This is a genomic window from Lachnospira sp. (assembly GCF_016290755.1).
Taxonomy (GTDB): domain Bacteria; phylum Bacillota; class Clostridia; order Lachnospirales; family Lachnospiraceae; genus Lachnospira; species Lachnospira multipara.
Map to the genome: position 1 here is coordinate 111,242 of NZ_JAEEVD010000001.1, position 57,671 is coordinate 168,912.

At 29.8% G+C, this 57,671-nt stretch carries 73 protein-coding genes (1 of these 73 cut by a window edge); all 73 read right to left on the bottom strand.

The window, feature by feature from the left end; all coding sequences use genetic code 11:
* Positions 1-145: 145 nt before the first annotated feature.
* Positions 146-754 carry a YpsA SLOG family protein gene (locus tag QVA17_RS00830; RefSeq protein ID WP_287385871.1) on the bottom strand — a complete coding sequence of 203 codons (609 nt, stop codon included), beginning with the start codon at positions 752-754 and terminating at the stop codon, positions 146-148.
* A 24-nt stretch (positions 755-778) separates the two neighbouring features.
* Positions 779-943, bottom strand: a complete 165-nt coding sequence (locus QVA17_RS00835) for a hypothetical protein (RefSeq protein ID WP_287385741.1) — start codon at positions 941-943, stop codon at positions 779-781.
* A gap of 261 nt (positions 944-1,204) precedes the next feature.
* Positions 1,205-1,369: a hypothetical protein gene (locus QVA17_RS00840; RefSeq protein WP_287385743.1), complete on the bottom strand. Its 165-nt coding sequence runs from the start codon at positions 1,367-1,369 to the stop codon at positions 1,205-1,207.
* Positions 1,370-1,435: 66 nt separating this feature from the next.
* Positions 1,436-1,723 carry a hypothetical protein gene (locus tag QVA17_RS00845; RefSeq protein ID WP_287385744.1) on the bottom strand — a complete coding sequence of 96 codons (288 nt, stop codon included), beginning with the start codon at positions 1,721-1,723 and terminating at the stop codon, positions 1,436-1,438.
* Positions 1,724-1,775: 52 nt separating this feature from the next.
* Positions 1,776-2,138 carry a hypothetical protein gene (locus QVA17_RS00850; RefSeq protein WP_287385745.1) on the bottom strand — a complete coding sequence of 121 codons (363 nt, stop codon included), beginning with the start codon at positions 2,136-2,138 and terminating at the stop codon, positions 1,776-1,778.
* A gap of 471 nt (positions 2,139-2,609) precedes the next feature.
* Positions 2,610-3,350, bottom strand: a complete 741-nt coding sequence (locus QVA17_RS00855; RefSeq protein WP_287385746.1) for a hypothetical protein — start codon at positions 3,348-3,350, stop codon at positions 2,610-2,612.
* Between the two features lie 288 nt (positions 3,351-3,638).
* Positions 3,639-3,998 carry a hypothetical protein gene (locus QVA17_RS00860; RefSeq protein ID WP_287385747.1) on the bottom strand — a complete coding sequence of 120 codons (360 nt, stop codon included), beginning with the start codon at positions 3,996-3,998 and terminating at the stop codon, positions 3,639-3,641.
* Between the two features lie 270 nt (positions 3,999-4,268).
* On the bottom strand, positions 4,269-4,397 hold the full coding sequence (locus QVA17_RS00865; RefSeq protein ID WP_287385748.1) for a hypothetical protein: 129 nt from the start codon (positions 4,395-4,397) through the stop codon (positions 4,269-4,271).
* A gap of 423 nt (positions 4,398-4,820) precedes the next feature.
* A complete protein-coding gene (locus QVA17_RS00870) occupies positions 4,821-5,150 on the bottom strand; it encodes a hypothetical protein (RefSeq protein ID WP_287385750.1) in 330 nt (109 codons plus the stop codon).
* Positions 5,151-6,863: 1,713 nt separating this feature from the next.
* Positions 6,864-7,052 carry a hypothetical protein gene (locus QVA17_RS00875; protein ID WP_287385752.1) on the bottom strand — a complete coding sequence of 63 codons (189 nt, stop codon included), beginning with the start codon at positions 7,050-7,052 and terminating at the stop codon, positions 6,864-6,866.
* A gap of 129 nt (positions 7,053-7,181) precedes the next feature.
* Positions 7,182-7,355, bottom strand: coding sequence for a hypothetical protein (locus tag QVA17_RS00880; RefSeq protein ID WP_287385753.1), 174 nt, complete (start codon positions 7,353-7,355; stop codon positions 7,182-7,184).
* Between the two features lie 177 nt (positions 7,356-7,532).
* Positions 7,533-7,775, bottom strand: coding sequence for a hypothetical protein (locus tag QVA17_RS00885; RefSeq protein WP_287385755.1), 243 nt, complete (start codon positions 7,773-7,775; stop codon positions 7,533-7,535).
* A gap of 360 nt (positions 7,776-8,135) precedes the next feature.
* Positions 8,136-8,402, bottom strand: a complete 267-nt coding sequence (locus QVA17_RS00890) for a hypothetical protein (RefSeq protein ID WP_287385757.1) — start codon at positions 8,400-8,402, stop codon at positions 8,136-8,138.
* 1,464 nt (positions 8,403-9,866) lie between these two features.
* Complete coding sequence (locus QVA17_RS00895) at positions 9,867-10,283, bottom strand: hypothetical protein (protein WP_287385759.1); 417 nt, start codon at positions 10,281-10,283, stop codon at positions 9,867-9,869.
* Positions 10,284-10,331: 48 nt separating this feature from the next.
* Positions 10,332-10,520: a hypothetical protein gene (locus QVA17_RS00900; protein WP_287385761.1), complete on the bottom strand. Its 189-nt coding sequence runs from the start codon at positions 10,518-10,520 to the stop codon at positions 10,332-10,334.
* Positions 10,521-10,670: 150 nt separating this feature from the next.
* A complete protein-coding gene (locus QVA17_RS00905; protein WP_287385762.1) occupies positions 10,671-10,817 on the bottom strand; it encodes a hypothetical protein in 147 nt (48 codons plus the stop codon).
* Positions 10,818-11,210: 393 nt separating this feature from the next.
* Positions 11,211-11,426, bottom strand: coding sequence for a hypothetical protein (locus QVA17_RS00910; RefSeq protein WP_287385764.1), 216 nt, complete (start codon positions 11,424-11,426; stop codon positions 11,211-11,213).
* 1,909 nt (positions 11,427-13,335) lie between these two features.
* On the bottom strand, positions 13,336-14,001 hold the full coding sequence (locus QVA17_RS00915; RefSeq protein WP_287385766.1) for a hypothetical protein: 666 nt from the start codon (positions 13,999-14,001) through the stop codon (positions 13,336-13,338).
* A gap of 156 nt (positions 14,002-14,157) precedes the next feature.
* Positions 14,158-14,379 (bottom strand): hypothetical protein, encoded by a 222-nt coding sequence (locus QVA17_RS00920; RefSeq protein WP_287385767.1) that lies wholly within the window; start codon positions 14,377-14,379, stop codon positions 14,158-14,160.
* A gap of 522 nt (positions 14,380-14,901) precedes the next feature.
* A complete protein-coding gene (locus tag QVA17_RS00925; RefSeq protein WP_287385769.1) occupies positions 14,902-15,099 on the bottom strand; it encodes a hypothetical protein in 198 nt (65 codons plus the stop codon).
* Between the two features lie 1,671 nt (positions 15,100-16,770).
* Positions 16,771-17,019 (bottom strand): hypothetical protein, encoded by a 249-nt coding sequence (locus QVA17_RS00930; protein ID WP_287385771.1) that lies wholly within the window; start codon positions 17,017-17,019, stop codon positions 16,771-16,773.
* A 516-nt stretch (positions 17,020-17,535) separates the two neighbouring features.
* Positions 17,536-18,249: a hypothetical protein gene (locus tag QVA17_RS00935; protein ID WP_287385773.1), complete on the bottom strand. Its 714-nt coding sequence runs from the start codon at positions 18,247-18,249 to the stop codon at positions 17,536-17,538.
* Positions 18,250-18,465 carry a hypothetical protein gene (locus tag QVA17_RS00940; RefSeq protein ID WP_287385774.1) on the bottom strand — a complete coding sequence of 72 codons (216 nt, stop codon included), beginning with the start codon at positions 18,463-18,465 and terminating at the stop codon, positions 18,250-18,252.
* Positions 18,466-19,005: 540 nt separating this feature from the next.
* Positions 19,006-19,506, bottom strand: a complete 501-nt coding sequence (locus QVA17_RS00945; RefSeq protein WP_287385775.1) for a hypothetical protein — start codon at positions 19,504-19,506, stop codon at positions 19,006-19,008.
* A 225-nt stretch (positions 19,507-19,731) separates the two neighbouring features.
* Entirely contained in the window at positions 19,732-19,914 is a 183-nt protein-coding gene (locus tag QVA17_RS00950) for a hypothetical protein (protein ID WP_287385777.1), read from the bottom strand.
* A 240-nt stretch (positions 19,915-20,154) separates the two neighbouring features.
* A complete protein-coding gene (locus QVA17_RS00955; RefSeq protein WP_287385778.1) occupies positions 20,155-20,340 on the bottom strand; it encodes a hypothetical protein in 186 nt (61 codons plus the stop codon).
* Positions 20,341-20,562: 222 nt separating this feature from the next.
* Positions 20,563-20,727: a hypothetical protein gene (locus QVA17_RS00960; RefSeq protein ID WP_287385780.1), complete on the bottom strand. Its 165-nt coding sequence runs from the start codon at positions 20,725-20,727 to the stop codon at positions 20,563-20,565.
* Positions 20,728-20,949: 222 nt separating this feature from the next.
* Complete coding sequence (locus QVA17_RS00965; RefSeq protein ID WP_287385782.1) at positions 20,950-21,264, bottom strand: hypothetical protein; 315 nt, start codon at positions 21,262-21,264, stop codon at positions 20,950-20,952.
* A 618-nt stretch (positions 21,265-21,882) separates the two neighbouring features.
* Positions 21,883-22,083: a hypothetical protein gene (locus QVA17_RS00970; RefSeq protein WP_287385784.1), complete on the bottom strand. Its 201-nt coding sequence runs from the start codon at positions 22,081-22,083 to the stop codon at positions 21,883-21,885.
* Positions 22,084-22,716: 633 nt separating this feature from the next.
* Positions 22,717-22,878: a hypothetical protein gene (locus tag QVA17_RS00975; RefSeq protein WP_287385785.1), complete on the bottom strand. Its 162-nt coding sequence runs from the start codon at positions 22,876-22,878 to the stop codon at positions 22,717-22,719.
* A gap of 71 nt (positions 22,879-22,949) precedes the next feature.
* Entirely contained in the window at positions 22,950-23,474 is a 525-nt protein-coding gene (locus QVA17_RS00980; RefSeq protein WP_287385786.1) for a hypothetical protein, read from the bottom strand.
* A gap of 501 nt (positions 23,475-23,975) precedes the next feature.
* A complete protein-coding gene (locus QVA17_RS00985; RefSeq protein ID WP_287385787.1) occupies positions 23,976-24,224 on the bottom strand; it encodes a hypothetical protein in 249 nt (82 codons plus the stop codon).
* A 75-nt stretch (positions 24,225-24,299) separates the two neighbouring features.
* The gene (locus tag QVA17_RS00990; RefSeq protein WP_287385788.1) at positions 24,300-24,434 is read right to left on the bottom strand and encodes a hypothetical protein; all 135 of its coding nucleotides are present in this window, start codon (positions 24,432-24,434) and stop codon (positions 24,300-24,302) included.
* 305 nt (positions 24,435-24,739) lie between these two features.
* Positions 24,740-24,997 carry a hypothetical protein gene (locus QVA17_RS00995; protein ID WP_287385790.1) on the bottom strand — a complete coding sequence of 86 codons (258 nt, stop codon included), beginning with the start codon at positions 24,995-24,997 and terminating at the stop codon, positions 24,740-24,742.
* A 15-nt stretch (positions 24,998-25,012) separates the two neighbouring features.
* Entirely contained in the window at positions 25,013-25,306 is a 294-nt protein-coding gene (locus QVA17_RS01000; protein WP_287385791.1) for a hypothetical protein, read from the bottom strand.
* Between the two features lie 2,052 nt (positions 25,307-27,358).
* Positions 27,359-27,481 carry a hypothetical protein gene (locus QVA17_RS01005; RefSeq protein WP_287385793.1) on the bottom strand — a complete coding sequence of 41 codons (123 nt, stop codon included), beginning with the start codon at positions 27,479-27,481 and terminating at the stop codon, positions 27,359-27,361.
* Between the two features lie 252 nt (positions 27,482-27,733).
* Positions 27,734-28,099 carry a hypothetical protein gene (locus QVA17_RS01010; protein ID WP_287385795.1) on the bottom strand — a complete coding sequence of 122 codons (366 nt, stop codon included), beginning with the start codon at positions 28,097-28,099 and terminating at the stop codon, positions 27,734-27,736.
* A 243-nt stretch (positions 28,100-28,342) separates the two neighbouring features.
* Positions 28,343-28,726 carry a hypothetical protein gene (locus QVA17_RS01015; protein WP_287385797.1) on the bottom strand — a complete coding sequence of 128 codons (384 nt, stop codon included), beginning with the start codon at positions 28,724-28,726 and terminating at the stop codon, positions 28,343-28,345.
* A 438-nt stretch (positions 28,727-29,164) separates the two neighbouring features.
* On the bottom strand, positions 29,165-29,401 hold the full coding sequence (locus QVA17_RS01020) for a hypothetical protein (protein ID WP_287385799.1): 237 nt from the start codon (positions 29,399-29,401) through the stop codon (positions 29,165-29,167).
* Positions 29,402-30,102: 701 nt separating this feature from the next.
* The gene (locus tag QVA17_RS01025; RefSeq protein ID WP_287385800.1) at positions 30,103-30,423 is read right to left on the bottom strand and encodes a hypothetical protein; all 321 of its coding nucleotides are present in this window, start codon (positions 30,421-30,423) and stop codon (positions 30,103-30,105) included.
* A 279-nt stretch (positions 30,424-30,702) separates the two neighbouring features.
* Positions 30,703-30,939 (bottom strand): DUF192 domain-containing protein, encoded by a 237-nt coding sequence (locus QVA17_RS01030; protein WP_330635120.1) that lies wholly within the window; start codon positions 30,937-30,939, stop codon positions 30,703-30,705.
* 319 nt (positions 30,940-31,258) lie between these two features.
* Positions 31,259-31,558 carry a hypothetical protein gene (locus tag QVA17_RS01035; protein WP_287385801.1) on the bottom strand — a complete coding sequence of 100 codons (300 nt, stop codon included), beginning with the start codon at positions 31,556-31,558 and terminating at the stop codon, positions 31,259-31,261.
* A 222-nt stretch (positions 31,559-31,780) separates the two neighbouring features.
* Positions 31,781-32,155: a hypothetical protein gene (locus QVA17_RS01040; RefSeq protein ID WP_287385803.1), complete on the bottom strand. Its 375-nt coding sequence runs from the start codon at positions 32,153-32,155 to the stop codon at positions 31,781-31,783.
* 572 nt (positions 32,156-32,727) lie between these two features.
* Positions 32,728-32,988: a hypothetical protein gene (locus QVA17_RS01045; RefSeq protein ID WP_287385817.1), complete on the bottom strand. Its 261-nt coding sequence runs from the start codon at positions 32,986-32,988 to the stop codon at positions 32,728-32,730.
* Positions 32,989-33,693: 705 nt separating this feature from the next.
* Complete coding sequence (locus QVA17_RS01050; protein WP_287385819.1) at positions 33,694-33,849, bottom strand: hypothetical protein; 156 nt, start codon at positions 33,847-33,849, stop codon at positions 33,694-33,696.
* 435 nt (positions 33,850-34,284) lie between these two features.
* Positions 34,285-34,605 carry a hypothetical protein gene (locus QVA17_RS01055; RefSeq protein WP_287385820.1) on the bottom strand — a complete coding sequence of 107 codons (321 nt, stop codon included), beginning with the start codon at positions 34,603-34,605 and terminating at the stop codon, positions 34,285-34,287.
* 1,275 nt (positions 34,606-35,880) lie between these two features.
* Complete coding sequence (locus QVA17_RS12655; protein WP_442911561.1) at positions 35,881-36,123, bottom strand: hypothetical protein; 243 nt, start codon at positions 36,121-36,123, stop codon at positions 35,881-35,883.
* A gap of 1,634 nt (positions 36,124-37,757) precedes the next feature.
* Positions 37,758-38,021, bottom strand: a complete 264-nt coding sequence (locus QVA17_RS01060) for a hypothetical protein (protein WP_287385822.1) — start codon at positions 38,019-38,021, stop codon at positions 37,758-37,760.
* A gap of 639 nt (positions 38,022-38,660) precedes the next feature.
* The gene (locus tag QVA17_RS01065) at positions 38,661-38,906 is read right to left on the bottom strand and encodes a hypothetical protein (protein ID WP_287385823.1); all 246 of its coding nucleotides are present in this window, start codon (positions 38,904-38,906) and stop codon (positions 38,661-38,663) included.
* Between the two features lie 801 nt (positions 38,907-39,707).
* A complete protein-coding gene (locus QVA17_RS01070; RefSeq protein ID WP_287385825.1) occupies positions 39,708-39,950 on the bottom strand; it encodes a hypothetical protein in 243 nt (80 codons plus the stop codon).
* A 480-nt stretch (positions 39,951-40,430) separates the two neighbouring features.
* Positions 40,431-40,625, bottom strand: a complete 195-nt coding sequence (locus tag QVA17_RS01075) for a hypothetical protein (protein ID WP_287385827.1) — start codon at positions 40,623-40,625, stop codon at positions 40,431-40,433.
* 763 nt (positions 40,626-41,388) lie between these two features.
* Positions 41,389-41,691 carry a hypothetical protein gene (locus QVA17_RS01080; RefSeq protein WP_287385828.1) on the bottom strand — a complete coding sequence of 101 codons (303 nt, stop codon included), beginning with the start codon at positions 41,689-41,691 and terminating at the stop codon, positions 41,389-41,391.
* A 209-nt stretch (positions 41,692-41,900) separates the two neighbouring features.
* A complete protein-coding gene (locus QVA17_RS01085; RefSeq protein ID WP_287385830.1) occupies positions 41,901-42,425 on the bottom strand; it encodes a hypothetical protein in 525 nt (174 codons plus the stop codon).
* A gap of 32 nt (positions 42,426-42,457) precedes the next feature.
* Complete coding sequence (locus tag QVA17_RS01090) at positions 42,458-42,679, bottom strand: hypothetical protein (RefSeq protein WP_287385831.1); 222 nt, start codon at positions 42,677-42,679, stop codon at positions 42,458-42,460.
* 87 nt (positions 42,680-42,766) lie between these two features.
* Positions 42,767-42,940, bottom strand: a complete 174-nt coding sequence (locus QVA17_RS01095; protein WP_287385832.1) for a hypothetical protein — start codon at positions 42,938-42,940, stop codon at positions 42,767-42,769.
* Between the two features lie 240 nt (positions 42,941-43,180).
* Positions 43,181-43,732: a hypothetical protein gene (locus QVA17_RS01100; RefSeq protein WP_287385833.1), complete on the bottom strand. Its 552-nt coding sequence runs from the start codon at positions 43,730-43,732 to the stop codon at positions 43,181-43,183.
* A 144-nt stretch (positions 43,733-43,876) separates the two neighbouring features.
* Positions 43,877-44,071 (bottom strand): hypothetical protein, encoded by a 195-nt coding sequence (locus QVA17_RS01105; RefSeq protein ID WP_287385834.1) that lies wholly within the window; start codon positions 44,069-44,071, stop codon positions 43,877-43,879.
* Between the two features lie 647 nt (positions 44,072-44,718).
* Complete coding sequence (locus QVA17_RS01110) at positions 44,719-45,018, bottom strand: hypothetical protein (RefSeq protein WP_287385836.1); 300 nt, start codon at positions 45,016-45,018, stop codon at positions 44,719-44,721.
* Positions 45,019-45,448: 430 nt separating this feature from the next.
* Entirely contained in the window at positions 45,449-46,189 is a 741-nt protein-coding gene (locus tag QVA17_RS01115; protein ID WP_287385838.1) for a hypothetical protein, read from the bottom strand.
* A 210-nt stretch (positions 46,190-46,399) separates the two neighbouring features.
* Complete coding sequence (locus QVA17_RS01120; RefSeq protein WP_287385839.1) at positions 46,400-47,821, bottom strand: hypothetical protein; 1,422 nt, start codon at positions 47,819-47,821, stop codon at positions 46,400-46,402.
* A 91-nt stretch (positions 47,822-47,912) separates the two neighbouring features.
* Positions 47,913-48,239, bottom strand: coding sequence for a hypothetical protein (locus QVA17_RS01125; RefSeq protein WP_287385840.1), 327 nt, complete (start codon positions 48,237-48,239; stop codon positions 47,913-47,915).
* A gap of 36 nt (positions 48,240-48,275) precedes the next feature.
* Entirely contained in the window at positions 48,276-48,932 is a 657-nt protein-coding gene (locus QVA17_RS01130; RefSeq protein WP_287385841.1) for a hypothetical protein, read from the bottom strand.
* A gap of 74 nt (positions 48,933-49,006) precedes the next feature.
* Entirely contained in the window at positions 49,007-49,228 is a 222-nt protein-coding gene (locus QVA17_RS01135; protein WP_287385842.1) for a hypothetical protein, read from the bottom strand.
* Positions 49,229-49,285: 57 nt separating this feature from the next.
* Positions 49,286-49,489 (bottom strand): hypothetical protein, encoded by a 204-nt coding sequence (locus QVA17_RS01140; RefSeq protein WP_287385844.1) that lies wholly within the window; start codon positions 49,487-49,489, stop codon positions 49,286-49,288.
* A 137-nt stretch (positions 49,490-49,626) separates the two neighbouring features.
* A complete protein-coding gene (locus tag QVA17_RS01145) occupies positions 49,627-49,881 on the bottom strand; it encodes a hypothetical protein (protein WP_287385845.1) in 255 nt (84 codons plus the stop codon).
* A 2,360-nt stretch (positions 49,882-52,241) separates the two neighbouring features.
* Entirely contained in the window at positions 52,242-52,664 is a 423-nt protein-coding gene (locus QVA17_RS01150) for a hypothetical protein (RefSeq protein WP_287385847.1), read from the bottom strand.
* A 114-nt stretch (positions 52,665-52,778) separates the two neighbouring features.
* Positions 52,779-53,102, bottom strand: coding sequence for a right-handed parallel beta-helix repeat-containing protein (locus tag QVA17_RS12660; protein WP_442911562.1), 324 nt, complete (start codon positions 53,100-53,102; stop codon positions 52,779-52,781).
* A 2,058-nt stretch (positions 53,103-55,160) separates the two neighbouring features.
* The gene (locus QVA17_RS01155) at positions 55,161-55,328 is read right to left on the bottom strand and encodes a hypothetical protein (RefSeq protein WP_287385849.1); all 168 of its coding nucleotides are present in this window, start codon (positions 55,326-55,328) and stop codon (positions 55,161-55,163) included.
* 894 nt (positions 55,329-56,222) lie between these two features.
* Positions 56,223-56,387 carry a hypothetical protein gene (locus QVA17_RS01160; protein ID WP_287385852.1) on the bottom strand — a complete coding sequence of 55 codons (165 nt, stop codon included), beginning with the start codon at positions 56,385-56,387 and terminating at the stop codon, positions 56,223-56,225.
* 24 nt (positions 56,388-56,411) lie between these two features.
* A complete protein-coding gene (locus QVA17_RS01165; protein ID WP_287385854.1) occupies positions 56,412-56,576 on the bottom strand; it encodes a hypothetical protein in 165 nt (54 codons plus the stop codon).
* A 35-nt stretch (positions 56,577-56,611) separates the two neighbouring features.
* On the bottom strand, positions 56,612-57,193 hold the full coding sequence (locus QVA17_RS01170; RefSeq protein WP_287385855.1) for a hypothetical protein: 582 nt from the start codon (positions 57,191-57,193) through the stop codon (positions 56,612-56,614).
* Between the two features lie 81 nt (positions 57,194-57,274).
* Positions 57,275-57,535, bottom strand: a complete 261-nt coding sequence (locus QVA17_RS01175; RefSeq protein WP_287385857.1) for a hypothetical protein — start codon at positions 57,533-57,535, stop codon at positions 57,275-57,277.
* Positions 57,536-57,669: 134 nt separating this feature from the next.
* On the bottom strand, positions 57,670-57,671 hold a 2-nt sliver of the coding sequence (locus QVA17_RS01180) for a hypothetical protein (RefSeq protein ID WP_287385859.1). The gene runs 265 nt beyond the window's last position; just 2 of its 267 coding nucleotides fall inside the window; the start codon falls outside the window, past its right edge; only part of the stop codon is in view: it crosses the right edge, with 2 bases visible at positions 57,670-57,671.

The window sequence follows — 57,671 nt, forward strand, 5'->3', positions numbered from 1 at the left end:
GTATTCCTATGACTTGAGCATATATAATATTTTTATTCTATCTATTATGTGGATTTTTCATATCCTCTTTTGTATCATATATAGCTATTATAGGATTAACACCTTCAACGTATAATTTTTTTACTAGATCATCAATTAATTGTGACTATCCTCTAGTATCATTAAATCTTGTAGTAGAGGTTCTTTCTCCTCTAAGAATAGCTTCAAAAGTAGATTTAGATTTTAAACCATCTCTAGAATTATTTCCATAATCCATAAACATACTTATAGGAGTATTAGTAGCTACATCCTTTACTTCTTCGCTAAGTTCTTCTGGAAAATCAGTTCTTGTATAGGGGTTACTTTGATAACTGATTATATCTTCTAACTTTCTTTCAATCCAAGCTCTTGGGTCTAGTGAAACTCTGATAACTTCTTCTATTTTAGTTAAGTCATCTTGAGTTAAACTAGAACCTCTACTACCAGCAATATTAAGGGTTCTGATATTATTATCTTTCATCCACTGTTGTAGTTCTTCTACAGCTTTTCCTGGATTTTGCCAATCAATAACCTTAAAAGGTTTATTTAATTTTTTAGCAGCATTATATGTGGCAACAAAACCTCCACTTAAATTATCAGATCTTACTCCAGCAGTTATAAATCTATTAGCTTCTTCTATATCATATTTTGAAGCTAAAAAGTAAATAGTTCCATCAGAATTTTTTACATTTTCTTCAGTTCTAGGTACATAATCACTATCACTTCTCTCATGAATACTCTATACATAAGGACTAATTTCCTAAAAACCGTATTCATAAGCTTCTTTAGGAGTTAATCCATATACAGTTTTAGTTTCATTAGTATCAGGATTTATTACAACTGTATGAGTTTCTTGTTTCATTCTTGGTGGAAGAGTGCCTCCAGTTTCGTATCCCAAACTCTTAGCAACTTGAACACCTAACATATCAATACCTGTTTGTCCTCCAGATATAACTCTAGTTAACTTAAAATATTTAGGCTAGGTTTTATCTTTATTAGATAACATTTCTTGAATATGTTCATTTAATTCTTGGCGTAAAGTTCTTTTTTTATCAGTAGCACTTTTAGGAGTGTCTATAAACTTATTAAATTCTTCATCATATAATAGTTTGCTAAATATATTAGAAGGTGATAAACTATTTATTACTTTAGATATTCTATCATTTCCATTACTATTAGGAAATCTCTAATTTATTATATCAAGTAATTCTCCACCTTCGTTTCCAAGTACTACATTATAAATATATTCTTGAAGAGTATTATTAATGTCTTCAAGTTTATGAGATTTAAGTATTATTAAATCTTCACTTATATTACTTACAAGATATTTTGGAATTGATATTCCTTTCAATTGTATATCCCCGTCAATCCATAATATTTTAGGTTTTCCAAATTTATTTATAATATTTATAGCTGACTATATAGAATATAATACTGGTTGATAAGTTCTACCAGTAGTTCCTAAAAATTCAGTAACTTTATTTAAATCACTGTTAGAAGGTATAACATGCACTAAATCATTAAATGATTCTAAATTAGCTGTACCATTTAAGGGATTATTTAAGGCTTCTTTAATAGAAGCAAATACCTGTGGATCTGCTAAAAGAGATTGTACAATAGCTTCCAGAGAAGAAGATGAATCTATCCTCTTCTCTGAAGCATATTCTACATTATTTATTATTATCGTCGGTTTACAATTATTCACAATTATTATATGCTAAAATTTTACCTTGATTAATTAATCTTAATAATTTTTCCTAGAAACTTACTGCTTCTACATATTGCATATCAGTAGTTAAATAAGGCATTAAATCTATTATATCTTCTAAGGCCATTGAATTATAAGGTCCTATTTGGAATTCTGAATATCCTACAGGAGGAGCGTTGAAGTTATCTTGTTCAATATCACCTCCTAATGCTTCATAAATTGTATCATCTGAATAATCATCTTCTGAATAATTCTGACTATCGTTGCTTAATAAATCTGGGTTAAATTTATATATTTTATATAGTCCAGTTTTATAATCTTTTACTTTTACAAAAGTAGGATATTTTCCGCTTTTAGATTTTTTACTGGTTAGCCAGGTTTGGGATTTTTCAACTGCACAAGATAGTAACATGTCATAGTAATCTATATCTTCCTATGATAAAGTTCCCATAGAATCCATCTATCCTTCCCACTTGAAGAATTTATTTATTTCATTATTTCCTTCATTCTATAAAACTGCATTCTTAAATATAGGAGTTAAAGATAACTATCCCATAGCTCCTCTATTAACTAATAAATTATAGTAGAAGAATAATAATTTTATAGGAATTCCATTATAATCATAGTTCAATTTATCAAAAGCAGAGGTATATTTAACTAACATATTTTTACCATAGTCTGATTGAGTATCCATCATATTTATAGGTAAAGTATAAAGATACTTAAGATGACCTGTAAGAGTTCTATTAGTACTATTTATAATTAATCCCTATATAAAGTCATTCTATCCTATAGTATATCTTATATCAGTCTTTGCATCATTTAAAAATCCTTTCTTTAGATTAGGAATTACTTGAGTTTCCATCCATAATTTAAATGTAGCCTAACCTTCCATTGTTGATAAATCAATTATATGTTCCCCTTGAACTTTTTGAAGTTTCCAATTTTTATCAACAAAATTACCATCAGTTATTCTTACAGAAGTTACTACATCAGAATTTTTATTATCCTTGAAGAATTTAGTTATTATTTTAGCGTCAATATAACTTTGCATATCCCTATAGAATCTTTCTTTATCTCTAGAATTTAACGATGAAGAATCTTCTTTATTAAACTTATGAGCAAAATTATAAAGAATATCAACCTTAGATATACACTTATCAAATAACATAAAATCATCAACTGCTGTTTGAATCATTGCTTTAAAATGAGGAACTGTTCGTATAACATCCAATCTATTTAAAGTTTTTTTAACTAAATCATACATATCGACAGCAGCTTCTTGATAATCAGGATCATACATAAAATTAAATATATTAAAATCTGTTAGAATTCCTAATTTATCAGCTTTTTGAACTACTTCTGAAATAACTGCCTCTGGTTCTGGATAGAACTTAGCGTATCTTTCTTTATTATGATCAATACACCACATCAAGAAATTATAAGAAGTATTACCTTGTTGTTTTATTTTATTTACTTCAGTTCTTATTTTTCTTAACCTATTCTCAAAAGCATTTTCTACAGAATCCAGATAAGTCATTTTTTCTGCCATAGAAGTTTTAATACCTTGATTGATACCCAAATTTCTACCAAGTTCACTTAATTCTTCAGCAGATTCATACATTTCAATAAATAGTTTTAACTATTTAATATCCATATCTTTGATTCTATTTAAGAATTCTTCATATATATCAAGAATTTGATACATGAATCTTTTATGCTAAAATAAATCGTCTGTAGATTTAATAGAGGATAGCTATTGTTTAATAGTATCAATTATACCTAAATATTTACTAGCTATATCATTAAAATTACCTTGTTCAGTATCAAATAATGTCTATAATTCTCTTGGTAAACATTGATAATCATTGTCTTTTTTAGCAAATTCTGGGATTGTAAATACCTGTAATAACTAAATTATGTTATTTCCAGAAGTTGCTGTAGGATTAGGTGAATCAATTATAGACTTCCAACCTTTCGGCAAATATTTATCTATATCTAATCCATTTTGAATTATTCTTAAGGTATTATTTAGATTGTTAAATCCTTCATACTCATCAAATATATTCTTTTCACTTAAAGCAGTAATAGTATTTACAGTATTTGAAGTCATTAAATGAGCAATGTCATTAAAATCAATTCCCATTACAATACCGTAAATATAAACTTTCATTAAGTCTGGATTAGCATTAATCTTAGCAAGAATAAGCTCTTTAGCATTATCGGTAGCAGCAGAAAGTAAAGAACTGTTTACAAGAGAACTATCAGTCATGTAATTTAGCTAGAGCTCAACTATTTCTTTCTAGAATTCAAGACGTGCTCTTTCAGATGCTTTCTAAGAATCAGAGAATGGTGAATTTTCTAAATTGCGTATTGACTAGTTTATCTATTCTATATTATCTAGAATTCTTTGTCTAAATAATGATAAACCAACTTCACCTTCCCAATTTACATTAGCTATAATATTTTTTGCTACATCAACATTGATAGTACCGTCTATATTAGATAATCCATTAAATCTCTTTTCAAAATAAGCATTGCGCTATCTTTTGAATTCAGGAGAATCTACTTCACTTGGATTACCTCTAAGAGCTTCATTATAATAAAATTGTAATGCAAACAGTACTTTAACACCTACAGCAGCAATACCAATACCATCTTTACCCATCATATTCTATTCCATCATATGGAATTTAGTAGCAGGGTTCATAGTATTATAAGATCTTTCACTTTCTCCCATAGTAGAATATACAGCAGCTTCCTGAGATGTCTCCATTTCAATAGGACTATATGCTGCATAAGTATTTTCTGGTAGTCTTGATATTTGATAAATTCTAGCTGTAACTGAGTTTTTAGTAATTTTTAGAAGTTTATCTTTACTTTTTATTTTAGTAAGATATTGAGTATGACTATTAATTAACCTTTCAATTCCTCTTGCAAATTTTTTGAAGTCTGCATTTCCAATATTAGAATCTACAAATAGATTATTTGTTTTAGAAGATTGTACAAAGGTAATTAATTTTTTTAACTTATCTAAATAATTTATTATACTATTTTCCTTCTATTCTTTAGATAATTCTGGATTCTATTTAGTCTATATCATTAATTCTCTTGCATCAAAAGTTTCTTTTAATAAAGAACTAATATCAACAGAATCCTCTGGCATAACATTATTATCTTCAGAACGAGTTATTATCCTATAAATTTGACCATTAGGCATTGGAAATTCTTGCGATTTTTCCAAAGTCTTTATTGAATAAAAATCAAATAATGGTGACCAACTTATATAAGTACCGTCTTCTGTAAATTCACTACCCATTAGATATACTTTATCAATATCATAGTCAGATCCTTGTAAGTAAGCCTGGAAGTGTGAAACATATGCACGGTTTTCCTCAGATTCTGTAAATCCTACAACTTTCATACTCATAAATGATTGTAGAGATTGAGAAGGAATACGAGCAGCAATTAAGTTTAGAGATTCCTAGAATGAAACAAATTTCTTATTTGCAGCTTGATTTAGATGAGATTTAAAATTATAATAATCAACTTCAGGTAACTTAGTTTCATTTAACTATGCCATTAAAGAAACGATAGCAGGATTATCAGTTAATTTTCTTTTAAGAACATCTTTTAAAGATTTATCTATAAACCTCTTTAATAATAAGAAGTCCTCTCCAGATACTACTACAGATAACTATGCTTTAAAATTATTAACTTCTTGGCTATCGATGCCTAAATTATTTTGATTAAAGCTATTGCATATCTCTATAAACTATTCAGGAGTAATAGGATTTTGACCTTTCCAATCCTAAATATTAGCTATGATTTGTTTTATACTTTCCACATATTCAGCATAATGTTTCTCATCCTCATCAGTTTGAATATATGGATTTAATGACCAAGATGTATAAGAATCATCATCAATAAACTATTTGATGTCATCAGTAACTACAAACTCGTTACCAGCGGCATCTCTATATAATTTACAATTGTTCCATGAAGACATTTCTTCTTTGGTATCCTCATCAAGACGTACTGTTTCTCCAGTATCTGGGTCAGTAAATGTACTAGGCTCTATTAATTCATACCCAGCATTTGTAAGATTGCTTTCATTAGCTGAAGATACTATATAAGTATGTCTTCCATTAGATCTTCTTAAAACAATATCATATAAACTACTCTATATTGCTCTAAAGTTATCAATTAACTAATTACGGAAATATTTAAAGTCTATATCACTAACATTGTCTCCTACTTTTATACCGAATTTAGTAGCATATGCTTTAGACATTATTAATTCAGCATCTCTAACTTCTGCTGAACCTTTATCAACTTGTAAAGTTACGATATTTGAATTTTTGTCTTTTATTTGAATAGTTCCTCCTGCATGAACTGCTTTAAAAGCATCTATAACACCCTTTTCAAGTTCAGTATCAATAGCTTGTAAATATCTCTTGATATATCCTCTAGATTCTCTAGTGTCACCTAAATAAGTAGAAATATTGCTCTAATCTACTAAAGCAAGTATTTTATTTTTTAGAGATATAGCTCTTTCACTATAACCATGCTCTCTAGTTATATCCTTTATATTATCTATTACAGACTATATAGAATATTTACTAGGAGATTTTTTATAATCCTACAAGAATTTATTAAACTCCATCCTGTCTCGAACCTATTTAACATCGAATATATTAAACTTTCTACCATTTACAGTAAATGTGGTTCGTGCGGGCTATAGGTTGCGTCCAACAGTATAATCTTGTCTAAATAAGAAATTAGAAGAACGCATTCTATCATACTTTTCTAAAGAATCAAGTTCTATTCTTGCTAAAGGTAACTATAGTCCTTCAGAAGGAATTGACATAATCTCAGTTTCTAATTCACTTAGACCTAAGTCTTGACATAATGCCTAAACTAAAGAATTATGTAAAGAATCCCTTTCATCGGGTTTTTTAGATGCAAGTTCATTTAAAACATCTACATAAGATGGAGCATATTTTTCTATGTTATCAGAATTAGTAAATGCAGACATTCTTTGTAGTGCCTGAGCATATACAGTAGATCTAGCTGCTAAATCCTAACTAAACTAGAATGTTATAGGTATCTTAACATCTTTATGTTGTGATATAATCTAATACCTTCTTAATTGATTTATAGATCGTAGGTATCTTTTCCTAATATCATCAGTTAATATATTTTCAGATGCTTGTTGATTAAAAGTACCATTGGAATCATAAACTCTTATTTTTACAGAACCTTCTTCATAAGTAGAACCTATATAATAGGTAGTTCCATTAATAGTATATTCAAATAAAGGCATTCCTTCTCCTATAGAAGTATTTTCTACAAGTACATAAGAACCTCCTAAATCTAAATCTGCACTTTCAACTACAGGAGATTCTGTAAAAGTATCACTTAGATGATCAACTTTTTGTTTAAATGCCCTACCCTACAAAGTATCTATAAATTTACCTTCTGCATTTTTCATCTTATACACTTTTATAAGATTATATGCAGGAACCATAACTGCACCCATACCAGCATATTTACGTTTAATAGCTGATTTATTAATTTTACTTGTTACAGTTTTAATGATATCGTTCATAATATCATTATTACTCATTGGTAAACTAGTACTTGCAGTAACTATATCAGTAGAATTTTCTATTTCTTTTTGAAGATTTCTTACAATAGCATCTGTTAAATTAGCTTTACCAGATTCTTCTTCAGAATATGCAGATAAAAGAGCTTTACCTAATATTCTATATATTTCTTTGGTATTACCAGTCTAAAAATAATTCTATAGTGCTTTTGTATTAGCAGCCATACTTTGAGCTACTATATTACCTAAGTCAGTGTATACAAATTTTGCCAATTCGTGACCCCAACCATTAGCTTCAAGAGCTGAAATAACCTGGGTCATTTCGCTTAATTCTGAATCGTCAGCATGGTGGTCAGCATCCATTTGAATACCAAAATTAGAAGTAGACATTCTCTTAGATCTTAGAGGGGTATTATCATACCAAGACATAGTACTATTCATATTAGTTTGTCCACTCTTTACAGCAGATTTTCCTACTAGATAGTGAATACCAGCATATTTTAAAGGCTAGAATACATCTTTCTATGTAAGAGGCATATCGAAGGTATAGTACCCATTTTCATCCTAATGGATGTTCTTACCAAGTATACCAAGTTTAGTGGAATCTTCACGTATAAATTCCATTCCAACCTAATTTCCTTGGTGACGTACAAATCCAACATTATTACCAAAGAACGCTAAATTCTTGATTGAAGATTCGTCTTCAACCATTTTACCATCTATAAGTGAACAAGACCATTCAGCTCCAAGAGCCATCCAAAGAGCAAAATTGTTATCGATTCTTCTAACTTCTTGTAATTCCTATAATATATTCATATCTAATTCTCCATATGGAGTTCTAGGAATTATTTCAGAACCATCTTCTCTTACTGGAACTCTTGTTATAGTATAAATATCTTCTCCAGTCTTTTTTATACTTTCTATTCTTATATAAGTGTTTAAATTAGGGTCCCAATAATATTGAGAAGCTAATTCAGACATAGATATAGATCTTCCATTAAATTTTTTAGTAATATCAATTTCTAACCCTGGAATATCTATAACGGAATACCAACTTACACTACTCATTTTATAACGAGTCCTTTTTAATTGTATTCCTTCACGAGGATCTCCGTTAGAAGCAGGCCTCTAATTGATTATAACTCCATTATCATCTCTTTCTGTTATTAATTCAACTCTCGAAGAATTTCTAACCTGTTCATTAGATACTGGGAATAGCGCATATTTTAGTAGAGATGAAGTTCCATAAATATCATTAAAGTAGTGGCCGATAGGTTTTTTTACATCACCAGCATGAGCTCCTTCTAATGAACCATTTTCATATTCAGAGACTACTGGATCACAGAAACCAGCACCATCATGAGCATCTATATCATCTCCATCTAAACCTTTTTTATAATCCCAAACATGGGCAGGTATATCATCAATGCAGGCTACATTATAATAAGTAGCAGTTCCTTCAAGTACTTCCTAGTGTAATGGGTGCATAGTTGCTGGGAAAATAACCATACGTTTAAATTGAGATAGATATCTTCCAGCGTCTTCTTCTTCAAGCCTATCAATTTCATCAGTAGAATTTAAACTCTTAAAATTGTTCTTATGAACATATGCGCCTCCTACAGTAGAATTTATAAATTCCTAAGAGAAATAAGTATCAGCAGCAAAAAAAGCATCTATAATTGGATTTAGAGTTATATTATTAGTTCTAATTCCTCCAGGGCCAGTTATAAAATCAATTTTAGTATCTAGTAACTATTGCTTAGATACTGCTATACCATTTAATCGAGCAATTAATAATTTGCCAGTTACAGGATTTACCCAGTCTTCAATTAATTTTGCTTTTTCTGTATTAAAGTCAGTACCATTTCTTTTAGATAATATGCTAGCTATTCTATTAAATGCATTATCAATTACAGAATTGGGAGTGTCTCCTTTCTAATAGAATAAATTTAAAGAAGAAGCTACTTCTTGTGCAAATCTTAATTTATTTCTGTTTACTATATGCCAATAATAATCATCATTAGCATCTGTAAACATTCTAAAGTAATGTTTTAATACTTGGTTTTCTTTTAATTCTTTTTTAGAACCATCATCAAAGTGTATATTATTTATCTATTCTACATTATTTTGAGTAGATAAAGATTTATATAGTTCTTTAGCATTTTTATAGCCAGAAACTAGTGGAGATTTAATTGAAAATAGCTTATTAATTCTATCAAATAATCCACCATTCCTAGTAACTAGGTTATAAATAGCTTCATAATTTTCACCTTGAAGAATATTTAATTCTAAATCATTTATATCGAATATTCTATTTCCTGTTTGATCAGTCTAAGATACAAAATTCAATAAAACCTTTTTATAGTCTTTAGCAAGATTTCTTTTTAACCTAGAATAAAGTTCTCTTTGAGATGCATAATGAAGACTTCTAAATCCGTTAGCATCCATATTTATAAATCTTAAGTTTGCATCTCCACTATTACCATTTATTTCAATAATATAGTTTCTAGTTTTATCAGAATATACAGTAGGCTAAAATCTTAATACTCCATTTCCTATTACTTCGTTACCAGTTTCATCAGTACCATAGTTCATTAGGAAATCATAGAGCATTGCAGTTTGCATAGATTCTGATGCTGTAAACTTCTTATAAGATTTTATATTAGAAGGGTCTTGACCTTTACCACCAGCTTTTATAGAATAACGTAAGAATAATTCTGGATGTTTTAAAAATAGATTACTAGCTACAACAACTTCTCTAAAATCGTCTTGACTTCCTCCTCCTAAATCTATTCTTTTCTTTATTTGTTCTTCTTCATTTAATCGTTTCTTTGAATCGTTCCATCCTATAAATGTAGTAGCCATTAAGTTAGTTAAACCAGTAGTAGCTACTGAATTACCTTCGATATTTTTAACAGTTCCTTTTGATAATTCACCATTTATAAGCATTCGAGCTTGAGTAATAGCTTTTAAACATTGACTATCATTTCTAGTTCCCTAATAGGCTTTTAATGAAATTCCATCAGTTGTTTTAGGAGAAGTGCTTCTATCTGTTTCATCAATACCTTGATAAAATGCATTTAAGTTTGTATCTGGTTTTATAGATATAAATTTACCATTCTCATCTAAATTAGCATATTCAGGATTGGATTCTATAGTATGTTTAATTATAACTCTAGAAGCCATAGGAATTAATTCTATAAGAGCTTCTAATTTTGTAAGCTCTCTTTTTCTATTAGACTAAGCACTTTCATTTTTAGGAGGTAAAAACTTAGCAAATGCTTCTAATAAATATGGAGTATTTTTAAAACCTTGATTTAAAGTGTCATCAACAAACTAAGTTAGTGTATTTTCAAGAGCTAAATTATATTTATCGGTACTAAATACCCCATAAGGATTTCCACTTACATTTTCTGAACCACTTAAAATACCATAAATTACTTCAGAAGCCCCATTAGAATTAACATATTCTATTTTACTCAAATAACTAGAAGTATCTCCTCTACCTCTAGTGCCTATTTTGTTAGTAAAATATACTCTAAATTTAGCTCCATTTATATGAGGTAGTTCAAGAATGAGTTTACCACTAGCATCTCCAGTAGGATTTGAACTAGGATTGTATATTTTATATACATTAGCAAGTCTTCTGGTTTCCTCAGGAGTTCTTCTTAAAGCTTGATTTTGATTTTCTATAGCTTGTCTAATAGAATACTCTCTATTGCTTGCAGTAGTATCTCTAGACTCTTTTACTTTTATAGTTTTAGATTCATAATCCCATTCATAATTTAAGAATATATTCTAAATACTTTTATCAATTACAGAAGAAACATAATTTAAGTAACTTGGAACTTTACCTACTGCAAAATCAGTCTAATTCTATAGGTTTCTTATTATTTGTGCTAGGGAATATCCTTTACTTAGAGGATCTAGAGTATAAATTCTCCTTTTTACAGAATATAAAACATTTTTAACAAGTCTATCATTTGCTCCAAATGAAAAACCAGATTGCAATGCAGTGTCGATGAGTTTAGGGATAAATTCTCCCATATTAGCCTTAGATTCTTGTACTTGATTTCTTAATTTATCATTCATAAATACTTGCTAGAATGCAAAGGTAAAATCAGCAAGAGTCATATTCTATTCACTTAATTTTAAAGAATCATTCTCTGAGTATTGATTATATTCGTACATAGGAATAGATTCTATGATAAGGTTAGTAATACTACCAAGTTCATCCAAAGCATTAATATCATCACTAGTTCTCCATGTTTTTACAAGACCTGTTTTATCTACTATACGGTATTTATTATCAGTAATGTCAACTTCTCTATTGACATTATTCTAATCAATTTGTATAGTATCTTTTAAGAAATGTTTAGCAAGAGTATCAAAGTTATTAAGCATTACCCAAGCATTATATGCACGTAAAGCTAAAGACGCATCATCGCTTTGAGTACGTCTCTAGAATAAATCATTTAACATATCTTCATTAAATGTCTTAAACAACTCTTGTGCTTTACTTTTTAAAGATGTTTTAGAATTAGCAACATACTTACCATCTTTAAACAATAGTATTCTTTGAGAATTTATATCAGATATGCCACTCTTTTTACAATAATATTCTGTAATTATGTCAGCTAAACTTTGTTTAAAACCTGCAATTCTCTAATTTAACTAATCAATTCCTTGAATAATTTCACCATTTTCATAGTCAATTAAGAACGAACCAATTAAACCAAATTTAAAAGTTTTTTCCATTTCAAGTTGAGCTGCTTGTGCAGAATGATATAAATCATGTAATTCTCTATATACAAACTACCTAACAAGGTAGTCGCTATTCTCCTGGGGATCAGGAGAATTAGCGATCTACATGTTAGTATTTGTTTCATTTAATTTAGATTCTGATTCTGGATTTACTATTATCTCTGCAACAGAATTTGCATTATTAATTATAGTTTGAAGATTATCCCTCTATAAAGCAGTTCCTTTGTAAAGCCTACTCTAAAGTCTAATTTTACAATATTCAGATAACTTCTAAGCTACAAATTCAATTGCAGCAGGATCAGTCATATCAATGGGTTTCTATAATTCTTTACCTATTCTCCTAGCTACAGATTCTATAGTATCAGAATTAGGATCAAATGTTGAAAACTCTTTAAATATAATAGCAAAATTTAAAGAATCGCTAATAGTACACTTACTCATTATTTATAATATATTATTTACATTATGTTAAAATCTTTACAAAGATAATAAAAATTTATCAAATCATTTGTCTTAAAGAGACTAAAATATTACTGCAGGGCTATATATTTAATTCATTTTTTAGCTCTTCTATCTATTGTAATAACTAGGCAGTACTATCTGCTATTTCTGGAATATCCATATAACTAGCTTCTAATTCATCATAAACATTAGCTAACTCTCTTAGCTCTTCTTTATTATTCATTTTAGACCAATCTAAACCACCACCAACAATATCACAAAATTTACTAAGAACCTCCTTTATTTTCTATATTTGTTCTGGAGTTAGTTCTTGCTACTATTCTACTGGAGGTTGTTCTATAGGAATTTTTGAAAGTTCTTTACCTGCATTATCAATAGTTACACTAAATCTCTAATTATTAGCATCTTCTACAGTGAGTGTAAATTTATTAACCGAACTAATATAAATACCATTAATTAATTTCCAACTTTTACTGTCTAATAATTGACTTAACCATAATACCTTAAATTTACCAGAAGAATCCTTAAATATTAATATCTAATCTTCATTTTTAATATCAGAAGCTACTTGTGTATTATAAAATATCTATATAGAACATAGTAGTGAATCAATACTCCAAGTCAAACCTCTCTAATATGCTTCAAGACTATTCTTCAAAGCAGTTTTTATAGTATTTAAAACTTCCTATTTAGATTCTGGAGTGAATTCATCATTTTCATCATAGAATTCTACAGCACCCATAACCTCATTAACTTTAGCCTCTATAGGATCAGTCTATGGCTGTGAACTTTCTCCAGAACCCATTATTGGTTCATCGTTAAGTTCTTCTATTGGAATTCCTTTAGCTTCTGCGTATAATTCTTTAGCTTCTTCAGCAGCTTCATCATACCAATCACTGTATTCATATAATGGAATTCCTCTAACTTTATCATTATCAGATCCTAATTGAGTGCATAAAGCTAATGTATCGTCAAGACTTAAATGTAAACTAGCAGTTTGAAGTGCAGACCTAAATTTAAATGTATCTGATATAGATCCAGCTAAATAAGCTATTTCATCAGGACTTTCTTCTTCAGTACGTAAATATTGTGCATTATAGAAAATACCTTTATTTAGAGGATTTCTTGCAGCTTGAATATCATCTCTTGAACCATAATTACCTAAATTATTATCTAAGAAATCCATTAATAATTGATTTTCTTGAGCTATAGTAGAACCATCATTAAGTAATTGACATTCTTGATATTCATCTACTTGAGTAAACCCTAAAGTTCCAAAGAACTGTGCAATAGTGAATGGTATATTTGCCCAAGTTTTAGATTGACTAAAATTTCCTATAAATTTAACCGCATTTTCATTAGCACCAGTATTTGAAGAAAATGGTACATCAAATATTTCATCCGATGAAACTCCTTCTATAGTATAACCAGACTCATTCATTAAAGTTATTAAACCATTCCTTAGTTTATTAACTATTTCTAGGTCATTGTACTATATATTATTAAAATTCTAAGTTAATCCTAACTTATCAAATATATCAGAGTCTATAGGAATTCCTGTATATTCCCAATCTCCTCTTCCTTTAAATACTATACCCTAATCTATAGTTGCTCTAGAAGACTCTTTTACATTTGAGAATATAATTTTAGCACTAGCATTATGTAATAACTTATTTATAACTATAGACAATCTTTTAGCTTCTTCTAAAGTTTCTATAGTTATTTGTTTATATCTAATATTAGATTTACCTATGAATATTTCATCTCTAAGTTCATCTACAGGTTCATTATTTTGAGTTTTACGAATAGCTTCTATCAAATCTGCTTGTAAATTAAACAACGTATGTAATAAACGAGTTCCTGTAGTCTAATTTCCCAAAGAAGTTCTCTTATTTTTATCCTATATGATATTATTTACAAGGTTAATAGTATTTTTCACATATTCAGAAAAGCTTACAGCTTTAGGGGACGCTACAACAAACCTTACTAAACCATTACCTAGTCTTTTATTATATTCATCCTAAGCTTCTTTAGAAGCAGTTCCTGTCTATGAATCAATAGATTTTAACAAGTCTGTATAAGCCTGTCTCCATGCCTAAAATAATACATTTTTATTACCTTTTACAGAATAAATAGTATTTCCTTCAGCTGCACTATCGCTAGGATTTAAAGTAAAGTAATATTTACCATTTTTCTGATAGTATAGCAAATGTTCATTTAAAGTAAATACAACTATAGGTTTACCTGCTAAATCTTTAGCTCCTGACTAGTCAGAGATATGTTGTATAGCTTTTATATTACTACTTAATATAGCTGGATCTGAAAACAGCATTCCAGGCTACTAAACAAATTCATTGTAATCGACACCTTCACCTAGATAGTCAGTAGTAGCTTCATCTGAACCATATATTAAAGCTCCAGTTAATTTTCCACTAGATGGATTAAAGTTAGGTATTGAAATGTATCCAACTTCTCCAGAATTATAAATTCCCTGAACTCTCATACCATTTTTTAAAGTCCAATAGCTTTTGAAAGTCATATAATCTAATTTAAACAGTAACTACATTATTCGTTTAAATTGATTAATAGAATTATTAAATTTCTACTACTAATCTGGAGTTAAGTTAGCTTCCATACCTTTTTTAACAAGCTATATCATAGTTAGATATTTAGCCATAGTAGCGGTATGAGCTAATTTTGCAAAAGATACTTCAAAATTACCTATTTTAGCGACTACTAATCTTTTAGGAATCTCAGTATCATCGGCTACAATAGTAGAACCCCTATCAACTTCCCGATCTGTACTATTATTATTATATAATTTTATAGAATACTCTGCATTAGGTACATTTACACCTCCTACAAGTTCCTAGTAGACATTTCCTACACTTAATCCTATATTAGACAAAGTATCTCTATTTTGACTTATAAACTAGTATAAAATATCCTATAATCTATCAGATATCATTTTCTAATTTGTTGGATTAGAATTATCCATATCTAGTAGGGTAGTTCTTATATTAGCTAAAGCAATTTCAGCCTATTTATAGATTTCATAGAAATTACTAGGAATATTTACAGTATCTGATATTGAATGTGCTGATTGATTTTTATTATATACAGATAGACAGTTTTTATCCTAGTTCCAAGCTATAAACTATGTAGTAGGATTATACCTAGTCCCCTAGTCATAAGTTACAAATGGAGCTAATAAAGCATTAAGATTCTCTGGTAATAAATTATACTAAGGCTATCCATTAACCATAGTATAAGTTCTTTTAGGAGTACCCATCTACATTAACTAATAACTACCATCCTAATTTTTCTAAAACGCAACACTAGTTTGAGTAATTAATCCAGAGTACATCTTTAATCCAAGATCTCCATTCTTTTCAATAAGGTTCATAACCTCATTCTATGATGGAATAACTATTTCTCGTACCCTATTTGCAGTTAAGTCATTTACTCCTGTTCCAGCAGTTCTTGGGCTTCTCTAAGACGGTTGAATTGGAGATTCACATTTTACTAAATTTTTCTAAGCTAAAACACCTAATGGAATATTCTTGAAAACAGTTCCAGTATACTTTCCGTTCTAATCATATTCTGATACATTACATAATGTATTTTCCCCGTTATTAATTAGTTTAGTTATTTTATAGTATTTTTTATTACCCCCTTCAACTATACTATACCATTGTTGTTCCTAATAATCAGAAGTATTAGAAGGATCTTTGGTATTATATAACTATATTTTAAATTTTTCAAAATCAGATCTCTTAGTTTTTCCAGTAGCTCTATAAGCTTCTGCTGTTTTAGGAGTTACTAGTATTGAAAATACAGTATATTTAAATCCACCGTCCCTTATAGAATCTATTAGTTCTTCTACAGTATTAAATGACTACACATAAGGACCTATCTTTAAAGTACCATCTCTATAGTCATCATATTGTTTTTCTGTCTAATATCTAACTAAAGTAAGATTCTATGTAGAAGGATCATAAGAATTTCTTATAGTATCTAGATTATTTAATAACTAGTCTAAAGTTAATACCTAAATTTCACCATTAGATATTGGAGGATATCCACCTCCAGTCTATGGCTATGGAGGAGTTTCTGGATCAGGGTCTGGCAATGGGTCAATTGTTGGTCCATCTCCTTGGGGAATTTCATCTCCAGATGGGGGAGGAGGATTTCCATTATCAGTACCTCCCTAAGTTCCTATAGGGGGCTCTCCTGCTGGGCCAACAATAGGTACTTCTGGATTAGAACCTCCACCAGTAGTAGGAGGTTCAGTAGAAGATCCTGTAGTATCAGTAGGTGTAGTAGTCTCACCTACATTAGTTGTATTAGCTGGAGTTTCACCAGTAGTTTGTTCAGAGGTTGCATTTTCAGAAGGAGTATATCCTTCAAGAAGAGACTCATAAATACCTTTTTGAGTTTCATTATATGCTTGAAGCATCTAAGTATTAGGTTTGATATCATTTATAGTAGCGATATCCTTTTCCTAAAATGATTCAAAACCTAATAATTCACTTAACCCATTATCATAAATTATACTTCCATGTATTGACCTAGATATAACTGTATTAAAACTTCCTAAAAAATCAAGAATAATCTTTATCTAATCAGCATCTAACTAATCCTAATCAGCATCAAGATTACCTAACTTATTAAGATAATTTTCTCTCCAATTTATATCTACTATACAATATTTACGTTCAGAACCTTGGATACTTTTCTCCTGGAAGAAATCAACAGCACTTTTTAATTCTAGTTGATTTTCTAACTAATCTTGGGTAAATTCTCCACTAGTTTCTATAAAATCTTTAATAGAAGTATCGGTTGGATCGTATACATAAGCAATTTTTTCACCTTCATCAAGATTTCTTATTAATTGCTTAAGAGTTCTAACTACTTCTATTTTTCCAGCAGGCAGTAATTTAGAGTTTCCATTTTCTCTTGAAGAAGCTGGTCTCTATCTCAGCACCTCTCCTTTTAATCCATTATCAGATAAAGCTCCTACAAATTTAGCATCATGTAATACTTTATTCCTTAGATGCTCTAAGAAACTACGTGGATTTGTTATAGGTATATCTGGGTTTTGTCCATTTAAGATTCCCCAAGTGTATTGTTCTACTATTTTAGTACTTAAAATATTATTATCTCTTTTTGCAACATTAGAAGGACGCATAGAACAAGTTAATTCCCAAGGAGAAGGAATCATTGTTACATCAATAGAATCTATGATATTATTATATCCAGGAATATCCCAAGTTTTATTAGTTTTACCTTGTTTTAAATCTCCAGCAGTTATTAATAAGATATTGTTTCTTTTACAATATTCCCCTAAAGCATATAATTCAGAAGCAGTAAAGAAAGTAACCTCATCAATAAATATAAAGTTAGGAGGATTTTGGTTATTAAAACCATCTACTATAGATTGTTTTAACTTTCTTTCTACTTTATCATTTTCTGGATCTGGTCTAGAAGTTATATTAAAATCCCAACTATGTACTTTATTTAATTCTTCTACAGTTATTCCTAATAAATTTTTTATTAGCTCTTCCTTATCATAAACTGTATTATTGCTAACATCAACATTAATATCAGTAGCTAATTTTTCAGCTTGATTTTTAAGAGGTCCTGCTGTTACAGTTTTTATAGGTGTCGTAGAATTATTCTTTAACATCTAATATACTATCATCATAACAGCAGAAGTTTTCCCTGCACCAGATACTCCTTGTACAAGCACAGTATTTAATACTGAAGGTTTATTATTGTCTTCTGTTTTTAATAAAGCCTCTAAAGTATTTAAAAATTCTTTATTATGAGCTATTGTCCAAACGAATTGAATATCAGCTCTTTGGGCAGGCAATGGTATAATATTAGTATCATTAGCATCCATCCACTATTTATATAAATAATGGAAATCTCCAGACTTATAACCTATAATAGACATTAGATAGGTTAGTTCACCCATCATAGTTATATTATTAGGCTCAGTATCCTTAGTAATATTTGTAGTATTAACTCCTAATTGATCTTTATTATCAATATATTTTTTAAATATTACATTATATACCTCTTCTGGAGTATTATTCTAAAGAAGTTCTTGAACTCTATCATAGATAGCATTTTCAATAGCCATTCTTTCTTTAGAAATCTATATTTGATCATCTGTAGAAATAATAGGATTTTTCTCTTCAGCATATTGTTTTAGGGTAGTAGCATTATCTATAGCTTCTCTAATTGTTTCATTTATAAAAGGTTCTCCACCAATTAATTTATCAACTCCTGGACTAACCTTATAAAATTCACTATCAGGATTTCCTACTATATTAAAGGCTATCTAATCTAATTTAGTTCCTAACTTAGTCTACTCCATTAAAGACTATCTACTATTATACTCATCTAAAGACATTATAAACTAAATTTTTGATTCTATCTAATTTAAGTCTTGGTAGAATGTATAAGCACTTGTAGAATCAATTTCTCCTAATTCTTGGCTACCAGATATCATGTTCATTAATCTATTAAAGTCCATGATATTGTCTTTAATAAGAGGATCAGTTTGAGCAGCTCTAACTAATGACTTAACTTGTTCGATTACTAATAAAGCATTTTCAAAATCTTCATGAGTTAAATCACCATCAAGTACAAATTTAGCTATTTCACCACCTTTAGTTTGTAATTTAAACCTTGTTTCAGCATCTTTTAGAAGTTGAATAATATTACGCTCTTCTCCAGTAGTTGTAACTATAATTTGACTTAATAAATCATATATAGGATTTTGAGTAGTATTTAAAGCTATTTGATTTATTTCATCATTTAATGTAAAGATTTCTTGGTTAGATCTTTTGAAATTATCAAATATACCACTTTGAATAAGGTCTTTTAAATCCTTTACATCTGTATCAGAATCATCCATACTATCAAGAGCTTGCATAAGTTCTTGAATTTTCTAATCAAGATTATTTGCAGTTAAATTTGTTAAAAATTTATTGTAAGCTTCAGCTAACTATTCATTATTTGTCCACTAATATACCTAATCAGTGTAATCAACTAATCCTAAGTCTACATCGCTTATCTTAAGAATTTCCTCTTTAATATCCAATATAGTATCCATTAACTCACTATCAACATAACCTCCTTGATTACTACTAGCTAAAGTCTAAAGGTTATCTCTAAGAGCAGCTAATAAATTTATTTTTTGCCTTGCCATTTGTGATGCAGGATCAGATTCATCTAATAATGGTTCTAAATCAGTTCCAACTATAGGAACCACATTAGGATTAAACCAAGCATTTAATTGCTGTGATACACTACCATCTCCAGTAATAGTGAATCTACGCATTACATCAAATGGATTTTCTAATTTAGATAATTCCTAGGCTTTTTTAGCTAACTAATCATCTGTAAGACCTTCTGTTTTAAACATTAAGTCATATAAATCCTGAATTGATACATTTACATCCTATAATTCATTAGTTTCTGGATTAGGTAACTATATAGTTATTTGAAGGTCCATAAAAGCTTTACGACCTTCTACATAATTTTTAGCATTTTCACCTAACTACATTAACTATTGACCAAACTACTTATTCATTTTCATAAATAAATCATAGCCTCTAGTAACTTCATCAGTTGCACTACCGTTTAAATATTCTTGGTATTCTCCTTGAGCACGTTCTCTTTCATAAGCAGTTAATTCATTAAACTTCTTATAATATTTATCTTCTGCAAAGTCTCTAAAAGTAATACGAGCAAAAGGAGCTACCATATTAGCATTACCTGCCCAAAGCATTAACCCTGTGTAATACTATTGATTTTCAGCACTAAAGTATTCTTCACGTTGTTTACGTAATTCTTCAAGTTCTTTTTTAGTAAGGTCAAGTTCCTCTTGCCAGTTAGCATTGCTGCGTTTTTCTTCATCCGAAACACTCTCTAACTGTTGAATTTTATTATAAACCTACAGGAATTTATCAGCAAGACTATTGTAATCCTATAATAGTTTACCTACAACTGGAGAAGACATTAAATGATTATAGCGAAGGCTCTTCATAATATCAGACTCTTCAATACCATCTCCAGCTATCAAACCAGAGTCTGATAAATTCATATTTTCTTTATCAAGTACTGTTTCAATATTATTAATATATTTCAACATTAATTGATAAGCAGCTTCATTCTAATTATCGGTATCAGTAGCTTCTGAATATATAGTATTACCATCTTTATCAACTCCTACAAATTTAGTTCCTAAGTTAGCATTACCTAACATTTTATGCTTACGTAGATAATTAAGAGAATTCATTAATTCTTCTTTTTCTCCGTTTCTTATCTAATAAATAAGCATTTGATTAGCCTTAATATTATTAGGGTCATACTCCTATCCTTCAAGTTTAGGTCTTGCTATATGGTAAGCATTAGTAGCTTCAAAAATTCCACCACCAATCATACCTCCAAAGAATGATTGACCGTATCTTTCTAAGATATTATCCCAAGCACTTACTTTAGTACCTCCACTAAATTCAGATAAGATATTGAAGGTACTTTTTGTAACATCATACAATAATTCTTCAGTAACTTCTTCAACACCTTCAGCAAGCATATTTGCTCCAATAGATTTAGCAGTGTCTGCTAAAGTTTGTCCTGCATGTCTATTATGCATAGTACGAGCGAAACTAGCTCCTTTATCAAACATCTTTTTAAAGACTCCGACTTTTTCAGCAGTTTCTGTTGCAGCTTTAGCAGCATTTACAGTTTCTCCAGCTAAATCTCCCCTAGCAACCTATATAATAGCATCCTTAATTTGCTACTTTTGTAAACGTAACTCTGGTAATACATGTTCACCAATATCTGTACCCATAAGAGCGTACATACCTGAAAAATATCCCCAGAATAATGCAGCAGCCTCTAAATCAGATGCCCCTTCTTCTTTAGCATCTTGATAAGCCTAAAATGAAGATGTACCTGCCATAAATAGACGTGACAAGTTTCTACCAACATTCTAGTAATCTTTCATATAATTTGCTGCCCATCTTTCTGATTTTTCAAAAGCAGCAGCCTTCATTTCTTCAGGACCTAATTTAAACATTGTCTATAAAGCTTGCTATCTTGTAGGAGCCATTTCTTGCATATACTCAACAGCTTTTGCTTGAGCAGCTTTATCTAACTCTGATACTTGGCCAGCTTTTTTAGAGATATCATATTGTTTCATTTTAAAGACTTTGGGAGCCTTTGTAAATAACCATCTCTACTCATATAACTATAAAGCAACATCAGAAATCATATTAAGAGTACTTTCTGAGTTAAAGAAACTCTATTGTCCAGCTTCAGATACTTTATTATTATCAAATTGCATTGCAAAAGCTTCTATAGTATTTGCTATACTATGATCATCAGTAGCAAGTCCAAAAGTAGATTTATATATAATAGGTAATACTTTAGCCATTTCATCAGCAATATTAAATGCTACATAGGCAGTATTTACATAAGGTATAAACAATGGCACAATTCTCATAGCATTTTTAGCTAAAGATCCTACAAATGTCTTATCAAGACCGTCAGAATCAAAGAAATCGTATTTATTAGCTACAGAACCATCCTTAGTTATTATATCAAATGGAGAGAGTATCTATTTACCATAAGGCTCTTTTCCATTTAATTTTTCATAATAATAGGTTCCAGTTTTTTCATTAACTTTTGGCTGTCCTTTCTAATAGTATATTTTAGAAGGGTCGTTAGTAGGATTACCATTAATATCAGCATCAAATTCCCATGTAGCTAATGCTACTGGATCAAACCAGTTTCTAAATAACCAAGAATCATTTGGAGACTCTGACCATGTCTTAGTAGTAGGATCCCAAACTTTTTCATTCTAGGCTATTTCTTGAGGAGTCATAGTAGGATCACTAGTATATCCTATTCGCTCAATACCGAATCTTCTTTTATCTGGATTATAGATATTTTTAATCTAAAAATCTCTACTATCGAGTCCTTTTTTACGCTAATCTTCACTTACCCAAACATTATTATAACTAAATATAGCTTTAGCTGTATCAGGATGACTAGTTTCTTCAGCTAGTTCCTGATACTATCCTAAAACTCTATCATAATAATCATTAAATTTAGCTTTATCAAATTTACCATTGCTCTAGAATTCAGGTGAATCTTGTATAAGAGCACTGTTTAAGTATCTATCTCTTTCATAGATAGATGTATTATTACTAGTTATACCAGCATTTATGAAATCAGTAGCTGTAAAACTAGGATTAGCCATAGTAGAAAGTATCCAATCGTTTGCTTTATTATCCATTATAATTCACTTTTAGATCGTGGTTGATTAAAATTTAGTCTATCCTATGTCTCTGCATACTTTTGTTCATCCTATACCCAAGTAGTTTTTGGAACTTGTGAATAGTTACCTCCTGCAGCTCTTGCTAATGAAGGATTATCATATATAGGAATAAACATATTAGCTCGATATAGATCTCCGTCTATATCCATAGGTTTCTTTTCAGTACCAAGAGTTGTTGAAAAAGCATACCTTGTATTTTCATTATCAATTTTGGTAAATGAGTTATCTTCATCAGCATCTTCAAAAGTACGTTCATCACCAATTACTGATATAACACCAAATCTACGATAATTTCTGGTGTTGAGAGAGCCATCTGGATTATAATAAGGTGCAAGTCCAGAATCTCTACATAATTTATTAACTTGTTCGGGACTTAAATTTTCTTCAGCAGCTTTATGCATTATTTTACTATATTCTTCCATTAATCTTAAATTAGGCATTACTTTACCATTCTTATCAGTAGTAAATGGAAGCCACATAGCCTTCATACCAGAACCATCATAGTATAAACGATTCAATTCAGTAGGATCTATTAATCTATCTCCAATATGCATAGCCTAAGAATCAAATATACCCCATTCTTCACTCTTAATCAAATTAGTCATACTACCTGCAGGAATAACACCTTTTCCACCTCTTTCAGTAAGTTGAGGTACTGTCTATACGTCTACTGTGTAGGCTGCATCTTCTCCAAATGATATTAATTCTTGAGAGTGTTGTAGACCATCTCCAGTCATAATCTACATAGGAATTGTCATATCCATCATAGAACCACTCTTTCCAGAACCATCTCCACTTCCAGAACTGTTTGGAGCAGATGCTATAGATTGTTTAAGAGTATCATCAAGAGTACCTTGAATATATCCTTGTATTATTTGTATAGGTCCTGTTCCAGTATCTAATCCATTCTAACGAGCATAAACTTGTAAAAGAGTTTTCTAATTTGGAGTAAGAGTTTGTAATATATAATTAAGAACATATGCTGCTTTATCAGTCTAAGTCTTTCTTTCAGTATGTACTTTATAAGTACCATCTTCAGCCTCTTTAAGTAATTGCTAAAGTCCTTCTGTAATTTTGTCTCCAGATTTTTTACCAATAACTTCATTTTCAGTTTCAGTACTTCCTATTTTGTCTACAATATCAGAAATAGATTTAAATACATCAGCAGAACTTACACTATTAGATATAGCACTTATAAGATTACCACTATCAAATGCAGCACTTTTAGAATTAGCTCTGTAAGAAGCTATTTCTCCAACTGTAAGAGGTCTTTCTCCATCATCTAATTCTCCTACAGTTTTCATCTATATTCCATTACCAGTAGCTACGAAGACCCTACCATCTGAAGAAATTGCAGGCTCTCCTATAGTATTTTTAGACTATGCGTGTTCAAAAGCTTTTGTAAATAATTCTTTATTCATTTTTATAGAGGGTAATAATCCCATTAATTGAGAATATTGAGTAGATGAAGAACCTAATCCAAGTTCTCCAAGGCCTCCTCCAAATTTATTCATCTTAGATACAAATGCCTAAACATCACTAGGTAGTCCGTTAGAATAAATCTATTTTATCATATCTTCAGACATAAGACCGCTTCCATTAGAACTACTACTTGAAGTAGCACTATCAGAACTTTTAGCCTATGCTTCTGTAGAACCTGTACTTGCAGCAAAAGCTGCCATTGTTAAAGAAGCGAGAGGTCGCTCTAACGGCTAGTATTTAGCCGTTACAGTACGACCTCCGCTCTAATATTTAGGTATTATTCTCATTTTTTATGTAGAACATATTTACTATTTCTTTTCAACATATCTAAATATTCCTACCCCATTATATCAAAGAGTTTTTTTCGAGCCTTATCTTCAGTATACTCTACTTTACCTCCTCGTTTATTAGTAGTTACTTTAGTAGTAGGAACATAAGGTGGAGTAGCCCATTGTATTTCTTTATAACCATTCCACCAAGTAGGCATTTGTCTTGTATTATAGACATCAGTTTGCCAATAGGGTCCACTATGAGAAGTCCCATATAACATAGAATCATTCATTCCATATTTTGTTTGAATATCATGAGTTATCATAGCTAATTTAGCTTTCTACATTTCCTGTGCAATATATGGATCATTATCTATTGTTTCTTGAATTATATTTTCGTCAGTTATTCCACGTTTAGCAGCATCTCGACGAATTTCAGCTTCCCTATCTTTTAGAGTTTGAGTAAGAATATTATTCAAACCAAGTCTGTATAATACATTATTGTAGTCTGCATTAAGAGCGTAATTTTGATAATTAAGATTATTCTCTAGAGCTCTCTTTTGTACCCATTGTTGTATAAGACTTGCCATCCATCTATCTCTATTGTTAAAGTCTTCTACATCAAGATCACGCATATGATCTAAGTAGTCATTATACCATTTAATAATAGCTTCCCTATTCTTATTAGCAGTTGTAACTCCAGCAGCTCTATTATAATTAGCTATTTCTTGATTAGCGTTTATGTTCTCTTGATAGTATTTATCACGAGTAGCATTATTAGTAGCTTCAGTTTTTAGAATTTGTTCATAAGCATTCTATTGAGCAGCTGTATTCAAAGCAGCATCACTATATAGTGGACCATTCTATAATTGAGCTAATACTCTATTAGATGCATCATTATTAGCATTTTCTATAGCATATGTAGAAGCGATAGTTCCTTGTTTATATGTTGGAGATTCTAGAGCAACCTTATCTTTTTTATAAGACTCTCTTAATTTATCATTAGTTCTGTTTGCTAACCAAAGTCTATATAATTCTCCAATATTACCCCAGTCTATACGTTGTTTATAGGTGTCTTTTGGGGTCCTTTCTACTTCATTACCCTAGGCAAGGAATTTATCTAATTCAGACTATCCTGAATTTCCTGGATTAGTTAAACTGTCTCCATTTCCAGAAGTATTTTCTGGATTAGTCTATATACTATATTGTAGTCCACCTTTTTCACCTGTATTTGCAACTAAATTCTTTAAAGCTTCGGCTTTTGCTTTTAAAACAGGGTCAGAACTTTCAGACCATTCTTTTAATTTAGCATTTATAAGATCCTACACATATTTTTGGTTACCATTTGCACCATAATGTCTTACATCCTATTGAGTACCCCACCAATTGTCTGTATATTTATCTTCTACGTCCTCTTTTCTTGCGTTGGGGCCATTAAATGTATTATTCAAAGAAGTACCAAATTTAGAAGAATTAAATATTCCTCTATTGTAATTTCCAGGATTATATTGCCTAAATGGAGAATTTTCTACAAAACCTTCATTACCATAAAGATTAGTCCTTAAATTAAAGAATTCATTATTGTAATTATTATAAGTATTTAAATTTTCTGCTATTTTAGAGCCATCTTCCCCATATAAATCATTAAGGAAATTCTCAATACCTATATTATTTACAATTTTTTCCCAATTTTTTAATTCCCAACCTTTTTGATTAGCTTTTTGAGTATTACTATCTCTTACAAACTAGCTACCTTTTTGGTATTTTTTAACAGTATTACGTGCAAACTGACCTCCCTATTTATTTTTAAAGATACTATTTGAAGACTATTGTATACCGTCAGAAGCATTTCTAAGCATTCTCCACAAATTAGATTTATTTTTTAATAAACTACTCAGTAAATCTTCATATGATGGATTTTTTAAATTACCAGTTGTAATAGTTCTAGATCCCTTATTATTTTCTAAATATTTTATAACAAGTCTTCTAGCTATTTCTTTTTCATCTAAATCTTTAAACTACTCTAATTTTTTTAATTGAGTTAATTTAGATTTGGTAGCTTGTGGAATATTATTTAACACTCCATCAAATTTTGTTTTAATTTCAGTAGATAAAGTGTGATAACTAGATACTGGATTTGGAGTAGGAGCTCTCCAACCACCTGTATTTTTATTTGTTGTACTAACAGATGGTGCTTCTGCTTTTGTACTTAATCCAGGACCAAGTAGATAAGTTCCTCTTTCAGGTAATGCTATAGGAGAACCTTCAGTTAATAATTTCTAATTTTCTCTTGCAATAGGATTTGAAGAGTTTGATTCTGCAGAATATCTATAATCATTAGATTTTCCTCTTGGAGCTCTAAATTGATTCCAGACCATTCCTGCACTTCTTTTAAATTTATTTTTTCCAGTAGTTGGTGCTATAGATTCATCAACAAATGGTCTAGTTAAAGCAGACCTCTCTATAAATCTCTAAAGTCCACCAGGTGTCCATACTTTATCTTTAAATGCACCTTGAACTTCTGGTAATTCTGAGAATTTAGCATTTGGATTTTTTGAAGCTGTTTTGATCAAACCATTTAGCTAAGTTCTTGCTTTTACATAACTCTAAGGATTCTCTATAGCTAGAGTTTCTAAATATCTCTGTATTTTATTATTTAATTTTGTAGCTTTTCCTCTGTTAGATATCTAGCCAAATAGACCTACCCTAGATACTAAATTTATAACATCTTTACCTGTTCCAGTTTCTAAGGCTTTTCTTAAAGCAGCAGCTTCTTCAGTATTACTAGATAAAAATTCATCCCAATTCATTAACCTTCTCTACTAATTGTTAGTAGTTGTATACCAAGCTTTAGAAATTTCTGAATCTTTATCTTTACCAGTTATTTTTTTCCAGATGGATCTATTATCCTATAATTTTATATTAGCTTCTCCATCCTTAGCAATTTTACCATGAGCTCTTAATATTCTTATTCTAGCAGCTTCATTTTGAGCAGAATTTAACTAGTCTATAATTCCTTTATCAGCATTTCTGTCAAGTTCAATAGTAGATACTCTTTTACCCTAAGGATTAGTAAATCTACCTTCTATAACTAATAATTCTTTAGTTGGACTAGTTATAGAATAATTATTTCTAACTTTTTTGTATGTATTGGCTCTCTTAGCTCCAGCTCCAATACCAGCAGCAGTACTTATAGCTCTAGACAAATTAACCCAATCAGAAGTATTTAAAGTATCCCAACCGTATTTATTACCTTTGTTTATAATATTTTTAACTTCTTCTACAGTTCCAACAGCTCCAAATGCCATAAGACCATTTATTATAATCTTTGAAGATTTAGCTATTTTAGCACCAATACTTCCAACTTTACCTCCAGGAAGAAGGCCTGCAGCAGCTGATACAAGATTCATTCCTAAATTAGTAAACACCTATCCTTTAGATACTTTATCATCTGTAGCATCTGCAATTAAATCCGCAGCTGTTCCTATCAAACTAAGACCTCCAGATACAGCAGTTCCTACTCCAGGATTAAAGGATGCTACTAAAGCTCCAACATCTGTAGCTAAAGTACCTAACCTTGTAGCGTCTTGCCATGTAAAATTTTCAATCTAAGAGTCTTTATTATTAGCTACAAACTACTTCTCAGACATTTCTCCACTTTCTACAGCGTTCTACTTTCTTTTCTCGTAGTTAGTGTTTTTTATATTTCTAGCACCTTCTACTAAATTTCCTAAAGAACCTAATTGAGCACCTGTTTGAGCTTTTATAATTCCACCTTCTTTATATTGATCTTCATTACCAGTACTTGCAGTACTAGTCTTTTTATCTCTATACCTTAAATAATTGTCATAGTTAAGGTTAGAATGTTTATGAGCTACAAATTGTCTTTTAGCATCTTCTAAATCGCTAGAATTTTTACATTCTCCAGTTAATCCTTGAGCAGATGTAGTTATAGTTAAATTAGCTAAATCTCCATATACTATTTTACCTAAATTTGGAAAATATCCAAAACATATAAAACCGTCACTACCATAAGTAGTCCTCATAATATACATAAGGTTAGCTACAGTTTCTTTATCAGAAGCTTTATTACCTCCTCTAGATATAATATCAGAAATTATATTGTTACGTTCCTATAAACCATTTGCTCCAGTTAATCTAGCTGCTAAAGCTCCAATATTAGTTTTAGGATTTTGTATGTCAATAGATAAACCTTTAGCATCACTCTATTCATCTGGCTCATAACGTGTCTATTTTAAACCACTTACAGAAGAAGGATTTAAACTTAAATCAATTATTTCTTTGTCTAAAGAGTCATAAGCTTCTCCATTTACTGTTCTATCATATTCAAAATCAGCTGCTTTTTTCTATTCTTCTCTTTTAGCAGCTATCATCTGTTGAATCTAGTCTTCAGTATACAAACCAGAACTTCTTAATTGTTCTTCGTAAGCTTTTAAAGCTTGTTCTGCTGCAGGCTAAGTACTTTGGGGATTCTATGTATTATCAGAATTTCTTTTTTCACGACCATATATAAGATCTTTAAGAATACTTATACCAGCTTTTCCAGCAGCAGTATAATTATCATTTGTAAGATCTCCTCCTGTAAAAGATGCTTGTAATGCTTGAATTCTATCATGTAGTTCTTGAGCATTCTTTACATCAGTACCAGAAAAATCATAATTTTCAAATATTTTCTGATAATCAAGATGATTAAGAGTATCTCTTAACATTTTCTATCTTTCTAGAGGAGAAAGACCAGACCACACAGACTATAAAGCAGCCATACTACCATTACCTACTTTTTCAGCAAGAGCTTGTATAATGATACGGTCTGCATTAAAAGCTTGTTTGCTAACTTTAGGTTGAATATAGCCATGAGCAAAAGCACTTTTTAAATAGTTAACAGCTTCTATTCTAGCAGCTTTATCATCGTCTGTTATAACCTTCTAACCTCCTATGGTATCTTTTGTATTATAGTTACCATCTCCAGCAAATTGTTCTGGGACAGTTATTGCATTCTCATTCTAGAAGTCTAAAGTACCAGCATCAATACCTGCTACAAGCATATCTTGAACAGCTTGCTAAAATTTAGCCTATTCTACTTCAGACAAACCTCTATTATGGCCCCACGCCCTTAAGTTATAATCATTTGTAATATAATCTCTTACTGCAGCAGGATCATATTCATTTACTCCACGATGTATAACATATTTCTACTGTGGAACCATAGCAGCCTGTACAGAAGGATTTTCTACTGGTTGAAATGGTTCTAGAGTTTCTTTTACAACCTCTTCTACAGCTGGCTCCTCCTATTTTATAGTATTACCTTCCGCGTATTTTCTAATTACCTATGCCATAATAGTTATTAATTTTTAATAAAAAAGGGCTTATAATAATACTATAAGCCCTTTATAAACTTTGTTTAATAAGTTTATCTTCTAACTCTAACAAGTTTTGCACCCTGACGAGCAAAAGTAGGCTCTTCTGGAGCAGCTTCAGCTGGAGCACCAGCACCAGCACCACCCTGTGCTAATTCAATTAATGCTTGACATACTGCCATAGCAGCTTGACAATCTTGTGACTGTAGTGCTTGAGCAGCAACTTGAAGAATTTGCATTAGAGGATCTTCTCCTCCACCTTGAGGGGCACCTTCAGGTCCCATTGGAGCTCCTTCAGCTCCTTCTACAGGAGCAGCCTCAGCAGGCACAGCTCCACCTTCTTGAAATTTTCTGTATTTGTTTACAATTCTCATAATTAAAAATTTTTTGTTTAACAGTTAAACTGTTGCAAAGATATATATAAATAATATATATAACAAATTTTTATTAAAAAATAATTACTCTTTAGAGTCAGTTTTTAATTCTACATATTCTGGCTCTCTATTATCTTGAATTTTTATAAACTTAAATATTTTATTTCCAAGTTTTTTATAATCAGTATCTGACTAAGATTCCTCAGCTCGTTTAGCCATTCTTATAAGAGTTCTAGTGTTTTTACGACTAAATATTCTTTCTCCGCCTTCAAGCTCCATCTATACAGAACCATCAGAACCTATAACTTTCATAGTGGGTAACTCTTCATCGGGGTCTTCATCATAATCTAATTCATCCCCTTCTTTTACCCCAGAATCTTGGTTAAGTTCTAATACATATTTTACATTATCTTCTTCTGCAATAGATTCATCTAAGGGTTTTCCTTTATATATAGATAATACTTCAGAATCATCATCAATAAATATTATATCTAATGGAATATAAGTATCTTTCATCCAAAATCCTACTGTCTAAGGTTCATCAAATATAAATAACATACCTTCATTATCAGGCATTTCTTTTATATCCATTAAACCTTTTTCTCGCTATTCCTCAGTCTTTGCAAGTTTTACAGTATATTTCTTTTTACCTATTTTTATTTCAGCCTTCTCCATCTATAATATTTGCATTATCAACTGTATTATGAAGTATCTCTTTTACTAATAATTTTCCAGCTTCTATAGCAGCTTCATCAGTTCCCTTTTTCATAAGTTCCTCAAGTTTTTTTGTAACTTCAAGACGGAATATAATTTCTTCTTTTTCGACTTCAGCGTGCTATTTTACTTCACCATTTTCTTCTGTAATTACAGGGATTCCTTTAGAGGTAACGTCTTCAAATTTTTCGTCTATTTCTTCAAGATGATGTTTATTTTTATGTAAAGCTCCTTCTGGTATTACATTTACTTTTCCACCATCTTTTAGGGTAGAAATATCTGGGGCAACACTATGTGAAAGTACATTCTTTTTAACTACAGTACCTTTATTTAAAGAACGTACTTTCTTTTTTAGTACTTTTTTAGCAAAATCTACATCTTGAATCTTCATACCTTCACGACCAGCTCTTGCATAAGTCATTCCGCCATTATTTATAAACTATTGACGAGCAGATATAAATGATTGATTAGACTGGGCAGCTTTAGTATTTAAATCTTGAGTATCTTCAATATTTCCAAGACGAATCTATTGGGCATTTACATTAGCTATCATTTCATTAGCTTCCTCTTTTGCACCCTTTGAAAAATATCCATATTTTTTACCAGAGTAATAATCTGCTTCACCTTCTTTATCAAGAAATCCCTAATAAGATCCTCCAGTATTAGCATCTATATCCATATCTCTAGTATAGACATCTGATCTAGCTCCTCCAAAACCATTTATAAGTCCTAATGGAGTTAATCCCAGGAAATTCGAACTTAGCCAAGCATCAGTTCTAGTCATACCATCAGTCCCTCCACCTAAAGCAGAGACACCTTTGTTTAATAGTTTAATTGCTTTCATAGCACCTCCTATTACAGGATTAACATTCATAAGAACATTGGAAGCAGTATCATACACCGAATCAAGACCCTGTGTAATGTTACCAAATTTACCTTTATAAGCAGAATTTGCAGGTAAAAAGTTAGTTACTGTATCAGCTACATTTCCTACAGTTCCCCAGGGGCCTCCAGACATCCCAGCTTTAGAAACAAGGTTTCCAATATCTACACTTCCCCCTAACTAATATTTTTTTAAATTATTCATAATTAAGCAAAACTTTGAGTATAACTGGTTAATATAGCTTGTATGACAGCTAGGTCTTTTCCAGAATATCTTACTTTAATTTTTATATATTTATCTCTGATTCTAGTCTATTTCATATTACCCCAATCTTTAGAAGATTCTATTAACTAAGTAGTTAAATTATTATATTTATAAATTACTTCCCCTTCTCTATTTTTAAATAATTCACAATCTGGAAAATCTACTAATTTCTGTTGAGATTTATATAATAGAGTATACTAGGTTTCCTCTTCTGGAAGTTTTTGATAATATATATTTAGTGGAGGTACTTCATTAGGCCAATTAGGTTCGTTATATTCTGAATAGTTAATAGAAGGTATTTGTATTAACCATCTATCTTCTTTATATTCAGCGTTACCTAGCCTTCTTCCATAAGGAATTAATTTATAGAAATGCCTTACACCATCTATAACTTCTGTTCTTACTAAAACTCCAGTTTTGTCTACTAATTGAGAATAGTTATACTATGAAATAGGAAGTTCTTCATATCCATCAATAGGATATATTTTGGAATGAGTAATAATTTTAAAGTCATTTAACAATTTATCCCAAACAATTTCAGAACCTGCTAAAGATTGATAGTCTAAATAATCAGAAGTTAATCTTTGATATGTATCATAAATAGTATTTAAATCATCCTTTCTGGTTACTCTTAATGGGAATATAGTAGATTTATCATAATACTGATAGTATTTATCAAATCTATGCTTAGGATTAATTTTCATATAATCATAATCATATGAAATATTATAACCATTATACTAGTAGAAATGTTTTGTAGCTTCCTATCTATAATACATATTTTCTTTATCCTTAGAGAAATTATATGTTTCTCCTACAATTTCATAATGTATGGATTCAGGTTGTGCTTTTGAAGATACTATCATAAGATTATCAAATATCTTATGAATCTATGCATCATCGTTTACTACAAATTCAAACTCAAATGGATGCTACTACCCATACCAGTTTGTAACTTTAATAGGAATGTCTAAATCCATTAATCCAGCTTGCCCATGTTTCCAGAAATAATTCTACAATTTATCCCTATATTGTTGAGTACATACAACAACTGTAGCATGATCAACACTTCCAATAATATAATTTCCATCAATATCTTTTATATATTTCTAGATTTTTATTGGAATTCTTTCAATATCAGCTGGAGTTTTTATTACTTTTAGAGTATAGTTCTATTTATAAGTATAATTGTAATCTATCTTAGCTACATTACCTACAGAATCATACAATTGATATATCTAAGAAGATCTGTATTTACGGTCAATTTCCATTTGATAATACTCTGAATCATTATATTCTATAGATTTTGTAAGATTACCCTTATCATCTATAATATGATCATAATCCTTACCAGTGCCTAAAGTTATATTATTATTATAATCAAATAAGCAGGCTAAATCTTTAGAAGCCTATCTATCAAATGAAAAGTATATATTATCAATATTTGCTGAATATGAAGGAACCCAAGAATAAAAAGTTACAAATTTTCCAGGGGCTTCTTCATTATAGCATAAATTCCATACTTTTTCATCTATAGTATTTAAATCATCATAAAATGTAAACATTACATCCTTTTTAAAAGCATTGTAATGACTCTTTACATTTCTAATTCCAACTATAGGCTAAGTTTCTTGTTCTTTTAGAGTTATATTATCATTTAAAAATTTTTGGACTGTAAAATCAGAAATTACCTGTACACTTTCACCATTACATTTCCAAATCTTCTTAGCTACTGTATCTACTCCATATATAGCAGTAGGAGTTAATATTACACTTTCTGGCCATTGACTTCCAAACATATCACTTAAGATAGTCATTTTCTCAGGTAATACATTAGAAGATGTTATGTAAGCAACTCCTGTCTATGATTGTGCAGCTACAGCTTTTTCATTAACTGCTACAATACCAATACCATGTTCTAATACACATACCAGATTAGAACCAAATGGAACTAATTTTATCAATTCCCCATATTGATTACTATAATCTCTGTAATGTCCCTACCTAAATACTCTAAAGTTATTTGAAATACTTGTAGTAGGACTTATATCAGAATAAGCAATTCTAGTTGTAAATGTATTTTTCTCAAATGGAATATCAGATTTAACAAAATTGTTTTTCTCAGAAGTAGTTCTACCATACCCTTCATTTATAATATATGAATCAGGTATTTTATTAGTTCCTTCTGCACTCATAGGATATAGAGGATAAAATGTTCTACCCTTATGATTAGTAGCTACTTCAGTAGCTATAGATTCATCAATACTTCTCATTGATAAATTATGAGTAGTCATTACTTTAAAAGTAACCCAGTGACCCATTTTTACTGCATTAACATCTCCTCTATTTATTTTCTCACGTTCTACTATATCTACGTCTTCATCTGGATTTGCAGTAACTGATCCATCATTCTTTATAGTAAACGTAATATTATGTTCCTAACTTGTGGAAGTTCCATTTGCAGTATTTCTCTTATAGTGATCTTTCCAGGTTTCTTCATCCAAAATATCATCATTAATAGGAAATGAAGGATCCTAGAAATTTCTATTCATTCTATGAGTAAAATTACAAATATAGCAATCTCCTCTAAAAGCAGTATATCCTTTATTAAAGTCGTAATCAAACCAAGATATTCTAGGAGTTACTGCATAAAAAGGAGTCTAATCTTGATATCTCTGTAAAAAATATTCTTCTATATTTGATACACTATAATTAGGAATTTTAATATCTACTCTCTATAAATTATCACTAAATCCCCTACGAGATAATTCAAAACCTAGATACGGAGCCCAATTACCTCTAGTTATATTAGTATTTTTTTCAGCCTTTGATTTTTTAAATACACTACTAAATCTATATGCAGTAGCTTCTTCTCCCGCTTGGGATGAGAATAAATAATTTTTATTTCTAATTGCTGGAGTAGAATCAGGTACAGCCTAAATATAAGCTTCTCCTAAGTATTTGTCAGAACTTACTGCTTCTAATTCATTTATAGGATAATAATGTGATCCAGTATGCTGTAAATATTTAGTCTAGAACTAATCATTAGATAGTTTTACTATATAATTAGTAGAAGTAAATAATGTATTAAAATAGTTCTATCTTACTTCATATTCTGGAGCGATAGCTGTTAAACCTTTTACACCATTTTGGCTAATTAATATTCTGTTCTAGAAAGTATGGTCTAGAATTCTCTCATTACTTATAAAACTTTCTGTCATATATCCCTCCTATACTGGAAGAAGAGGTAAATGACTTATTTTATCATAACCTAATGTAATAGCCTAACATAAAGTTGTAGCTAATCTTTTTTGTCTAACTAAAAAGAAACCTTTTGTATAATTTTTAAGAATTTTTATTACATTCTCATTATCTACATTAAGGTTTATTCCTATAGCATAACTATCCTCTTTAGTTAATTGATTACCTTTATAATTTATTTTAAAGACTCCTTTTATATTCTCAGCATTTGAACTTATATCTCCATCCCAATAAGCGTCACCCTATATTTTATTAGTTTCAACATCGAATGGAACTTCATAAATATTATCTAATATTTCATTTACATTATTAGAATTTAATAGATTAAAAACTTCCTAAGATTCCTCTGTAGCATTTTTAGAATTATTAGATAGTAATTTTAAAGGCTTAAATACAGTTCCCGCATTACTAACTTCGGTAGCTCCTCTAATATTAAATACAGGGCTTAGAGTATTATCATTAAAAATAAATACAATACCAAATCTATAAATTTCATCATTCCAATAACCAGTATAATGATATATATTATTTGTATTATAATATTCCCCAGTATATTCTCCTTCTTGACCTAACGATATCCTATAGTCCTAATCTACATGTCCTACAGATTTTCTTTTTAATGTAGGATAGAAATGTAATGCTAAATTTTTTAGAGCCTTATAATTAATTTCAGGACTTTTTAAATTTCCTAAGAATAGCATATTCTACTATATAGCCTATGCTTTAGCACTACCTATTACCTAATATTGAGCATTTATTTCCTACGAAGTACTATCCACAGTATCTTCAAATCCAGAAATATGTATAACAGCTCTATTATTAAATATATCGTACTTTTGGAGAATCTTTTTATATTTAGTCTAATTTACTCCAGTAATTGTAGAAGTCTGTCTTGAGTAATATACTATGACTTTATTATAGGATGCATCAATGTTATTTAAAGTAAAATGCACTTGTTTATAACTATTCTAGTCTTCTACACCTCCCTCTATAGAAAATGGATCATTTAAGTTACCTTTATGACAAGTTACTATAGAAGATTCTCCTATAAAATCAGTAGTATTATTGTCATCGTCAGCTAATTTAAAATAGAAAACATAATTTCCTACTGGTAAATTACCATTACCATGAACTCCATTAAATTGAATATCTACAATACCGTTAGTTATTTTCTAAAGGGAAATATCAGTATCAAATGTGCTTTGATTGTATATATTAGTATCGTTATCTCCACTCCTATCTATAATTTTATATTTATTATTACCAATAGAAGTAAATCTAGTATTTATGAGTTTTGGAAATGTTATACCGTCATTAATTATTAAGTTTACAGAACCGTCATAAGCCTCTTGAGCATCTATAAGTAAAGGCCTTGTAATACTAAAATGTAATAAATTAGTATCTAAATTTATAATCTAGTTCGATTGTAAATTAAAGTCCTACTTATAAGTATAGTAATAATAAGTATTATTACTCTACTAGTAAATATTGACATAATTCTATTTTATATACTATTCAGTTATCTTTTCCCCATTTAAATAGAATTCACCGTCTCGATTTAAGATATGATCATATTTTCCAGTATTAGATAATAAGTAATCCTATTTTGAAATATTTTCTAATAATTTTAAAGAATTAAAACTAAACTAAAAATAATCTTGATTTGGATTATTAATTCTAAATACTCTAAGGGGATTATAATCATATACTAGATCTCCTTCCATTTTTAAAATAGAAGCTTTCTAAGATAATATATTTATAACAGGTTTATCCATAATATTTATTAAGTACTTGTTTCATAGTACCCACCTTCTTTTAGTTCATTAAACTCATTCCTATTAATAATATCTACGAGCCTATTCTAAAAACCTGTGTTATTATTACTAAAATTTTTCAAGATATAGAAAAAATTCTTGCTCATACATAAACCTCTTTTTCCAAAATCTACATATGCTATACCAGGTCCATTTGTATTACTATGATATTCCCACTAAGTTTTTATATCAGCAGTTAATTTATTTAATAAAATGTAATTATTAGTAATTTCAGATACAACATTAGAATATTCTCTCTAAGCTTTAAATACTGTAATAAAACTGTTAGCTAATGGACCTATTCTCCATAATTTTCCTGTCCAATCTATTATACAATCATAAGGATTAGAAGGTTTACTCTATTTTAAGAGAGATACATCAAATTTTCCTAAATCATACTAGAAACAATGAAAACTACCGTTAAAACTTATTCCTGAATTTTTCCATATTTCATTTGTTTCAGTATCTGTACTTATATTATTCATATAAGAACTAGTGTCTAATTTTTCTGCATCTAAAAAATATATTTCATCATCATAAAAACCATTAGACTCATCTAAAATTTCTGCATTATCATAAGCATTTTCATACTGTGACAAAATATGATTATATAATGAGCTGTCTAAATTAACTAAATGACCATAATTATAAGTATTCTCCATAAGTTCACCAATTACAGAACCTATATAATTTATAGCGTAACAATTGTTAGTATGATTTATGTTGTATAAAGAAGTTGCTATAGTATCTAGAATATTGTCTATTTCACTAGTGAAAATATTATTTTTTAAACTACAAGTATAGTCAAAATATGAATTATCCTATATATTAAAGTTTAAAGTATTTAAAGAAGGTCCTATTAGATATATATTTTTATCTAAATTTTGAAGTGTAAATATTTGACTTAAGAGACACTATAATTTTTTAGCTACATTAATATATGATAATTCTTTTAAAGAATTTATATTAAGTAAAGGCCTTTTAGATTCATCTGACTAAGTAACTCTTGCAAAACTACCGTTACTATCAATATAGGGACCTACAAAAGTGCCATTAGAAAATACTTTACTAACACACCTACTTGCTAAATTAATAGGCATGGGTTTTCCTTTTATATTAAGGCAAGTAGCTATCATCCAATCATCATTAGCATGTATCTAATCTCCATGAGCACTACATATTCCAGCATTATCATCAATATTTAAAGTTCTCTTTATTTTTAATGATGCAAGATCCGAATTTCCAGGATTTCCACCAGCAAATATGTCAAATATTGAAGATGAATGACTTTCTAAAGCTGCCTATAAATTACTTAATTTTACACTACCACTTGACAATGATTCATCTTCTTCAGCATCCTCCTCGTAGAAGGCTTCCCAACTTAAATCAAAATCAGAAGGAGTACTTACTGTAGAATCTACAATAGGATTCATAAATCTACTATATGTATAAGATAGAAACTTTTTAGCACATATTACTGTATCAATATAAGTATCACTGTAATTATATCCAAGTAATTCTTCACTAGTACTATAAGGATCAAACACTGGAGCAATAGTTTTTAATATTCTATCTTGCTAAATAGTTCCATCATCAGAAGAAGATCCTATATATCTATAAAACTAAAAACTTTGTTCTATAGAATTTATAATAGGTTCTTTATAAGTTGGATATTCTATATTATTATTAGAATTTTTTTGAGGAAGATCCTCATAATTTTTAATAGTTAATATTAAATCGTCTATAGGTATAGAAAAAGAATCTTTATCAAAAATATATTTATAATTTTCATCAGGAGTACACTCTACAATAGAATCTGCTGTTTTTCTTAGTAATATACCTATTTCAGAACCAAATTTAGCAGGTAGTTCCTAATCTTCAGCAAACTATTCCTCTGAATATTTCACCAATTCCTAAGAATCTCTCCACTCATTTGAAGTACTATAAAAATGTTTATGAGTTATACTGTATAATTCTGGCTAAAATATGTTAGAATCTAAAGTATATCCAACTTCAGAATTTTCTTTAGGAATTAGATTAAAATCATTATAGGAATCATAGTAATCATTATATCTAGAAGTTCCATATACAAATCTAGTAAATAAAACCTCTTCATTACAACTTACTACTAGTAAATAAATATCATTATCAGGTAATTCTGTTTCGAGGTATCTTATACCCGATTTAGTGTTGTAACCTCCTTTTTTAAGTTCCAGAGTATATAGTTCAGTTTTATATAAATCCTATAAGTTATAACTTGAATTTATAATATTCTAAATAGATTTTATAGGATAAAATCTGTATTCATATTGAATATTGCCTAATTCATCATAAGTATCTTCATGATACTAAAATTCATATAATAATTTTAGAAGATTATCATTTACAGTATATTTAAATTGTGAAATATTATTATCAGATAAACTATCTGGAATGTATAATTCTCTCTTAAGATTTTCTATGTATCCTCCATCTACAGTTACAGGATAAATAACATAAGATTTACCAGATTCTACTGTTATACTTTTTGAATAAGGGTATAGATTACAATCTAAGTTTGTAGTATTTTTAGTGTAGTCTCTTTTATCCATAGGAGAATCTAGCACTACAGCATTAGTATAAACGTCTAAACTATTATTATTTATAGCTCTAGGATATATTATAGCTTGCCCGTTATTTACTAAATAGTCTACTTCAAAACTGTCATAAGTAATTAGATCTATCTATAAATATACTAAACCAGAATAAGATCCATCATATATGAATGTTTTACCTTCTAATATATCAGATTTATTTTCTGATACTGTATAATAATTGGATGAAGTTTTTACTACAAGTTTTATACTAATATTATTACTGTTTAAAAAGTCTATAGTATAATCACTAAATTTTATAGAAAAAGAATCTCCAGATCTTATTTTCAACTATTCTCCAGAACTATCTATTAATAAAGGTATTTTAGTGGTATTATTCAGTATTTCATAAAAATCGACAATACAACTAGAACCATCCTACGTAGAGGCTGAAATATAAAAATCTCCGTAAAGCTAATTTAAAGTAATTTTAGTATTCTATAAATCTGAATCATTCCAATTATCCCATTCTAATTTTGGATATGGGAATGATCCTATCTGACCTTTTCCATTTTTAGGGTTATAAGATGCTATATAAATAATTCCACCATATTCTTTTATTCCTACAGGTATATAACCATCTTCTAGACGTACTTTATTAATACGCCCATTACCCATATCATTTTGTAACATTAATTCATTACCATTCTAAGTAATGAATGTAGCATTTAAAGCATTAGTTAAAGATTTATTGTCATTTGCTAAAGGATTTAAATCCATAACTAATCCTTGTTTAAATGTATTTACAGCCTATTTACTCATATGTTGTTATTGATTAAATCTTGCATATTTAAAGGGTGGTCTTTTATTTTAGCTATTTCAGCTTCACACTCTAAATTATCAAAAGTCATTACAAAACCTATATCTTCATGTTTAAATTTAATAAAATGTGTATACATGTTATGATATAGATAACATTCTTTATCAATTTTAAAAACTTTTCGATTTTGCAAAGTTACTTTAAATTTTTCTAAATCTCTAATTTTTTGGTATTCTTCTTCAGTTAAATATGTGTAGTAATATCCATCCCAACCATTTCTTTGTCTTTTAAAAAGAGCTCTAATTTTACTCTATAGCTTACTTTTATAATGTCTAAAGTGCTCTCTGGAATTGTAGTACATACGTCCACACTACATCCAGAGACCTATTTTACGGCTTTTTACTTGGACATCACAACCTCGCAAATTATACCAATAAAACTGTCTCCACCCATAATTTACTATACGTCTTATATCTTCTTTTGGAATATTTGGATATAATTCATATAATCTTTTATAATATTCATCAATTGTTCTAATCATCCGTAGTAAGATTTACCAGCATTTAGCCTAGCGGCAATCTTTTTTCTTCTAGGGGTATCTACATAAATAGGTTTTTCTTTAAATACCCCTGCATTCTAATATCTGAACATCATTTGAGCTCCAGTAAAATTAGATGCTAAAAAATCTACATCTTTCCACTTCCTTTTTCTACGAGCTTTTTTAAAGTCTTCATCTTTTACTTCTTTCATATAAATTTCAGAAGATCTAGCTCTAGTAGGTAGTACAAATGTATCACTATTTTCTATAACATCATCTAATACCATAGCAACATTAGCCTTCCATATTTCTTCAGCTAATTTCTCTTTATGTCTATTATGTACCACTTCTTCACACTGAGAAGTAGTAGTTTTTAATTTCTTTATAGGAAATTCTTTCATTATATCACTACCATTAATAGTGTATCCAGTGGCAAATCGCATGATTATTTTACAGGTTTATATGATTTATTAAATATCTTTCTATTCCAAGTAGTTTTAGCATCAAGAATTCTATTAAAGTCATTTTGACTTATAGAAGGAGCTACTCTGGCGGCATCACATAGTCTGAACCATTCTGCTTTAGCTTCCTGGGCTATTTTTAGATAATTCTAGTTACTATTTGCTATACCCATCTTATTATAAACTATATAAGCACAAAAAGCTGCTATAGCATCTATCTCTTTACTATTTAAATAGGGTAAACCATCGTCATCTAATTCTACTCCTCTATATAGTATATTTATAGGACCACAATCTTTTTCTAAATATATTGTGTTACCTGAACGATGATATTTTACATATTTACCACTCTGATATAAAGGATCCATATAAGCTTTTCGTAATTCTATATGTTCCTCTACAACAGCAGAATCGTAATCTCCATTTACTTGAGTTCCAGATGTGTAATTCCAATCTTCATGACCATAAGTAACAGCTTCAATTTCATCACAATTACAAGGAAGTTCTGCTGATTTGGTATCACAATCTACATCTAAAGTAACTCTATATAATCTTATTTGTTTATTACCTATTCTATTCCAAGCTACTAACCCTATTTCTTCAAAATCTTCTGGATTCATTTCTAAACCATATAGTAAATTAGCTTGGGAATATGCTGCGTGGAATTCTTCCATAATTATTTAGGTACTTGGTCATTTGGCATAACCTACATTGCCAATTGACGATAATATTTTATTTTCTTTTGTGTAACTCTATCTTTTAATTCTGCATTTATAAATGATGATTGAGAAGCATCTTCATCTTCACAGTCACATCCAAATTGTTTTAAAAGTCTTTCATCTTTAAAAACTCCAATCACAGTTATTCTTTTTAAAAATGGAGCATTAAATACATAACAATCATACATTTTATTCGAATTTGGAGCCATATTTATAAATACATAAGGACGATTTTTTATTCTTCTCCTATATTTATGATAACGCATTACAGAAGGATTAGTATACCATATAAAAGGCTATTGCATATCAGAAGAACCAATATACTCTATACCATTACCTCCAAATTCTGTCATTATAGGAGGAATTTCAAAATGCATTGTAGGAGTGCCTTCATAACCATTTGCTTTACAAGCGTCACAGTTTTCAATATCCTTACAATCAATTGGAATACAATTTATAGCTCTTAGCATATCATTTTTCTATATAATACCTTTTAAAGAGTATTCTTTTATAAGAGCTAATCTTTCATCAACAATATCGTCCTCTAACTATTCTAAAGAAATTGTCGGATTAGAGGTATAACCTCTTAAACCTGACATTATATCATTATAAATTGCTGATGCTAATTTTGAATAAATCATTTTGTATATAAATTAAAAAGGCGGCGGCTATAAAACCACCGCCTTTATTATTCGGTTAAAATCTAATTATCAAGGATTGTTGCTTTCTTCATGTTGACTAGGAGGATAGTTTGTTATAGCAAGATCCTCACTATCTTGAACAGGTTGAGTAGCAGTTATAGGATTAACAGTTGGGTCTACCTTTTCAGGTTTTCCTGTACCATCTCCTACAATACCAGCTTGAACGTCTACTAATAAAGAAAGTAGGCCTGCATCTTCTAAAGCAGCTAAGAAAGCAGAATCTAATCCATTAGAGCAAGCACAGCAGTCAGCTGGAACAAAGAATACATGAGTAGTCTTTGAGTGAGTTACTTCACCTACAGCAGATCCTCCAAGGACACCACGACATGAAATGTAGTGTAAAGTATATTGTACATACTTGTTTCCTGGGATAGGAAGTTCTTGCTGTTGAGCAGTAATACTCCAAGGACCGTCGTTTTCTGCAGTTGGAAGACGAAGATCTTTCATTAATTGCTGATAAGTACCAAAACCGTTAACACATTTATGAATAGTAAGAGATCCATGACCTTCTAATCCTGATTCAGCTGAATTAATAAATGGGTTCTTCTGTACCATATCCATAGTTGGAGTTACAGTATCTCCTTCAGGATTTAAATATGAACAGTTGATTTCACCATCTGCAGGATGAACTTCTGCAGTTAAATCAATCTAATCTAAGACTCTCCATTTACCCTCTCTGTAAGTGCAGCAGTCAGAATTAGCATCCTACCAAAATTCTACAGTAGCTTCAGTAAATAAACCGTAATTATCGTTCTCAAATACTAAGTCTGCTTGTTTAGTATATATTTTTAAATAAATATCACCATAAAGCTTATTAATTTTTGTAAACATCTTAGCTAATTGAGCAGCAGTCTTACTTCCAGTCCACTCATAGTGGAAATCTTTTCCTTTAAATACCATATCATTTGAGTAGTAGGAGTTATTATCTCCAGAACGTCTCAAATAAAAGTTTAGACGGAAATGAGCATCACTAGGAACGGCATTTTCACCTGTAACAGTTCTATAAGCTGCATATATAGTTGTAGGTGTTAGAGCTAATGTACCGTTTACAGGATCTGTGTAAGGATTTCTATAAATACCAACAATATCTTCTCTTTTGAAAAGATTAACACCGTTTACTCTGAAAGTACCGCTAGTGTTGTTAGGATTAGCCTCGAACTAATCAGCAGAATGAATAAAAGTAGTTGTTGTAAAATTAAACATTTTATAAAAAATTATTATTTAGAAGTTTGCTATTGCTGGCCTGGATTTGCAATAGACTAATTAACAGCTAGATTCGTCTATAATCTCTAATCACTTGAATTTTCAAGTATTAATGTTACTAGGCCATTTATTATCTCTTGACATACATAGTCTGGAAATTCCATAATTTGTGACGTATCTTCTGTTCTATCTAATTGTTCCTAAGTTAATCTGATATATTGAGGTGTTTTTAGATAATCTACATAAACTTTCTTCAATAAAAATACTGAATCATCTTTACCATAACGAATTTCCATTCTAACTGGAGAATGATTTCCATACCTTATACCAGGATAATGTTCCACCTAGTCCATTTTATAACTGCTATCTGGAACTTCATGTACTATTCTTGATAATCCTGATAAGGTTAATTTCTCAGCATTAGAGGATTCTCCTTTCTCAATAATTACTTCTGGATCAGTTCCTTTAGAATTATGTAAAATATCTTTATTACCTGTATAACTATATACATTAGTTGGTGAAGTATTCTTAGAATAAAATTCACCATCTATATTTTCAGTAGCAGGATTAACATTGTGTATAAAATAATATGGATTACGATAAGAAGGTCTCATGTAAAAATTATTAATAATTTGAGACCACATGTCAGAGGTTAATCTTGTAGCGGGCTAGGCCCAAAGAGTACCTTTATCATAACATTTAAATCTTTTTTGTAATTCATATTCGCAAACACAATTTAAGATATGCATATAATCTTCTGGTAGTTCTGTCTCCCAGACATTGCTATATAAACTATTTGTAGAACTAACACCATAGTAGTTATTTTCACTACCAGGAGTTCCTAATTTAACTGGTTTTAAAGTAGCAGTAGACTTTAAAACTCTTAAATCATCAGTAGTCTATTGATTAGTATCATAAATATTATAGTTTCTATTTATATACTAATTAATAGCTTTATTGAAAAAATAATTAAAATCTTCTAATAACAAGCTAGGAGCCTCTGTCTTATTGAGTTCTACTAGCATTGCTTCGTATACTTGCCTAGCAGTCATTATTTAATTAACTTATTTAAATTTATTTTTTAGATTTGGAAGGAGCCTTAGTTTCTAATTTAGCTTTTACTGTAGTTTCAGTATCCTCTTCAGGCTCTTCTTCCATTTCTGGGAATGTATCTCTTTTAATAAGCTCTAGAAGTTTAGCATTACGCTTTTCTTTTAAGAATGAAATTACAGAATCCTCAGATACACCTAATACAATATCATCACCATACATAAATACTTTATTCTTTACAACAATAACATGTTTTTCACGAGCTTCGATAAGAAGTAGACGTAAAGACATGTCAGTACCAGTATATAAATCAATGATTCTTTGAGGATCTTTATCAGCAATATTTAATAAATACTCTGTAACTTCAGAATCAGGTGCACTACGCATATTCTTTCCTAACAAACGACATTTAAGAACACGTCCTTCTGCACCTTTTTCATCATTAAATATAAATGATTGTGCTTCAAAGATAAGTTTCTTCTTATTTATTTTCTTAGAAACTTCTACTCCAGGAGCTTCTATGTACAGTTCAGCAATTCCATAACGTGCATTTGTCTTACCTTCAGCAATTTCACCGTCAATTAACAAATTACCATGAGCATCTCTAGCATCTCTAGATGGAGCTATAATGGGAGCATTTTTAATACATTCCCATTCTGCTTTCTGATATGGATCTTCCAAATCATATTGTTTACCATCCTGAATTTCAAAAACTCTATTTTCAGGAATTAAAACTTCTCCAGAGTTACGGTCTTTATCTGACATTATCATATCTCCCATGCTATTTACTCTACGCACACAATCAGGAAATCGCCCTGTACGGGGATCTTTAACAGGTTGAATATAGTAAGTCTAACCAACTTTACCATAAACACTCCTTAAGACAATAATATTTTTTTCCATTAACATCAATTCATTAAAAAATAATAATTAGGGGAGACTTTTCTCCCCTAATTATAATATGTTTATCTTTTATTAGGCTTCACGTAAAATGAAACTTCTATAAGGATTGAATACAGCAACACCACTGTAACCCCAGTTGATAAGTTTGCTACCAGCAACTGTAGAAGCAACTAGTCCTGAGCTTAGACCATCTAAACCACCAACACCTGGTAATTTATTGCTAATGAAATCACCACCCTTTAGAGTGAACATTTCAATTGCAGGTTCACCGCTAGTCTTATCAGCAGTTAAATCTAAGAACAAACCAAATCCCTTATTGTCACCATATTCACGGCTAAATGTACGGTCTACTTTAAATGAAATTGTATTACCAGCATATTCATAGCTGTTAAAGGTAGCACCAACATTTACATAACCGTTAGCGGCTTTTGACCATAAGTAAGTACCACAAGTTTTAAAGTTAGCTAGCCAAGAACCTAATGTTCTCTGGATATCATGCCACATCTTCTCATTGCAAATAAATACGAACTTGTTACCTTCAGCTTTTTCAGCTTTCTGACACATCATACTAATAGCAGTTTGGAATGCATCAACAGTAAGAGTAGTATAAACGTATTTAGAAGCAAAACGTTCTACTTGAGGAATTATACCATCACCAATGTAAATTGGACGGCCAGTGTCAGGATCTGAAATGGTCGGTTTACCATTCTTATCAACATTACATTTGTTGAAAAGTAAACCATTGTTACGAACATATAAGAAGTTCTGGAGAAGATTCTTCTCAACAGTATCCATCTTATACATAGTTTCTTTCATATTACCGTTACCATCACCCTTACCAATTGAAATGAATACATTCTCATGGGCTTTGTAAAGAGCTGAATAGGTGTCATCAACACGGTGTGTTGAAATATAACCACGATGACGTTCGATATTTGATTGATATTTCACGTAACCTTCTTCATGTAATTCAGGCATTGCATTACTCTGGAAACGTGTGGTATCACCAGCGTGATATTCATCAACATCAATTTTATCATTTAGATCAGTAGTGATCAAACGACATTCCAATACCCAATAATCATCAGCTTTACGCACTGGACGGGCAATTACTTGGAATTGTTCAAATGTATTATCAGCTTTAAAGATATCATATTTCTGATAATAATTCTCTTTAAATGCAAAGAAGATTGAAGTACCGTTGCAACCATCACCTTCTGGAGTAGCTGCTAATTCAACACGTTTAATATAGTTAGTTTCAACTTCCCACTCAAAGTACATACTATCAATATTTCTGTACTTATTGTTTGATTTAGAATCCATATAGAAAATATTTCTTAGAGATTCTGTAAGGTAAGAAGCAGTTAACTCTGGATAAAGTCTTGAAACAACACCTAAGCGAGTAGGCTTTGCACCTAAAAATTTATAAAAGTCTTCGTAAGTACGAGTTTCCGACATTGTCGGACGATTTGTTACAAAATTTGCTACTATCATTTTATTTTAAAATTTAAAGTTAATCTATATCGTCTATAGTTAATTCCCTCTTTTTGGGAGTATTAGTTTTTGATCTCTTTACAACAGATTTCTAAGCAGAAGTATTTCTACCATTTCTAGCATCTTCATAACCTTTAGTATAGTTACGTTTAGCAACTTCTGTTATCTGTTTCTTATAATAATCTTGTATAGTTGAAAAAGCTTTCTTTCCACTTGTCAAGTACCAGGCCATTTGAACTAAAGAATTTGGATCATTTAAAGCTCGTGCTATATAACGAACTCCTGCTTGGTCTTTTCCAAGTAGAAAATTAGCTAGAATATTTTTATCCTCATCTGACATTTCCAAAGAAGAATCTCCTAAATCAATTGTAGAATTTTGTTCAATAGTACTTAAAATACTATTGCTGAACTCTTGCATTTGCTCTTCAGCTACACGTTTAGCATCATCTTCTGCCTATTCTTTTATAGTATCTTCTCTCTCTTTATATTCATTACGCAGACTTTGAACTCTGCGATTATATAAGGATTCGTTACTTTTAGCATTATCTAATTCTATCATAGCTTCTTCTTCAGAAATATCTGGAATTCTTGATTTTAGATCAATTAAATATAATTCATCATCAGAGAAATCATCTACAGAGTACTCTTTAACTTGATTTTGATTTGTATAATTCTTGATAACTTCATTAGCAATATAGTTATTATAATCAGCCATAGACCAATTATTTTTACGCATTGTATTAATGAGTTGAATTTCAGAATCTGTTAAACCATAATCATCATCAAATTCATTTGAAGACAGTATTTGTAATTGTTCTTCTCTGTCTAAATCATTAAAATCTTTTTCTTCAATACCATCTTCTGTTTCAAATTTTATAGATCTAGGGTTAATTCCTTTACTTTTTAGAAACTCATCTAACAAGTAATCTTCTGAAGCAGGTTCTTCATAATCTGGTTCTTCATCTTCTTCAAAAGAATTAGGATTAACATCTTCTTCTTCAAAATCATCTCCATACATGTCTTGATCTGGATCTGGAACATCTGTAAACTGTTCTGTTCCATCAAGAATTTCATCACTGAAATCATCAATTTCGTTAATGTTCATTTCCATATTAATTCATATTAAGTTATTTAAATGCAAAATTAAACTAAAAAGTTTAATTTGCAAAAAATTTAAACATTTTTTTACAAAAATTCACAAAAATAATGTCGTATATCAAAAACACCATCTCTATCAGTTAACTTATCTACAGCTAAAGAATATACTAATCTAAAATATTCATTATCATCTTTTACAATATTTTTTAATGTATTACTACTATCACTATCAATCATACACATTGTAACGTATAACGCACATTTATTATAAACAGGACTTTTTTCAAGTGGTTCATCTAAAATAGCCATATTATTTTTCCACTACTGTTTTGTCCATTTTGGTTGAGGCTACATTTTTGAAATTATCTATTCTGCTTCTTTTTCAGTTAAATAATTATCCCAATTAATAGCTTCTAACACATTTAACATTTCTTCTGCCATTTGAGGGTGATTATCTATAATAGTATACATTATTTTTTTAGTCATACATCCTAAAATTTTCATATTTTTAGTATTACGACTAGATATTATTGAATTATAAAGGTCTTCGAATTTTTCTTTTTGTGTCATAATTAACCGAGTTTGTCAAGTATAGTTTTTAATAAAATATTTGTTTCTTTGGAATTATTCTCTAAATTACTTATTCTATTTTCAATAGCCTACTATTTTGCCCATTCAGTATCTAATTCTAAAATTAGAGATTTATACTATTCTACGTTATTCTTTTTTCTTTCTATAGTTTTATCTACAGAATTTAAAAACTCTTCATCTAATTTTAAAGAAGTTTTCACTTCTTTAAGGATAACATCTTTGCTAGTAGCTACTAAAGTTACAGCCCCTGGTTTCTTAGTAGAAAATGTAGAATCATTAACACCAATAACATCTGTAAAAGTTTTTCCATTTAATTCATACGTAATGTCTATTACATTTACAGGCATTGAGATGTTTTTATTAATATCCATTCTCTAAAGTCCTACATTTAGAACTTTTCCTTCTACATATTTTATATCGTCTCCTTTTATAAGAGCATATATAATTTGGTCTTGTTTCATGTCTTTTAATAGAGGGTAAAAATCATTCATAAATGCTATATTAAAAATTAGAAAGGGAGTTTTTAAGCTCCCTTTCTAAAGTTTATTTATTAACCATTAACGGGAGTAGTTTTACCACTATAAGTATTTACAAACTGAGAAAATTGATTTTCTAAATTCAGTAATTCCTATTTTAAAGGATTAATCATAGCAGCAGCACTCTGTTCAGTACGTACTAAATCTAACTCAGTCTGCAAACGAGTTTTTTCGGCAACTACATCTTGATATACTTTAGCTTCCCAAGCTTGTCTAAATGCAGCAATTTCAGCTCTGGTTAAACCACTTTCTACACGTAGACTATTTTGTAAATCATTTGTTTGATTAATAGTTTCTATTCTACCTTGGTAACCTTGTTCTAATATTTGAGTTTTTATATTACAACAACAATCTTTTAAATTCTAAATTAAGTTGAGATTACCTAAATCGATAGCTCTGGTAACTCCTGCAAATCCCATTCCATTTTGAGCTCCTAGATTTGTTATAGCCATAACTACACCATTAATAGCTCCTTGTAGTGCATTATAATCTACATTGAGATTCTAGGATAATTGAGAAATAGCAAATGTACTACCCTAAATAGCTTCTCTAGCCCACTAATTATTGTTATTATCATTAATCTAGTTAGATAAACTGTTGAGTTTGTTTTGAGTTTCCATGTCTAAGATGCCATTATTACCTCCATTTCCCCAGTTACCATTGCCAAATAAGGCTAACATAACTAAGTACATCCAGGGGTTATTGTTCATCATAGCCATTGCAGTAGCAGTGTCTCCAGAATTACCTCCATTTAAGTAAGGTAGAATGTTGATTTTTTCTTCCATTTAAGATTTTTAATTTTAATTTTAGTTTGTTAAAAAGAAATCTAATCGAAATTTTGACGTCTTAATTTCAGAACAAAATTAGTTAAAAAATCTTAAAAAATAAAAAAATCAAAAGTAAAATTTTTACAAAAATTAACATTTTAAAAAACATCAATTTAGAGCCTGCCATATAGGAGCAACGTCTAAATTAGTATTATTGTTAGTTCTTATATAAATTGTACTAGTCTATTGCTACTAATCATAAATAGATTTTATATCATTGATATTTCCAAAGTATTCTAAGTCATTTGGATTATTACTACATAATATTAAACTATCTAATGGGATATTATCTAGCAATAATTTTGGTTCAGGATCTACATTCCTTACTTTTCTGTATTCGGTAAATAATACTTTACTGTTAGATTTACAGTTATTACAAGTTATTTTGAATGCAGGTTTTTTAGGCTAAGAAATATTTTCTACGACTAATTTGTTAGTTTTTTCCTATTGACTGACTTCACTATCATAATCAATTCCTTTCTAAGTATTAAAATCATAGAATAAGTAGCTAGTACCATTTTCAGAATATAAATCAAATGTACAATTATTAAAGTTAATTTCTACCTAATAAGGACATTTTATTCTAAATAATACTGGGATATAGTTTTCCCCAGTTTTTGCCTATAATATACTATTTAGTATATCTAGTTCAGTTCTAGTACTAGTGGTTAATGCCTAAATCTGCTATTTAGTGTAAGTTCCTGCAGATATATAAGTTATTCCCTAACTCTGCAAGGCTGTCTAACTTTCTTGACTTACTTCTAAAGAATAGTCTACACCTGAACCTACTACTCCAGGAAGATAAACAGAATCTCCTATAAGCTACTATGGATCATCTCCAATCTTTAATACATGCCTATCACTTACTTTTTCTTCTTTATAAGTTAAATATTGTACTAAATCATAATTAGGACGTCTAATTATATTTTTAGTTGCACTAGGTAAATTTGAACTTACAAAAGTACAATTGTTGAACTAGTAAGTAGTTTTTCCTTTTACAGGTGCTTTAAATGCGAAAGAAAATACATTAGGTGCCTAATTACTGTCACTATCTGTATTAACATATTCATTAAAAGTACTTGTAGAAATATTAGTCATATCTATTTTACAATTATCATAGTGTACTACAATATCCTTTACCTACTTTTTAGAAGAAAAACTATATATTAAAACATTGAAAGGATTTATAATTGTACTAGTATCTTTTATATAACAATGTAAAACGCCATTAGAATCTATATCAGCGTAATTTGGTATTATATAAATGATAGGACCATCTATTTTACAGTTATTTAAATTAGTTACAGCAATATATCCTTGACTAGGATAAGATTCTAATTTACAATTAATTAACTTATTAAAATAAGGCTACCCTTTTTTAGAAGAAGTAATTTTATCTGTCGCTCCTTTTTCACATTTAATAGTACAATTAGAATATGTACAATCTGTTACTGGAGATTCTGCTATTAAAGGATCAACATTAGATCCTGTAGAACATTCTGATATAACTATTGAACTGTCTGATACAGACCCTTTAACATACTTCTGATTTCCAGCATGAGATCCTCCTCTTGCAAAAAATGTATTTCCTGTACTTATAACATTTTTTACTATTTGTTGCTTAGATAGTGTAGCTCCAAAATTAGGAGTATATGAATTTGTTGTAGTAGAACCTCCTTCTGAGAAAGTATTATTTGCCATATATACATGGTAAGAATTCTTTATTGAAGGACCAGTGGTTCCATACAGCTTATTATCATACATAGATAATCTTAAAATAGTAGGCATCATTATAGCTCCACCATAGAAAGTACAATTTCTTATAGTCATATTTGATGGGAAGTAATCTTCACAATTTATATGATAATTTGTACTTCCCCACCATTCTGGATAAGTATTTAAAATCTAGTCACTCTTAGTAGTTCCGTTACTTGGGAATTTAGGAACACCGTTTATAGATTTAGTTCTTTTTCCAAAAGTACAATTTTCAATAATGACACTGTCTCCTGAAGGACAACATCCTCCTCTACCATTATCATGTATATAACAATTTCTAACAAATATATTATACATAAGACCGTTTACTATATGTAAACAAGGTCCTCCACTATTAACATCACTTCCAGTGTTATTTTCGACATTGTTCTCTGGGTCTTCTTCATCTGTAGAAGGTCCTGATGATGAGCCTTGATTTTCATAACTATCATCTGTTTCTGATTCATTACTTATAGTCTAAAAGATAGTACTTAATTCAGGATTTTTTCCTCTATACTATCCTTCGTTTAATCCAAATTCATATTTAAATTGCAGCTATATATGAGTTTCTTTATCTAATAAAGTAAAACTATCTAAATAACCGCAAGGTATTATTCTAAGAGGACCCTAAATAACGGAAGTTCCTGAACTATTATCTAAATTATAAGTTAAAACTTCTATACTAGGAGTATAACAATTTGGAATTCTAGTAGTACCTAAATTATTAGAAATAGTAAATCTCCTCTTTCCACGTTCTTTTTTTATCCATTCTGGAGAAGATGCATTAAATCCTGGAGATACTTTATATATTTTAGATAAAGCATATCCAGTAGCACTATCATAAGATATATGATGAAGTTTGCTAGTTTTAGAGTCAAATGTATCTTTAAATCTAGAACCAGTATTTACTATACCTGATATTTCTTGGGTATATCCTAAACCACCACCAGTTCCTGATGTAGTTTTTGTAGGTATATATTTTAAATTCTCTCCGATGTAATTTGGGGCAAAATAAGTCTTATCGCTACGACCTCCAAATCCTATGAAGTCTGCTTCAAAACCACTACCTTCTAGATTATCAAATACAATATCATGGGAATCTCTTCCGTGAGCCTATATTCCATAACCTCCTTCAGAAGTAGATTGAGATTCTTTATTTTGATATGTAAATTTTCTAGTATATTTTCCACCTTTGAATATTCCATTTTTTAGTGTTATATGATCACACTAAAGAATTCTCATTAAACTATAACTATATGGGATAAAACTAGAAGAATAGCCTGGATTAAGTTCTATATTATAGTACTTAGATTTGTTATAACTATCTAATAACATATAGAATGTACTTCCTCCAAAATCTATAGTTAAATCTGATATATTAACTAGCCATATAGAAGCATTCAGATTTATTCTAGGATCTGTATCATCAACTTTACCTTTTGTACCAACTTTTATAGGAGTATTTGAATTAATATTAGCTTCATCATAAGCGTATGTAGGAGTAAGACAATATTCTCCTTTTGGTATTCTTACATAATTATAGCCCTACTATTTAGCATCCTGAAAAGCTTTACTAAATCCTACACCATTATTATACATTGTAGTATATTCCTATTCAGTATACTATGGAGCTTGTAAATTAGAATCATCAAAATGTCCTTGAATATATCCTTCTTTAATATTGTATTTATTTAAATCTACAATATAAACAGAACTGTCTGTATTTTCAAACTATTGCTGTTGTCCCCAGTTTTTAACTGAAATCCTATTATTTTCATCTATAGAAATACCAGTTCCTGCTTGTAACTTTTTCTAATAATTTCTATTTACCTCATTTATAGTATTCTAATAATAATCTTCAATACCCTAAACTATTGCAGAATTCTATACTGGATTTGGACTATTTCTATTTAATCCAGGATCTACAGTTATATCACTACTTGTACCAGGAAAATTCTTAATATCTATAACATTATCTTTATTAATACTAATATATTCTCCAGGAGTTAATTTATCCTATTTAGTACTAATATCCTAATGCTATGTTAGATAAGTTCCTAACTCTATAAGATTATCCTAATTAGGAGATTTAATTTCATTGTTTATCTTTATTTTTAAAGGAATATCGTCTTCAGAATCACTAGGAGTATCTTCAGGACTAATGCTAGAGTTCCAATTATCAATATCTTCCTAGGTAATATTTTTTACACACTGTGGTATAGAGGGGTCTGATTCTTCAAACTTCTATAAAGCTGTAGAACCAAGTAAAGAATTCTCTCTTATTTTAGATAAATCACAGATAATATCCTATTTACAAGCTAATAATTTATCTATTTCATCTGCAGTATAAAATCTTTCCTTTAAAGACTATACCATTAATTCTTTACAAGTAGCTTTGATTTCTGAACTTAATTGATTTGAACAAGTTTTATAAGCTGGTTTCTAACCAGAAAGCTACTGTTTTATTTCATTAATATTTTTCAAAACTATTAATTATTAATAATAAATATTATATATCTAACGACTAAAAAATTAAATGTTCTTTAAAAATTCAACACTTAAATTTAATTTTTCTGGATATCCTTGTGTGATATCATATGCTTCAATATCTTCTATGTTATTTAAACTATTTATATATGCCTTGTGAGATTCTGTAACATTTAAAGCTTCTGCTGCATATATTTCTAAGGCATTAAGCATCTATAACCAAGCTTCTGTAGAAAAGGTAAAAGATGCTCCATTAAACCATTTAGTAACAACTTCTCTACCTAATGAAGCATAACTTTCTATACTAATGCGTAATGTCTATCTAGTTTGTGCATCTAACCACATAGGCTGTCCAGCAAGATAAAAAATATTTACCTAGTTAGATCTATCATAGTCATCTATGTCATCTAATTTCTAGTGTCTAACTTCTTCTAGAAGCTATTCTTCTGTTAATTCTGGATATTCTGGTTGCTCGTATACCAACCAACCATCTTCCAACATCATCTCATGCGTAGGGTTAATAATTGTTGCATTATCAGTATATAATACATTACCCTGAAAAAAGACCTATTCTCCGTTTATTATTTTATAATACTACATAATTCATTACTAAGGTGTTGCTGTTTGTACTGACCATCCTGAAGGTACTCCATATGCTCCAGTTACATTCCAATTAGCTGCTGTATTTTTAACAAAAACTCCAGAAGATGAGACATTCTATACCCAATTTATACAATATGAAGTAGTAGGAGTAGTGGTAAACATTGCAGTAATTTTAGTTAAACTTGAACAATTCTAAAACATTGTATTATAACAATTAGAAACTAATGTTAAAGCTGGGAGGTAAGGAGATTGTGTTAGTGAAGAACAACTAGCAAACATACTTCTATAACAATTAGCAACTAAAGCGGTAACTGGTAGTTCTTTAGGACCTGCTGACATAGCAGAGCAACCTTCAAACATTCTATAATAACAGTACTGTGCTAAATTAGTGGCAGGAATTCTTAAATTTTCTGCATTTCTTATAGGAAGATTTCCAAAAAAGTTTGCAAACTAATATGTACCAGTAGTTTTAAAGTCAGAATCTTCTGCAAAAGTATCTCCGTTCTATAAAGACATTATATTTCCATAAATATCAAATACTTCGCTTGGTAAAGTATTCTCAGAGTAAACATCAACCCAAGACCTAGAAGCTTGTGAAGAACCTGTTCTCCAAACTCCCTCTGCTATAATCGATAGTGTTTCTCCAGCAGCCAAAGTAATACCATACACACCACTTGTAAAAGTATAAGTGTCCTAATAAGTAGTTGGAGTAACCCAAGGACCATTATTTAATTTCATTTTTATAGATGTAACTCCTAAAGCAGGACTTATATCATATTCACAAGTACATAAGCTTTTAATAGTAAATGGCATTGATAAGAATGGATCTCCTGATGATTGTGTAGATAACGTTTCCATCAACGCTCTACGTCTTAATAATAACTCTATCATATCTAAGCAAGTATTAATGATCCATCCAAAATGTTAAACTCATAAGTATTCCCACCTTCAATAGATGGACAACCAGGTGCAACTGTAGTTCCAGAAGGTAGTGTTAAAGTACAACCACTTGAAGCTGCTGTAAATTTACCTCCGTAAATTAAGAATCCTTGTCCAGTTCCCAAGGTAAGTGTTAGTCCAGTCAAAGTTGGAAATATATAAAATTTACCTGGCTGTATAGTTCTAGATATAGAACCAGAACTTGATACATCTCTTGATACTATAATTTTATCAGCTTTATCATCCCAATTTTCTATATCGGTAGAAGTAATAGCATTAGCTGGATGAGTAGTAGCCATAGCTCCTACTTCACTTGCTGTATAAGTGGGTTTAGTAGAAGCTAATGCCCAACTATAGATTGTAGGTCCAATTTTTACAAACTGACTTGTTGCTGGATTCCAGTAGTACCCTTCGTTGTTTGTTTTGTCTATATAAATATTCTTAACATTTCCTGTTAAAGCTGTATTAGATACACTCCAAGAATTAGTTCCACTATTATAAGAAGTTTGATACCATGTAGAACCATTATTCTGCATATATACTACGTCAGGTTTATTATTTATAGAATTCTATAAATTGCTTGTATCTAAATTTACATAAGAAAAAGTCCAAGCATTCTAACTTGTCACTCCTACATAGTAAACATTCAGAGTATCAGCAGAAAAGAAGTATGCATTACTAGAATCACAATATTCACAGTAGTATTCAAAGCCAGAATTATCCTTAACTATTACTAGTTTTCCTGCATTATAGGCGGTGCTGATTTCACTAAATGTTTTTGTTGGATTAGAAATTACATCATTTGTTATTGTAACTCCTACTATAAATTTAACATCTGAGAGATCTGGTATTGTAGTTGTACTAGGTAATGCTCCCACTTCATTTGCGGTATATGTAGGTTTTGTACTCTATTTTGCCCAAGACGGAACTGACGCATCTACTATATTATAATCGGTCCCTCCTATATTTAATTTTGTTACATCTGCCATATTATTTTATTTATTTTAAATTATT

Bases quoted from the DNA above. Each gene is read 5' to 3' on its own strand.
- QVA17_RS01145 (WP_287385845.1), bottom strand. From the start codon at position 49,881: ATGGATATTAATAAAAACATCTCAATGCCTGTAAATGTAATAGACATT.
- QVA17_RS01150 (WP_287385847.1), bottom strand. From the start codon at position 52,664: ATGATGCCTACTATTTTAAGATTATCTATGTATGATAATAAGCTGTAT.
- QVA17_RS01055 (WP_287385820.1), bottom strand. From the start codon at position 34,605: ATGGGTCACTGGGTTACTTTTAAAGTAATGACTACTCATAATTTATCA.
- QVA17_RS01170 (WP_287385855.1), bottom strand. From the start codon at position 57,193: ATGCAGAATAATGGTTCTACATGGTATCAAACTTCTTATAATAGTGGA.
- QVA17_RS01155 (WP_287385849.1), bottom strand. From the start codon at position 55,328: ATGCTTAATGCCTTAGAAATATATGCAGCAGAAGCTTTAAATGTTACA.
- QVA17_RS00940 (WP_287385774.1), bottom strand. From the start codon at position 18,465: ATGGATGCTAATGATACTAATATTATACCATTGCCTGCCCAAAGAGCT.
- QVA17_RS01020 (WP_287385799.1), bottom strand. From the start codon at position 29,401: ATGTTAAGAGATACTCTTAATCATCTTGATTATCAGAAAATATTTGAA.
- QVA17_RS01040 (WP_287385803.1), bottom strand. From the start codon at position 32,155: ATGTCTGGAGGCCCCTGGGGAACTGTAGGAAATGTAGCTGATACAGTA.
- QVA17_RS01115 (WP_287385838.1), bottom strand. From the start codon at position 46,189: ATGTCAGATAAAGACCGTAACTCTGGAGAAGTTTTAATTCCTGAAAAT.
- QVA17_RS01025 (WP_287385800.1), bottom strand. From the start codon at position 30,423: ATGAGAATTGTAAACAAATACAGAAAATTTCAAGAAGGTGGAGCTGTG.
- QVA17_RS01080 (WP_287385828.1), bottom strand. From the start codon at position 41,691: ATGAAAGAATTTCCTATAAAGAAATTAAAAACTACTACTTCTCAGTGT.
- QVA17_RS00855 (WP_287385746.1), bottom strand. From the start codon at position 3,350: ATGTATGAATCTGCTGAAGAATTAAGTGAACTTGGTAGAAATTTGGGT.
- QVA17_RS00930 (WP_287385771.1), bottom strand. From the start codon at position 17,019: ATGCTTCAAGCATATAATGAAACTCAAAAAGGTATTTATGAGTCTCTT.
- QVA17_RS00835 (WP_287385741.1), bottom strand. From the start codon at position 943: ATGTTAGGTGTTCAAGTTGCTAAGAGTTTGGGATACGAAACTGGAGGC.
- QVA17_RS01135 (WP_287385842.1), bottom strand. From the start codon at position 49,228: ATGGCTATTTTAGATGAACCACTTGAAAAAAGTCCTGTTTATAATAAA.
- QVA17_RS01095 (WP_287385832.1), bottom strand. From the start codon at position 42,940: ATGCTAAGAGCTATAAATTGTATTCCAATTGATTGTAAGGATATTGAA.
- QVA17_RS00860 (WP_287385747.1), bottom strand. From the start codon at position 3,998: ATGACTGATAGTTCTCTTGTAAACAGTTCTTTACTTTCTGCTGCTACC.
- QVA17_RS01105 (WP_287385834.1), bottom strand. From the start codon at position 44,071: ATGGTATTTAAAGGAAAAGATTTCCACTATGAGTGGACTGGAAGTAAG.
- QVA17_RS00980 (WP_287385786.1), bottom strand. From the start codon at position 23,474: ATGCATATTGGAGATAGATTAATAGATCCTACTGAATTGAATCGTTTA.
- QVA17_RS01035 (WP_287385801.1), bottom strand. From the start codon at position 31,558: ATGACTTATGCAAGAGCTGGTCGTGAAGGTATGAAGATTCAAGATGTA.
- QVA17_RS00910 (WP_287385764.1), bottom strand. From the start codon at position 11,426: ATGAATGATAAATTAAGAAATCAAGTACAAGAATCTAAGGCTAATATG.
- QVA17_RS00880 (WP_287385753.1), bottom strand. From the start codon at position 7,355: ATGAGTAATAATGATATTATGAACGATATCATTAAAACTGTAACAAGT.
- QVA17_RS01120 (WP_287385839.1), bottom strand. From the start codon at position 47,821: ATGATAGTAGCAAATTTTGTAACAAATCGTCCGACAATGTCGGAAACT.
- QVA17_RS01140 (WP_287385844.1), bottom strand. From the start codon at position 49,489: ATGACACAAAAAGAAAAATTCGAAGACCTTTATAATTCAATAATATCT.
- QVA17_RS01060 (WP_287385822.1), bottom strand. From the start codon at position 38,021: ATGGAGAATACTTATAATTATGGTCATTTAGTTAATTTAGACAGCTCA.
- QVA17_RS00875 (WP_287385752.1), bottom strand. From the start codon at position 7,052: ATGCCTTTATTTGAATATACTATTAATGGAACTACCTATTATATAGGT.
- QVA17_RS01075 (WP_287385827.1), bottom strand. From the start codon at position 40,625: ATGTTACAAAATGATATGGGTAATGGGCGTATTAATAAAGTACGTCTA.
- QVA17_RS01130 (WP_287385841.1), bottom strand. From the start codon at position 48,932: ATGGAAATGAACATTAACGAAATTGATGATTTCAGTGATGAAATTCTT.
- QVA17_RS01050 (WP_287385819.1), bottom strand. From the start codon at position 33,849: ATGTTTACATTTTATGATGATTTAAATACTATAGATGAAAAAGTATGG.
- QVA17_RS00985 (WP_287385787.1), bottom strand. From the start codon at position 24,224: ATGAAAACTGTAGGAGAATTAGATGATGGAGAAAGACCTCTTACAGTT.
- QVA17_RS00895 (WP_287385759.1), bottom strand. From the start codon at position 10,283: ATGCTTATAAATGGTGAATTATCAAAAGGAACTGTTAAAAATATCGAA.
- QVA17_RS00850 (WP_287385745.1), bottom strand. From the start codon at position 2,138: ATGTTACTATCTTGTGCAGTTGAAAAATCCCAAACCTGGCTAACCAGT.
- QVA17_RS01005 (WP_287385793.1), bottom strand. From the start codon at position 27,481: ATGAATTGGGATGAATTTTTATCTAGTAATACTGAAGAAGCTGCTGCT.
- QVA17_RS00975 (WP_287385785.1), bottom strand. From the start codon at position 22,878: ATGGATAATAAAGCAAACGATTGGATACTTTCTACTATGGCTAATCCT.
- QVA17_RS01030 (WP_330635120.1), bottom strand. From the start codon at position 30,939: ATGAAAGATACTTATATTCCATTAGATATAATATTTATTGATGATGAT.
- QVA17_RS01110 (WP_287385836.1), bottom strand. From the start codon at position 45,018: ATGTGGTCTCAAATTATTAATAATTTTTACATGAGACCTTCTTATCGT.
- QVA17_RS00960 (WP_287385780.1), bottom strand. From the start codon at position 20,727: ATGTTGAAATATATTAATAATATTGAAACAGTACTTGATAAAGAAAAT.
- QVA17_RS00925 (WP_287385769.1), bottom strand. From the start codon at position 15,099: ATGACTTTCAAAAGCTATTGGACTTTAAAAAATGGTATGAGAGTTCAG.
- QVA17_RS01015 (WP_287385797.1), bottom strand. From the start codon at position 28,726: ATGTATATTATGAGGACTACTTATGGTAGTGACGGTTTTATATGTTTT.
- QVA17_RS00965 (WP_287385782.1), bottom strand. From the start codon at position 21,264: ATGTTTGATAAAGGAGCTAGTTTCGCTCGTACTATGCATAATAGACAT.
- QVA17_RS00950 (WP_287385777.1), bottom strand. From the start codon at position 19,914: ATGCGTAGATTCACTATTACTGGAGATGGTAGTGTATCACAGCAATTA.
- QVA17_RS01070 (WP_287385825.1), bottom strand. From the start codon at position 39,950: ATGGATAAAAGAGACTACACTAAAAATACTACAAACTTAGATTGTAAT.
- QVA17_RS00885 (WP_287385755.1), bottom strand. From the start codon at position 7,775: ATGAATAGTACTATGTCTTGGTATGATAATACCCCTCTAAGATCTAAG.
- QVA17_RS00970 (WP_287385784.1), bottom strand. From the start codon at position 22,083: ATGAGAATTGTGCCATTGTTTATACCTTATGTAAATACTGCCTATGTA.
- QVA17_RS00865 (WP_287385748.1), bottom strand. From the start codon at position 4,397: ATGATGGGTAAAGATGGTATTGGTATTGCTGCTGTAGGTGTTAAAGTA.
- QVA17_RS00995 (WP_287385790.1), bottom strand. From the start codon at position 24,997: ATGATAACTCATGATATTCAAACAAAATATGGAATGAATGATTCTATG.
- QVA17_RS01125 (WP_287385840.1), bottom strand. From the start codon at position 48,239: ATGCAAGAGTTCAGCAATAGTATTTTAAGTACTATTGAACAAAATTCT.
- QVA17_RS00935 (WP_287385773.1), bottom strand. From the start codon at position 18,249: ATGTTAAAGAATAATTCTACGACACCTATAAAAACTGTAACAGCAGGA.
- QVA17_RS01000 (WP_287385791.1), bottom strand. From the start codon at position 25,306: ATGCGTGATCTTGATGTAGAAGACTTTAACAATAGAGATAGATGGATG.
- QVA17_RS01085 (WP_287385830.1), bottom strand. From the start codon at position 42,425: ATGGAAGAATTCCACGCAGCATATTCCCAAGCTAATTTACTATATGGT.
- QVA17_RS00955 (WP_287385778.1), bottom strand. From the start codon at position 20,340: ATGGTAGCTCCTTTTGCTCGTATTACTTTTAGAGACTTTGCAGAAGAT.
- QVA17_RS00915 (WP_287385766.1), bottom strand. From the start codon at position 14,001: ATGAATGAGTCTGGTTATACTATAGAAGGAGTTTCATCGGATGAAATA.
- QVA17_RS01165 (WP_287385854.1), bottom strand. From the start codon at position 56,576: ATGGAAACGTTATCTACACAATCATCAGGAGATCCATTCTTATCAATG.
- QVA17_RS00870 (WP_287385750.1), bottom strand. From the start codon at position 5,150: ATGAAAGTTGTAGGATTTACAGAATCTGAGGAAAACCGTGCATATGTT.
- QVA17_RS01090 (WP_287385831.1), bottom strand. From the start codon at position 42,679: ATGGCTCCAAATTCGAATAAAATGTATGATTGTTATGTATTTAATGCT.
- QVA17_RS00890 (WP_287385757.1), bottom strand. From the start codon at position 8,402: ATGAGTAGTGTAAGTTGGTATTCCGTTATAGATATTCCAGGGTTAGAA.
- QVA17_RS01045 (WP_287385817.1), bottom strand. From the start codon at position 32,988: ATGAAAATTAATCCTAAGCATAGATTTGATAAATACTATCAGTATTAT.
- QVA17_RS00945 (WP_287385775.1), bottom strand. From the start codon at position 19,506: ATGCAAGCTCTTGATAGTATGGATGATTCTGATACAGATGTAAAGGAT.
- QVA17_RS01100 (WP_287385833.1), bottom strand. From the start codon at position 43,732: ATGGATATGGTACAGAAGAACCCATTTATTAATTCAGCTGAATCAGGA.
- QVA17_RS00900 (WP_287385761.1), bottom strand. From the start codon at position 10,520: ATGGCTTCTAGAGTTATAATTAAACATACTATAGAATCCAATCCTGAA.
- QVA17_RS00990 (WP_287385788.1), bottom strand. From the start codon at position 24,434: ATGAATAAATTTGGAGGAGGCCTTGGAGAACTTGGATTAGGTTCTTCA.